The 57,671-nt window shown below is 60.5% G+C and carries 40 protein-coding genes (1 of these 40 running past the window's edge); 11 read left to right on the plus strand and 29 right to left on the minus strand.

Going from position 1 to position 57,671, the window contains the following annotated elements:
- Positions 1 to 133: 133 nt before the first annotated feature.
- From rodA to NMA52_RS17055, 5 genes are all read right to left on the minus strand, one after another.
- Positions 134 to 1,552, minus strand: coding sequence for a rod shape-determining protein RodA (gene rodA / locus NMA52_RS17035; protein WP_254828912.1), 1,419 nt, complete (start codon positions 1,550 to 1,552; stop codon positions 134 to 136).
- A 10-nt stretch (positions 1,553 to 1,562) separates the two neighbouring features.
- Positions 1,563 to 1,961, minus strand: a complete 399-nt coding sequence (locus tag NMA52_RS17040; RefSeq protein ID WP_254828913.1) for an SPOR domain-containing protein — start codon at positions 1,959 to 1,961, stop codon at positions 1,563 to 1,565.
- Positions 1,962 to 1,967: 6 nt separating this feature from the next.
- Positions 1,968 to 2,603: a deoxyribose-phosphate aldolase gene (gene deoC / locus NMA52_RS17045; protein ID WP_254828914.1), complete on the minus strand. Its 636-nt coding sequence runs from the start codon at positions 2,601 to 2,603 to the stop codon at positions 1,968 to 1,970.
- 107 nt (positions 2,604 to 2,710) lie between these two features.
- Positions 2,711 to 6,031 carry a preprotein translocase subunit SecA gene (secA, locus tag NMA52_RS17050; protein WP_254828915.1) on the minus strand — a complete coding sequence of 1,107 codons (3,321 nt, stop codon included), beginning with the start codon at positions 6,029 to 6,031 and terminating at the stop codon, positions 2,711 to 2,713.
- A gap of 134 nt (positions 6,032 to 6,165) precedes the next feature.
- Positions 6,166 to 7,185, minus strand: coding sequence for a phosphotransferase (locus tag NMA52_RS17055; protein WP_254828916.1), 1,020 nt, complete (start codon positions 7,183 to 7,185; stop codon positions 6,166 to 6,168).
- Between the two features lie 337 nt (positions 7,186 to 7,522).
- On the opposite strand from NMA52_RS17055, the gene NMA52_RS17060 reads away from it, so the two are divergent.
- From NMA52_RS17060 to NMA52_RS17070, 3 genes are read left to right on the plus strand one after another with little or no spacing between them, the layout of a single operon-like run.
- Complete coding sequence (locus NMA52_RS17060) at positions 7,523 to 8,344, plus strand: sugar nucleotide-binding protein (protein ID WP_254828917.1); 822 nt, start codon at positions 7,523 to 7,525, stop codon at positions 8,342 to 8,344.
- 46 nt (positions 8,345 to 8,390) lie between these two features.
- A complete protein-coding gene (locus NMA52_RS17065; protein WP_254828918.1) occupies positions 8,391 to 9,551 on the plus strand; it encodes a DUF255 domain-containing protein in 1,161 nt (386 codons plus the stop codon).
- Positions 9,552 to 9,559: 8 nt separating this feature from the next.
- Positions 9,560 to 10,792 carry a T9SS type A sorting domain-containing protein gene (locus tag NMA52_RS17070; protein ID WP_254828919.1) on the plus strand — a complete coding sequence of 411 codons (1,233 nt, stop codon included), beginning with the start codon at positions 9,560 to 9,562 and terminating at the stop codon, positions 10,790 to 10,792.
- Here NMA52_RS17070 and rny read toward each other — a convergent pair.
- From rny to pheT, 4 genes are read right to left on the minus strand one after another with little or no spacing between them, the layout of a single operon-like run.
- Positions 10,789 to 12,459 carry a ribonuclease Y gene (gene rny / locus NMA52_RS17075; RefSeq protein WP_254828920.1) on the minus strand — a complete coding sequence of 557 codons (1,671 nt, stop codon included), beginning with the start codon at positions 12,457 to 12,459 and terminating at the stop codon, positions 10,789 to 10,791. The two genes, NMA52_RS17070 and rny, sit on opposite strands and share 4 nt — an antisense overlap.
- A gap of 29 nt (positions 12,460 to 12,488) precedes the next feature.
- A complete protein-coding gene (locus tag NMA52_RS17080) occupies positions 12,489 to 12,788 on the minus strand; it encodes a cell division protein ZapA (RefSeq protein WP_254828921.1) in 300 nt (99 codons plus the stop codon).
- Between the two features lie 3 nt (positions 12,789 to 12,791).
- Positions 12,792 to 13,097, minus strand: coding sequence for a hypothetical protein (locus tag NMA52_RS17085; protein ID WP_254828922.1), 306 nt, complete (start codon positions 13,095 to 13,097; stop codon positions 12,792 to 12,794).
- Between the two features lie 39 nt (positions 13,098 to 13,136).
- The gene (pheT, locus tag NMA52_RS17090; protein WP_254828923.1) at positions 13,137 to 15,566 is read right to left on the minus strand and encodes a phenylalanine--tRNA ligase subunit beta; all 2,430 of its coding nucleotides are present in this window, start codon (positions 15,564 to 15,566) and stop codon (positions 13,137 to 13,139) included.
- 146 nt (positions 15,567 to 15,712) lie between these two features.
- Between pheT and NMA52_RS17095 the strand changes: the two genes are divergently transcribed.
- Positions 15,713 to 16,462 (plus strand): T9SS type A sorting domain-containing protein, encoded by a 750-nt coding sequence (locus tag NMA52_RS17095; protein ID WP_254828924.1) that lies wholly within the window; start codon positions 15,713 to 15,715, stop codon positions 16,460 to 16,462.
- Positions 16,463 to 16,477: 15 nt separating this feature from the next.
- Here NMA52_RS17095 and NMA52_RS17100 read toward each other — a convergent pair whose 3' ends face one another.
- The 8 genes from NMA52_RS17100 to NMA52_RS17135 form a co-directional block, all read right to left on the minus strand.
- Positions 16,478 to 17,248, minus strand: coding sequence for a tol-pal system YbgF family protein (locus NMA52_RS17100; protein ID WP_254828925.1), 771 nt, complete (start codon positions 17,246 to 17,248; stop codon positions 16,478 to 16,480).
- An 81-nt stretch (positions 17,249 to 17,329) separates the two neighbouring features.
- A complete protein-coding gene (gene pdhA, locus NMA52_RS17105) occupies positions 17,330 to 18,388 on the minus strand; it encodes a pyruvate dehydrogenase (acetyl-transferring) E1 component subunit alpha (RefSeq protein WP_254828926.1) in 1,059 nt (352 codons plus the stop codon).
- A gap of 122 nt (positions 18,389 to 18,510) precedes the next feature.
- A complete protein-coding gene (locus NMA52_RS17110; RefSeq protein WP_254828927.1) occupies positions 18,511 to 21,756 on the minus strand; it encodes a glycosyl hydrolase in 3,246 nt (1,081 codons plus the stop codon).
- Positions 21,757 to 22,676: 920 nt separating this feature from the next.
- Positions 22,677 to 23,585, minus strand: a complete 909-nt coding sequence (locus NMA52_RS17115; RefSeq protein ID WP_254828928.1) for a 2-hydroxyacid dehydrogenase — start codon at positions 23,583 to 23,585, stop codon at positions 22,677 to 22,679.
- Positions 23,585 to 24,085 (minus strand): VOC family protein, encoded by a 501-nt coding sequence (locus NMA52_RS17120; RefSeq protein ID WP_254828929.1) that lies wholly within the window; start codon positions 24,083 to 24,085, stop codon positions 23,585 to 23,587. The genes NMA52_RS17115 and NMA52_RS17120 overlap by 1 nt, the downstream gene beginning before the upstream one ends.
- 32 nt (positions 24,086 to 24,117) lie before the next feature.
- On the minus strand, positions 24,118 to 25,278 hold the full coding sequence (locus tag NMA52_RS17125) for a mandelate racemase/muconate lactonizing enzyme family protein (protein WP_254828930.1): 1,161 nt from the start codon (positions 25,276 to 25,278) through the stop codon (positions 24,118 to 24,120).
- Positions 25,279 to 25,341: 63 nt separating this feature from the next.
- Positions 25,342 to 26,226: a sugar phosphate isomerase/epimerase gene (locus NMA52_RS17130; protein ID WP_254828931.1), complete on the minus strand. Its 885-nt coding sequence runs from the start codon at positions 26,224 to 26,226 to the stop codon at positions 25,342 to 25,344.
- Between the two features lie 222 nt (positions 26,227 to 26,448).
- Positions 26,449 to 26,880 (minus strand): VOC family protein, encoded by a 432-nt coding sequence (locus NMA52_RS17135; RefSeq protein ID WP_254828932.1) that lies wholly within the window; start codon positions 26,878 to 26,880, stop codon positions 26,449 to 26,451.
- A gap of 139 nt (positions 26,881 to 27,019) precedes the next feature.
- Here NMA52_RS17135 and NMA52_RS17140 point away from each other — a divergent pair, with 139 nt between their 5' ends.
- Positions 27,020 to 28,093: a proline iminopeptidase-family hydrolase gene (locus tag NMA52_RS17140; protein WP_254828933.1), complete on the plus strand. Its 1,074-nt coding sequence runs from the start codon at positions 27,020 to 27,022 to the stop codon at positions 28,091 to 28,093.
- Positions 28,094 to 28,153: 60 nt separating this feature from the next.
- Here NMA52_RS17140 and NMA52_RS17145 read toward each other — a convergent pair whose 3' ends face one another.
- From NMA52_RS17145 to NMA52_RS17155, 3 genes are all read right to left on the minus strand, one after another.
- Positions 28,154 to 34,528, minus strand: a complete 6,375-nt coding sequence (locus tag NMA52_RS17145) for a T9SS type A sorting domain-containing protein (protein WP_254828934.1) — start codon at positions 34,526 to 34,528, stop codon at positions 28,154 to 28,156.
- Positions 34,529 to 34,812: 284 nt separating this feature from the next.
- Positions 34,813 to 36,207 carry a deoxyribodipyrimidine photo-lyase gene (locus NMA52_RS17150; protein WP_254828935.1) on the minus strand — a complete coding sequence of 465 codons (1,395 nt, stop codon included), beginning with the start codon at positions 36,205 to 36,207 and terminating at the stop codon, positions 34,813 to 34,815.
- Positions 36,208 to 36,282: 75 nt separating this feature from the next.
- Entirely contained in the window at positions 36,283 to 38,457 is a 2,175-nt protein-coding gene (locus tag NMA52_RS17155; RefSeq protein ID WP_254828936.1) for a hypothetical protein, read from the minus strand.
- A 131-nt stretch (positions 38,458 to 38,588) separates the two neighbouring features.
- Here NMA52_RS17155 and NMA52_RS17160 point away from each other — a divergent pair, with 131 nt between their 5' ends.
- Positions 38,589 to 39,401, plus strand: coding sequence for a family 16 glycosylhydrolase (locus NMA52_RS17160; protein WP_254828937.1), 813 nt, complete (start codon positions 38,589 to 38,591; stop codon positions 39,399 to 39,401).
- Here the strand turns inward: NMA52_RS17160 and NMA52_RS17165 are convergent.
- Positions 39,386 to 39,874 (minus strand): VOC family protein, encoded by a 489-nt coding sequence (locus NMA52_RS17165; protein WP_254828938.1) that lies wholly within the window; start codon positions 39,872 to 39,874, stop codon positions 39,386 to 39,388. The two genes, NMA52_RS17160 and NMA52_RS17165, sit on opposite strands and share 16 nt — an antisense overlap.
- Positions 39,875 to 40,051: 177 nt before the next feature.
- Between NMA52_RS17165 and NMA52_RS17170 the strand changes: the two genes are divergently transcribed.
- Positions 40,052 to 40,624: a carbonic anhydrase gene (locus NMA52_RS17170; protein ID WP_254828939.1), complete on the plus strand. Its 573-nt coding sequence runs from the start codon at positions 40,052 to 40,054 to the stop codon at positions 40,622 to 40,624.
- Positions 40,625 to 40,629: 5 nt separating this feature from the next.
- On the opposite strand, the gene NMA52_RS17175 is transcribed toward NMA52_RS17170, so the two are convergent.
- Together NMA52_RS17175 and NMA52_RS17180 are read right to left on the minus strand one after the other, a co-directional pair.
- The gene (locus tag NMA52_RS17175; protein ID WP_254828940.1) at positions 40,630 to 41,922 is read right to left on the minus strand and encodes a lipopolysaccharide assembly protein LapB; all 1,293 of its coding nucleotides are present in this window, start codon (positions 41,920 to 41,922) and stop codon (positions 40,630 to 40,632) included.
- Between the two features lie 42 nt (positions 41,923 to 41,964).
- Positions 41,965 to 42,387: a hypothetical protein gene (locus NMA52_RS17180; RefSeq protein ID WP_254828941.1), complete on the minus strand. Its 423-nt coding sequence runs from the start codon at positions 42,385 to 42,387 to the stop codon at positions 41,965 to 41,967.
- 622 nt (positions 42,388 to 43,009) lie between these two features.
- Here NMA52_RS17180 and NMA52_RS17185 point away from each other — a divergent pair.
- Positions 43,010 to 46,129, plus strand: coding sequence for a PKD domain-containing protein (locus tag NMA52_RS17185; RefSeq protein ID WP_254828942.1), 3,120 nt, complete (start codon positions 43,010 to 43,012; stop codon positions 46,127 to 46,129).
- Between the two features lie 84 nt (positions 46,130 to 46,213).
- Here NMA52_RS17185 and NMA52_RS17190 read toward each other — a convergent pair whose 3' ends face one another.
- Entirely contained in the window at positions 46,214 to 47,695 is a 1,482-nt protein-coding gene (locus tag NMA52_RS17190; protein WP_254828943.1) for a sulfatase, read from the minus strand.
- A gap of 295 nt (positions 47,696 to 47,990) precedes the next feature.
- On the opposite strand from NMA52_RS17190, the gene NMA52_RS17195 reads away from it, so the two are divergent.
- The gene (locus NMA52_RS17195; protein WP_254828944.1) at positions 47,991 to 48,791 is read left to right on the plus strand and encodes a matrixin family metalloprotease; all 801 of its coding nucleotides are present in this window, start codon (positions 47,991 to 47,993) and stop codon (positions 48,789 to 48,791) included.
- Positions 48,792 to 48,806: 15 nt separating this feature from the next.
- Here the strand turns inward: NMA52_RS17195 and NMA52_RS17200 are convergent, their stop codons facing one another.
- Positions 48,807 to 50,438, minus strand: coding sequence for a hypothetical protein (locus NMA52_RS17200; RefSeq protein WP_254828945.1), 1,632 nt, complete (start codon positions 50,436 to 50,438; stop codon positions 48,807 to 48,809).
- A 6-nt stretch (positions 50,439 to 50,444) separates the two neighbouring features.
- On the minus strand, positions 50,445 to 50,699 hold the full coding sequence (locus NMA52_RS17205; RefSeq protein ID WP_254828946.1) for a hypothetical protein: 255 nt from the start codon (positions 50,697 to 50,699) through the stop codon (positions 50,445 to 50,447).
- 282 nt (positions 50,700 to 50,981) lie between these two features.
- Here NMA52_RS17205 and NMA52_RS17210 point away from each other — a divergent pair, with 282 nt between their 5' ends.
- A complete protein-coding gene (locus NMA52_RS17210; RefSeq protein WP_254828947.1) occupies positions 50,982 to 53,552 on the plus strand; it encodes a CHAT domain-containing protein in 2,571 nt (856 codons plus the stop codon).
- On the opposite strand, the gene NMA52_RS17215 is transcribed toward NMA52_RS17210, so the two are convergent.
- Together NMA52_RS17215 and NMA52_RS17220 are read right to left on the minus strand one after the other, a co-directional pair.
- Positions 53,525 to 54,424: a hypothetical protein gene (locus NMA52_RS17215; RefSeq protein ID WP_254828948.1), complete on the minus strand. Its 900-nt coding sequence runs from the start codon at positions 54,422 to 54,424 to the stop codon at positions 53,525 to 53,527. The two genes, NMA52_RS17210 and NMA52_RS17215, sit on opposite strands and share 28 nt — an antisense overlap.
- 156 nt (positions 54,425 to 54,580) lie before the next feature.
- Complete coding sequence (locus NMA52_RS17220) at positions 54,581 to 55,315, minus strand: hypothetical protein (RefSeq protein ID WP_254828949.1); 735 nt, start codon at positions 55,313 to 55,315, stop codon at positions 54,581 to 54,583.
- Positions 55,316 to 55,873: 558 nt separating this feature from the next.
- Here NMA52_RS17220 and NMA52_RS17225 point away from each other — a divergent pair.
- Complete coding sequence (locus NMA52_RS17225; protein WP_254828950.1) at positions 55,874 to 56,653, plus strand: LuxR C-terminal-related transcriptional regulator; 780 nt, start codon at positions 55,874 to 55,876, stop codon at positions 56,651 to 56,653.
- A gap of 8 nt (positions 56,654 to 56,661) precedes the next feature.
- Here the strand turns inward: NMA52_RS17225 and NMA52_RS17230 are convergent, their stop codons facing one another.
- Positions 56,662 to 57,671: the 3' portion of a long-chain fatty acid--CoA ligase gene (locus NMA52_RS17230; RefSeq protein WP_254828951.1), read on the minus strand. The gene runs 619 nt beyond the window's last position; the window shows 1,010 of its 1,629 coding nt (coding positions 620–1,629); its start codon lies off the right edge, out of view; the stop codon is at positions 56,662 to 56,664.

The raw sequence follows: 57,671 nt of genomic DNA on the forward strand, positions 1-57,671 counted from the left end.
AGCGCACCGAACCGGCAGATGCTCGGGTACTGCGGGCTGCTGGCCACGCAAGGACTTTACTCCGAGGCCCGCAGGGCGTTCCTGGGAACAGACCCTTAATTAAGAGAAGCCCATGAGCCGGCGCTACACGGCGCTACACTTCGCCGCGGTGCTTATCCAGCTTCAGCAGGACGGCGATCATCATCGTGAAACTCAGCAGCGAGGAGCCCCCCTTCGAAATAAACGGCAGGGGGATACCGATGACGGGAATGAGGCCCATGGTCATTCCGATATTCACCAAGAAATGGACCAGGAGAATACCCGCCACGCCGTAGGCGTAGGCGCGAGCAAACGTGCGCCGCTGTCGTTCGGCGATTACGGTGATGCGCCAGAGCAACAGGAAAAAGACGATGATGAGCGTGCCGGCACCGATGAAGCCCTGCTCTTCCCCGACGGCCGAGAAAATAAAGTCGGTTAGCTGTTCCGGAACGTAATCATACTTGGTCATGGTACCCTGTTGCAGTCCCCGGCCGCTGACGCCACCCGCGGCAATGGCCAGTTTGGATTGCAACAAGTTGTAATAGGCGCCCCGGGGGTCGGCATCCTCGGGGTGGAGCCACACCATCACCCGCTCGTGCTGGTGCGACGGCAGCAGGTGATTCGTGTAAATGTAGTTTGCGGTAAAGGTCAGCGCTAGCCCCCAGAGTAGAAAAAACAGGCTGATGCTGACCAGTTTAGTATTGCGCTGCACCAGATGGTAAATCATCATGGCGATCAAAGCGGCGGCGAGTACCGCAAGGGTCTGCCAGCCAAACCCGGCTTGCATCGCGTGGTAAGCCACGGCTCCTGCGGCCACCGCCCCCAGGGTCCACAACATGGAACGACGCGGCAGCAGGAAGGCGAACAAAGCGAGGGCGGCCACCAGCAAGCCGGCTAGTAAGGCCTGGATAGGAAAGAGGATGCCCAGCACCACCATGAAGGCCGTGAAGCCCCCGAGAACGAAGATGAGGGGATTGAGGCCCTCCCGGTACATGACCAGCAAAAAACCGCTGAAAACGAGGGTAGACCCCATATCGGGCTGCCCTAAGATGACGATGGCCGGCAGCAACCAAATAAAGCAACCGTAAGCTACCGCGCGCAGGCTGTCGAGCTTACCGGAGTACTGACTCAGAAAAGCGGCCATGGCCAGGCAACTGCCGAATTTGGCCAGCTCACTGGGTTGGAAGGTAAGTCCGGCTACGCTGAACCACGACCGTGCGCCGTTGATCTCCTTACCGGCAACCAGTACCAGGAAGAGGAGCAAGACCGTGAAAATGTAGATCGGGTAGGCACCTACCACCCACACGTTGCGGTCGATGAGATAATTGATGAAGAGCCATACGCCGGCGGAGATCACTACCCAGACGAGCTGCTTCCCCATGGGAGTAGCCAGGCGGCCGGCCAGGCCGATCGCGTAACCATCCGGGGGTGCGCCAACCGAATTGATCATGATCAGCCCCGTCGATACCAGAAAGATGTACAGGATAATGGTAGCAACGTCCGTGCGGGTCCGCTTCAGGCTGATTCTGGGCATAGCGGGGCGTCTAGTACATCTTCAGCAGTTCCGCTTCGGATACCTCGTCCTTCACCAGGTAAACGCTCTCGAATTCCTTACTCAGGGTTTGCCGGAGCTGATCGGCTTCCTGGCGGGTGTAGAATGCCCCGGCCCGCAACTTGTAGTAAGGGGTATTGTGCACCCAGTCAACCGGTACGCTGGGATAGTTGGCCCGAAAGGCCGTCTCGGTGGTTTCCAGCTGCCGGCGATCGGTGGTGGCCAGGATCTGTACGCGCCAGCCCTCTACTTTATCCTCCCGCTCACTCACTTCGGCGAACACGTCGAGCACGCGGGCCACGTCCGGATCGGGGGTCACGCGGTAGTTGCGCTGGGCCGTCAGGGCAACGGACGACAACAGCAGAAAGCAGAGGAAGCAATAGGTACGCATACTCGATTATTGAACGATGGCCAGGCCCGAGGAAGTGCCGATCCGGTCGGCGCCGGCTTCCACCAGGGCGCGGGCGTCTTCGGCGGAGCGGATACCACCGCTGGCTTTGATCTTGATCTCGGGATGTAATTTAGCACGCAGGAAGCGAACTTGCTCTACCGTGGCGCCGCCCTGGGTGCCGGAGGAAGTCTTGACGAAGTTGGGCCGCACGGCATTGCACATTTCTACCAGCCGCTCCTGCTCCTCCTCGGTGAGGACGCCCATTTCCAGAATCAGCTTGCACACCTTTCCCTTCAGGCGAACGGTGGTGGCCATCTGTTCGATCTCCGTCTTGACGTAGTTCCACTCCCCCGATTTTACGGCCGAAACGTTGATGACGATGTCAAGCTCGTCGGCACCCTCCTCGATACAACGCCGCGCTTCGGCCACCTTGATCGGAGTTTCGGAGTAGCCGTACGGAAACCCGATGACGGTGGCGACCTTGACCGGCGAGTCCTGCAGCTCTACCATGGCCCGGGACACGAAGAAGGGGGGGATGCACACGGCATGGAAACCCTGCTCGGTCGCCTCCCGGCAGAGCCGTTTGATGTCAGCGGCAGTCGCCTGCGGACTGAGGAATGTATGATCTATGATCTGGTTCAAACCGGGGTTATCTAGTGGATAGGGGCAAGGTGTCGTAGGCCCCGCAATATACGGCGATGTTCTCACCACTACGGCACCGGCGGGCCGATCGGGCGGCCCGTGGCGGGTCACTTGCTGCCGTGACAGTGCTTAAATTTCTTGCCACTGCCGCAGGGACAGGGGTCGTTGCGTTTCACCTTAGCGGCCTCCCGCTGAAAGGTCTGCACCTTTTCCGGCTTGCTCGCCGCTTCCGCGGCCTGGCGGGCGGCCGCGGCGGCCGGCTCGGGGTCGTTGCTGCGGTTCACCTGGGTCGGTGCGGTAACCACGCGGCGGGGTGCCCGGGCCTCCTGGATCTCGGAGGGCGCGGCGATCTGCAGATCTCCCTTGGCGAGGTAGCTGGTCGTCTTTTCGTTGATCCGGCTGATGAGCTCCTCGAACAGGTTGTAGGATTCCATCTTATACACGACCAGGGGATCCTTCTGCTCGAAGGAGGCCATATTCGTCGACGTCTTCAGCTCGTCCATGCTTCGCAGGTGCTCCTTCCAGTTCTCGTCGAGAATGGCCAGCGTGACGGCCTTTTCGATGTCGGACTTGATGCTCCGCCCGTTGGTTTCGATGGCCTTCTTGATGTCGGCCGTGATGTTGAGCGGATGAGTGCTTCCGTCGGTGAAGGGGACGATGATGCGGCGGTAACGGCCGGGTTGTTCCTCGTCGACGCGGCGGATGAAGGGCATCACCCGGTCGATCAGCGTAAGCATCTTCTTTTCGTAGAAGCCCCGGAACTCTTCCAGCAACTGATCGGCCAGGTCGTTCACGTCCTTGTGGTCAAAATCAGCGGCCTGGATGTCGGATTCAAAGCCGAGGAGTCGTTGGGTAGCCAGGCGGAAGGTATCGTAGGTGCCGTTCTGCTTGTGGGCGTAGACGATGTCGTCGATCAGCCCCTCGAAGGAGTTGTTCAGGTCCAGGTTGAGACGTTGCCCGCTCAGGGCGTTGTCGCGTTTGCGGTAGATAGCCTCCCGCTGGATGTTCATGACGTCGTCGTATTCGAGCAGACGCTTCCGGATGCCGAAGTTGTTCTCTTCCACCTTCTTCTGGGCGTTTTCGATCGACTTGGTCACGATACCGGCCTGAATGACGTCGCCCTCCTTATGGCCGGCACGGTCCATCCACTTGGCGATACGGTCGCTCTGGAAGTACCGCATGAGCTTATCCTCGAGGCTGACGTAGAAGAGGCTCGAGCCCGGGTCTCCCTGACGTCCGGCACGACCGCGCAGCTGGCGGTCGACCCGCCGGCTGTCGTGACGTTCGGTACCGACGATGGCCAGACCACCGGCTTTTTTCACTTGCTCGCTGATCTTAATGTCCGTACCCCGGCCCGCCATGTTGGTGGCAATGGTCACCTTTCCAGGGCGACCCGCTTCGGCGACGATGTCGGCCTCCCGTTGGTGCTGCTTGGCGTTCAGGACGTTATGGTCGATGCCCCGCAATTGAAGCATCCGGCTCAGTTTTTCACTGATGTCTACCGCGGTGGTACCCACCAGTACGGGGCGGCCGGCCTGGCTGAGTTCGACGATGTCGTCGATGACGGCGTTGAATTTTTCCCGGTCGGTCTTGTAGATCTTGTCGTTGCGGTCGTCGCGAATGATGGGCCGGTTGGTGGGAATGACCACGACGTCGAGTTTGTAGATCTCCCAGAATTCCCCGGCTTCGGTTTCGGCCGTACCGGTCATACCCGCGAGCTTGTGGTACATCCGGAAGTAGTTCTGCAGGGTGACCGTGGCGTAGGTCTGGGTCAGTTCGCCCACCTTCACGTTCTCCTTGGCTTCCAGGGCCTGGTGCAGTCCGTCGGAGTAGCGGCGGCCCTCCATCATCCGGCCGGTCTGCTCGTCTACGATCTTGACCTGCCCGTCCATCACGACGTACTCGCTGTCGCGCTCGAAGAGGGCGTAGGCCTTCAGCAGCTGGGAGATGGCGTGCAGGCGCTTTGATTTTACCCCGAACTCCTGGGCCAGTTTGTTCTTTTCCAGCGCCTTCTCCTCCTTGCTGAGGTTGCTCCGCTTTTCCACTTCGGCCATACTGGTGGCCAGGTCGTTGAGGATGAAGAACTGGGGGTCTTCGTTGTACTTGCTCAGGAATTCGGTGCCGAGATCGGTGAGGTCCACCTGCCGGTTCTTCTCGTCGATGGTGAAGTACAACTCGGCGTCCACTTCGGGCATCCGCTTGTTATTCTCCGACATGTAGGTATTCTCCGTCTTCTGCAGCAGTACCCGGGCCCCTTCGGTGGAGAGGAACTTGATCAGCGGACGGCTCTTGGGGAAGGCCCGGTATGCCCGGAAGAGGGCCAGTCCGGCTTCGCCCTCCTCGGGCCCGATGTAGCCTTCCTTGAAGAGCCGCTTGGCTTCAGTCAGGAACTTATTGGCTACCCGTTGTTGCTGAGCGATCAGTTTCTCGATGGCGGGCTTTAACTCCAGGTAGTCCTGGTCGTCGGCATTATTGGTTACGGGACCGGAGATGATCAGCGGCGTACGGGCATCGTCGACGAGAACCGAGTCAACCTCGTCGATCATGGCGAAGTGGTGGTGGCGCTGCACCTTATCGGCCGTGGCGCGGACCATATTGTCGCGCAGGTAGTCAAAGCCGAATTCATTATTGGTGCCGTAGGTAATATCGGCGGCGTAGGCCTTCACCCGCTCCGGGCTGTGGGGGCGGTACAGGTCGATACAGTCGATACTGAGCTGCAGAAACTGCATGACCGGGCCGATCCACTCGGCGTCCCGCTGGGCGAGGTAGTTGTTTACGGTAACGACGTGTACGCCGCGCCCGCTGAGTCCGTTGAGGTAGGCCGGTAGCGTGGCCACGAGCGTCTTACCCTCGCCGGTCTGCATCTCGGCGATCTTACCATCGTGGAGTACCTGTCCGCCGATCAACTGCACGTCGTAGTGTACCATTTGCCACTCGATCTCCCCCCCGGCGGCCAGCCATTTGTTGTTGTAAGTAGCCTGGCCGGATTCGTCAACGGTCACGTAGTTCTTCACCGCGGCCAGTTCCCGGTCGGCGTCGGTGGCGGTCACGGTCAGCGGGCCGGCCGTAAAGCGGCGGGCGGCCTCCTTCACGGTAGCGAATGCCGCCGGCAAGATCTCCTTGAGGACCACTTCGAGTTCTTCGTTGCGTTGATCGCCTAAGCGGTCGATCTCCTTAAACATCTCATCTTTCTTCCGGAAGTCCGGTTCGGCTTCGGCTTCCCCGCGCATTCGCTCGATCTCTTCATCGATCCCCGACAGGTATTCGGCAATGCGGGCCCGGAAGGTGTCGGTGCGTTGCCGGAGTTCGTCGTTGGAAAGGGAGGACAGGCCCTGGTAAATTTCGTTAATCTCCTCGACGATCGGTTGGTAGGCGGCGACGTCACGGTCCTGCTTGGAACCGAATAATCTCTTTAGGGCCTTGAACATAACTAACTATCTTTTCTGTACGTGTAAGGGCGGGGACGCGGGTGCAAGGTAATCAGGCGAAATCCGAGCCAGTGGGTATAAACCGACAATCTGTCACCGCCCTTAACAACGGGCTGACACCCGACCCGGTTGAGCTATACCAATCCCGCCCGGGCACGTTCGAGCAATCGCTTGCGCTCGTCCAGCGTAAGGGAGGTCGGAAGCTGGGCGATGCCGATGAGCCGACGCATGATCTCCACGTAGCAAAACTTGCGCGCCAGTCCGGCGTCGAATCCGGCCGGCTTTTCGTAGTGACTGTCGATCTGTAGGATACGTTTGTCGGGCGCTCGGCTCAGCAGTAGGTGAGCCATCAGGACTCCAATGTCGAATTCCGGTAGCCCCAGGTAGGCGAACTCCGCATCGATCACGAATACGGTGTCGTCGACGTGCACGAAGCTTCCGGGGTAAAAATCCCCGTGGATGAGCCGGTCGCCGGTCGCCAGGTACTGCTCCCCGAGCCGGGCTACGGCCTGCCGCAGTACCCCATCGTGCTGGAAGGGGCGGGCGGCGGCCGCCAGTCCGGGATAAATGGCATCCAGGGGAAAGCCGTTGTCCGCCCGGAAGGGCAGGTCGAAGATGTGGGCGTGGTTGAGCTGTTTCAGGGCCGTGTTGGCGGGGAATTCCACGGGGCGGAGGCGGTGCAACTCTCCCGCGAACTGGAGCAACGTGGTCAATTGCGTGCGGCTAATCGTCATGTCGTTAGCGTACACGGAACGCATGTCCCCCGCCGGACCGAGATCTTCCAGCAGCAGCACGAAATTCGCGGGATCTGCCCGCAACAGCTCCGGCATATGACTGGCGAGGAAACGGTGATTGACGATGGCCTGGTGGAAATCCCGCTCTACGAGCACCCGCTCCACGGGCGCGGCGAGTTGGGGGAACTTGGCCACCCAGGGCCGGCTCTGCTTGAGAATAAATTTCCGGCGGGTGGTGGCGACGCGCAGGGCGACGTTCATATTCCCCTCCCCGGCCGGAGCCACCGTGGTCACCTCCTCCCCTGGAATCAGGTAGTCGAGCTCGGTAAGGTACCGCGTCACCCCACCGGGCATACCGGCCGTGAGGTAGTGCGCGCTTCCGGTTTCGCGGCGAAATCGATCGGCCAGTTCATCGTTCATGGAGGAGAATTTCGGTCATTGGGGACCGCAATGATAACACCCGGGCCTCACCCACCCGAAATTGGGGGGCTAAACAAAAAAAGAGCCCTGGCATAAAGCCAAGACTCCCGAAACTGGTTGCAAAAAATGAAAGGAGGACCGTATGCCCTCCTCCCGTAAATACTCACTCAAAACATGTAAGTTCCTTGGTGTTACCCTTCCCGAATGTGCTCCACAAATTTACGGATTATCGTAATAATAGACAAGCAAAATGATTCAATAATTCCATTTTTTACTACTTCATCACTAATATGATTACTAAGCCTAACTAACTGTCCGCCCCCTTACTTTTGACCCTATGCTCACCACGAAAATCGCCCTCCTAGGTACCGGCTGGCTCGGTATGTCCCTGGCGCGGGATCTCCAAAATTACGGGTACGCGGTGCACGCCAGTTACCGGCGTGACGAGGTGCGGGACCGCCTGCTCTCCTTTGCCGCCGCCCCCTTCGCGCTGGATCTGCCGGAGAGCACCGATAACCTGGAGGCCTTTCTCCGGGCCGAGGTCCTGGTCATCACCCTACCCCCGCGCGGCCGGCAACTCGGGGAGGCCGCGACGACCGCCTATCTCGCCGCCCTGCAACCCCTGGCGGGACGGATGCGGGGGATGCACGTCGTCTTTACGAGCAGCACCGGCGTCTACGGCGGGGCGAGTAAGGGAATCGTTACCGAATCCACGCCAACGGCGCCCGACACCGCCTCCGGCCGCGCCGTCGGCGCGGCGGAGGCCTGGTTGGCTACCCAGACCGACCGGCTAACCGTCCTCCGGCTGGCGGGACTTTTCGGTCCGGAACGCAACCCGGCCAATTTCTTCCGTCGGGCGGAAGCCATTAGCCGGTCGGAAGCACCGGTGAACCTGGTTCACCGGGATGACGTACTAACTGCAATTCGCCTGGTTGTAACGACGGGAGCCACCGGCACCTTCAATGTCGCCGCCCTAACCCACCCGAAGAAGGCGACGTTCTACGGTGCCCTCCTGCGGTCCGCCGGCGCTCAATCTAAACAAATGCTCCCCGGTGGTGCGGACGACAAACGGATCGATTCGGCTAAAATCAGGGCCCTCGGATGGAAACCGTGTTATGATGATCTTACCGTATATTCATTAGGCAACACCACCGGATGACGGGCCGTTACCGTACAGATCCACCACCCCCACAATTCCACGTCGCGTGTTCAAACTGCCCCTAACGTTCCTTCTGCTCCTCGTTGCCCCCGCTCTATTCGCCCAGCAGGGTGAGGGAATCGTATTCGAGGAAAAACCCTTCGCCGAACTCCTTGCCCAGGCCAAGGCCGCCGACAAGATCATTTTCATCGACGCCTACACCACCTGGTGCGGCCCCTGTAAAATGATGACGGCTAAGGTGTTCCCCGATCCGGCGGTGGGGGCGGTCTACAACGAACGCTTCATCAACGCCAAATTTGATATGGAGAAGGGCGAAGGCCCCGACCTGGCCCGCCGGTACGCCGTTTCGGCCTACCCGACCTACCTGTTCGTCGACGGGGACGGAGAACTCGTGCACAAGGGCCTGGGCTATATTCCGAAGCCCGCCCTGCTCAAGCTGGCCGACGAAGCGGTTTCCGAGAATAGCCTCGGGGCCCTCGGCAAACGGTACCGCTCCGGAGACCGTGACCCCGCTTTCGTAAAGGTCTACGCGGAAACCCTGACGGCTAATTATGAATCGGAGCGGGCCGACGGGGTGGTCAGTAACTACCTCGACGGCCAGGACGACTGGTCCACGCCCGAAAACATGGAACTGATCCTGGCCAGTCCGGGCGAAGTCGGCGACAAGCGCATGGTGTACCTGATCGAGCACGCCCGCACGATTGAGGCGCAGCTCGGGCGGGGCGTCGCCCTGGACGTCATTCAGCGCGCCCTCGTCAATGACTACCACCGGACCAACCGAAAACGCAGTCTGGTGGCTCCAGAAGATATGGCTTCTCACTATACCCGGCACGCTCCCGCCCTCCGGGCCCAACTGCAGGCGCAGTACGCCCTGATGTACCACGAGCGGCAGAACGACATGGGGGCCTACCTGCCCGCCGCCGTGGAGTACTATACGAACTTCCCCACCGACGACTACACCGAACTGAATGCCATCGCCTGGACATTCTACCAAAACGCCGACGAGCCCGCTCACCTCGCGCAGGCGATCCGGTGGGCCGAGCGTTCCGTAGCACTGCACCCCTACTATCCTAACCTGGATACCCTGGCCTGGCTCTACCAGAAGACCGGCCAGCAAGAAAAAGCCGAAGCGGCCGCCCGCCGCGCGATCGAATACGCCAAGGCCGAAGACCTCGACTACAGCGAAACCGAAAAAATTCTGAATTAACCAATCCTATGCGTAATGCCTTATTCTTTGCCCTTAGCCTGTTCTACTGCCTTAATCTGACCGCGCAAACCGGGGCCCCGGGATACGACATTACGTGCTGGACGAACGGCAACACGGCCTCCGATCTGGAGTCCGTTCCCGTCAAATTCGCTCGCGGCAAGGTCAATGCCCTCACCCCCTTCGAACTCACCTTTTCGGAAAACGTCCCGGAGGCCGCCGAAGCCAGCATTCGCTTCGCCGCCGACATCTGGAGCAGCTATCTCCAGTCTAACGTCCCCGTCCGGGTCAATATCGACTGGCGCGATCAGGGCGACGAGAACCTGCTGGCCAGTGCGGGCCCCAGCACCATCTACCGGGCGTTCGCCGGATCGATCGACAACGACGTCTGGTACCCCGTAGCCCTGGCCGAAGCCATCTTCGGTGAGGACCTCAACGATACCGACGAGGCCGACATCAACGTGGTGGTCAACAGCACCGCGAACTGGAATTTCGACACCGAGGGTACCGTGCCGCGTAACCGCATCGACCTCGCTACGGTAGCCCTCCACGAACTGGGTCACGGACTGGGTTTTTTGAGCAGTATCGACAGCACCAGTGACACGACCGTGAGCATCGGTTTCGACGACCGATTTATCATTTACGATCTGTTTCTCGAAACCCCGCCGGGCCGCTCGCTCACCGATTCCACCCTCTTTACCAGCCCCTCCAAGGAACTGCTGGCGGCGGTCATCGAGCGACTGGACTTCGCCGGCGAGAACGCCGTGCGGGAAAACGGGGGGGAGCTGGTGCCCCTCTTCGCCCCCCAGACCTTCGACGTCGGCAGCAGCGTCAGTCACCTCGATGAACGGACTTTCCGCACCGGCACGACCAATGCGCTCATGACCCCCTCCATTGCCAACGGGGAGGCGGTACGGGATCCGGGTCCCATAACCCTAGGTATTCTGGAAGACCTCGGATGGCCGCTCCGGTACGATATATCCGCCACTCAGCCCGTGATCGCCGGCCGGCTGGGCATCTATCCCAACCCCGCCCGGAGCAGTTTCACGCTTCCGCTGGAGGAAGTCCTGTCGCCATCGGTGGCCGTGCTCTACGCGATGGACGGGCGGGAAGTACGGCGGCTCGACGTGTCCCGGCAGCGGGTAGCGGCGCAATTTGACGTTACCGGGCTTCCTCCGGGGCTCTACACGCTTTACGTACCGGACGGGAACCGGGCGTTCAGCGCCCGGGTCATGGTGCGCTAGCGGGCGTAGGCCACCGAGCGGGTTTCCCGGATCACCATCACCTTGATCTGACCGGGGTACTGCATCGTTTCCTGAATTTCCTGGCTGATCTTGAAGCTGAGTTCGTCGGCGTGCTGATCGCTGACCTTGTCGGCCTCGACCATGACCCGCAGCTCACGACCGGCCTGCATGGCGAAGGCGGAGTTCACGCCTTCGTTCTTCTTGGCAATGTCTTCCAGCTCCTTGATGCGGTTGATGTAGCCCTCGAGGATCTCCCGCCGGGCACCGGGGCGGGCACCACTGATGGCATCACACGCCTGTACGATGGGGGAAATAATATTGGTCATCTCGATCTCGTCGTGGTGGGCGCCGATGGCGTTGACGACGATGGCGTGCTCGTTCAGCTTTTCGGCGAGCTGCATGCCGTAGAGAGCGTGGCTCAATTCGCTGTCCTCGTCGGCTACCTTCCCGATGTCGTGGAGAAGGCCGGCCCGTTTGGCCAGTTTGACCTGCTTCTTACTCAGTCCCATCTCGGCGGCCATCACGGCGCAGAGGTGAGCGGTTTCGATGCTGTGCTTGAGCAGGTTCTGTCCGTAGCTGCTGCGGTAGCGCATCCGGCCGACCATGCGGACGAGATCCGCCGGTAGCCCGTTGATGTCCAGTTCAATGACCGTTTTCTGGCCGATCTCCTTGATGCCCTGTTCGAGTTCCTTCCGGGTCTTGTTGACTACTTCCTCGATGCGGGCGGGGTGGATGCGTCCGTCGCTGACCAGCCGCTTGAGCGACAGGCGGGCCACTTCCCGGCGAATGGGATCGAAGCTCGAAATGACGATCGTTTCCGGAGTATCGTCGACGACCAGCTCGGCGCCGGTAGCGGCCTCGATGGCCCGGATGTTGCGCCCCTCCCGCCCGATGATCTGCCCCTTCACGTTGTCGTTGTCCAGGCTGAAGACCGAGACGGTATTCTCGATCGTCATCTCGGCGCACATCCGCTGGATGGTGTTGATCACCACCTTGCGGGCGTCCTTGGCGGCATCCTCCTTAGCTTCCTCGATCAGTTCGCGCCGCAGGCTGAGGGCTTCGTTCTCGGTTTTGGCGCGGACGTCTTCGAGCAGGCGTTGCTTGGCGTCGGCCTGGGAGAGGTTGGCAATGCGTTCCAGTTCGGCCGTAAAGCGCTCGTGCTGGGTTTCGAGTTCGGCCTGCTTCTCGCGCGTCCGCTCGATCTCCTGGTCCAGTTCCTGTTTGCGGTGCTGGATTTCCTCCTCCCGCTTCTTGAATCCTTCCTTGGCCTTAAGTACTTCGTCGAGTTCGGCCTTGAAGCCGGCGCGCTCTTCCTTCATGGCGGCCTGCTCTTCCTTGAGGGCCTCGCGCTTTTCGCGGAGTTCGACGAGTTCTTCGGCCTTCTCCTGCTTGAACTCTTCCTTGTAGCGGGCAAATTTCTCCCGGCTTTCGGCGATCTTTTGCTTCTTGAAGGACTCCTGTTTGTCGCGGTATTCGGCGAAGGTCTTTTCGGCCTTCAGTTCGGCTTCCGACTGGATTTTTTCGGCCTTGAGTTTAGCGTCGGCGAGGATCTTTTCGGCTGCGAGCTGGTGCGCCTGGTCTTGCTCCTTCGCGCGACCACCAAAAATGAAATAGGCGACTGCGGCACCGATGAGGAGCCCGATCACGAGCCCGATGATAATTTCCATGCTTAGGTTTGTTAGAGCGTAAAGCTCGGTTAGAGCATTCCCTCAACCAAATCATTCAACTGGGCCAGCCGCTTACTGAGTTCACCGTCGGATCCGCTGTCGGCCTGTTCGCGGGCGCTGCGGAGTTCGCTGGCGTAGGTGAGCAGGGTCATGACCAGGCAATCCTGTTTATCGCGGTCGCGGTACTTGATCTGAAAGTCGTTGAAACGCTCGTTGATCTCACTGACCAGCGCGCGCAGTCCCTTTTCCTCCATTTCGCCGACGCGGATGGGGTAAGGGCGACCCGCGATGACCACGGTAATGGGCTTATTGTCCTGTTCGTTGGCCATGGTTTAGTTGCGGTGAAGCCAGTCCAGGCAACGGTCGATCTCCTGCAGACAAAACTCGATGGTTTCGCGGTGCGCGGCCTGATCGGCCGGGGCCGGAGCGGTGGCCGGCTGCGCCGGCGTGGCGGCGGGGTGGGCACGGTTGAGCTTATCCTGGAGCGCGTTCACGATGCCGAGTTGGCGATCGAGCTCCCGCTTCAGGGTTTCGTTCTCGGTAACGACGGCCTCGTGTTGCGCCCGTTGGCGGTCCACTTTAGCGGCGAGTTGCCGAAGTTTTATCTCGAGACCGTCAATTTGGGTTGCCGGTTGCATATTGGATGAGCGGTTAGAAAGAATGGGCGAAGTTATGAATTAACGACGAACCTCGGCGCTCAGTTGTTTGGCGAGCACGCCCTCGATGCCGCGCATCAGCTTATCCACCTCCTTATCCTGCAGCGTACGCTCCGGACTGGCGAAGAGGAAGCTCACGGCGTAACTCTTCCGTCCGGCACCGAGTTGCTCGTCGTTGCGGTAAACGTCGAAGAGGTTGACGTCGGTAAGCAGTTGCTTGCCGGCCTTGCGCGCCAGTCGCTCGATGTCGGCGAACCGCGTACCGTCAGCCACCACCAGCGCCAGGTCGCGGCGCACGCCGGGGTACTTACCGGGAGTCGTTACCTGGACGGGCTTTTTGGGCAGTACGCGCAGTAGGTTATCCCAGTTGAAATCAGCGAAGAACACCCCGGATTTCACCGCCGCCCGTTCCTTCGCCGCTCCCGCGACCCCGCCGAAATCCACGAGCTCCAGCGGCCCCTTGTGGTAGCGTAGCCCGTAAGCGTAACTATCGGTCGGCGCCTCCGCGGTCCGGTAATTGTCGATGCCCAGGCGGTTGAGCACCAGCTCCACGACCGACTTCAGGGTGTAGTAAGTGGCGTCCGTATTCCGCTGCCCGGCCGTGTGCCAGGACTCCGGGGACCGCCGACCGGTAAGCGTCAACGTCAGGTGATTCACCTCCCGGTAGGCATCGTCCGCCAGGTGGTAGCTGCGTCCGAATTCGAAGAGCCGCAGGTCGCGCTGGCTGAAGGCCTGGTTGTGGCGCACGGCGTCGAGGGCCGATTGCAGCATTTCGGGCCGCATCACGTCGAGGTGGACGTTGCTGGTGTTATTGATGGCGACCAGGTCCTGGCGTCCCTCGTAGTGGCGGCTTTCCCCCAGGCTCAGAGCCATCATTTCGTAAAATCCATTCGCGGCCAGCAGATCGCCTACGAGCTCGCGCAGGGCGTTCGGATCGGGGTAAGGAGCCACGACCATGGCGGTGGTGATCATCTCCGGTTCGGGGATCTTATTGAAGCCGTAGACCCGGAGCAGCTCCTCGATTACGTCGACCTCCCGCGTCACGTCGACCTTATTGGTGGGTACCGCGACGACGAATTGCCGTTCGTTGGCTTCCAAAATATCCATGTCCATGGTCCGCAGGATGTCGTGAATCCGTTCCCGGCCCAGGTCTACGCCGATGAGGTCGCTGACCTTGCGGTAACGTACCGTCACCTGAACGGGCCGGATGGGTTCGGGGTACAAATCGAGCAGTCGACTGGTGACCGTTCCGCCGGCAACCTCGGCCAGGAGGAGGGCGGCACGCTTCAGGGCGTAGACGGTTACGTTGGGGTCGCTTCCCTTCTCGAAAATCCGGGCGGCATCCGTGCGCAGGTTGTGGCGCATGCTGCTGCGACGAGTCGTGGTCGGATCGAAGTGAGCCGACTCCAGAAAGATGCGGGTGGTCTGCCCGGTTACGCCGCTACCGGCGCCGCCGAATACGCCGGCGATGCACATGGGCTGGTGGTTTCCGTCGCAGATCACGAGGTCATCCGCCGAAAGCTTGCGCTCAATGTCGTCGAGTGAGCAGAAAACGGTTCCTTCGGGAAGTTTCTCGACCACGATTTCGCCTCCGCCGATCCGGTCCAGGTCAAAGGCGTGCAGGGGCTGGCCGAGTTCGTGAAGCACGTAGTTGGTGACGTCGACCACGTTGTTGATGGGCCGCACCCCGATGGCGTTGAGGCGGGCGCGGAGCCAGTCGGGACTATCCCCTACGATCAGATTTTCGATCACCAGCCCGGCGTAGCGGGGAGCGTCTTCCGGCCGAACTACGCGGGCGGGGAACGCGGGTCCCGTGCCTTCCCGGAAAGCGGACACATCCGGTTTGCGCACAACGATTCGTCCGCCTTCCTCGACGCTCATGGCGGCCGCCAGATCGAAGGCCACGCCCAGGTGGTTGGTAGCGTCGGAGCGATTGGGGGTAAGGCCGATTTCGTAAACGTAGTCGGTTTCCAGGTCGTAGACGTCGGCAGCCGGAGTGCCGGGTGGGTACGCGCGATCGAGCACGAGGATACCGTCGTGGTCCGAACCGAGGCCCAGCTCGTCTTCGGCGCAGATCATGCCTTCACTGACCTGTCCGCGGATCTTTCCCTTTTTAATGGCGAGGGGTTCTCCACCGGTCGGATACAGTGTCGTGCCGACCGTGGCGACGAGCACGTGTTGCCCGGCGGCTACGTTCGGTGCGCCGCAGACGATGGACACCGGCTCGGAGCGGCCGATATCGACGCTCGTCAAGGACAGACGGTCGGCGTCCGGATGCTTGCCGCAGGTGAGTACGTGCCCTACGACGATGCCCTCTAATCCGCCGGGGACGGATTCTACTTTTTCGATGCCTTCTACTTCCAGCCCGGTGCCGGTGAGCACCTCGCCGATCCGCTCGGGAGCCGGATCGAGATCGAGGTAGTCACGCAGCCAGTTGAGTGATACTTTCATAGGGCGGCAAAGGTAGGGAAGTAATTAAATGTTAATTCCGGTGATAGAAGGTGAAAAACACCCCCCGCCCGGATTATTATTGTTCAGGGATTAACCTTGACCGCTAATCCCGGTTCCTAAACAAAAAACTACTGATCCCATCCGGAATGAATACCGTCTTCTACCTACTTAGCCTGTTTCTTACCGTACCCCTCGGGGCGCAGAGCGGAAACATTCTGAGGGTGGAGCCGGCCGAGGTCAGTAAGGAAATCGTCGTCGATAATCTGGATGAGCACTTCGAAGACGTTACCTCCATCGTAGTGACGAACAACTCGACCCGCACCATTCAGCTCGTCCGCGAGGCGGTAACGGGCCGGCAGCCCCGCTCCTGGAATTACCGTACGATCGACCGGGTGAGTCGTACCACCCCGTACGTCCTGTCGGAAAGCGAGCAGCGTAACGGACGGCATTTGCCCCTGGCTCCCGGTCAGTCGGCGACCTTCTACATCATTCTGAAGCCCGACGGCGTAACCGGAAAGGGAATCACCGAGCTGCGGTTTTCGGACCTCACGATCCCCGGTACCGTACTGGCCAGCGCATCGGTCAGTACCACCCTAACCCAGCGCCCCACCGCGCAACCGGAGCAGGATACCCGCCCCGCGCCGACGACCGTGCGGTTGTACCCGAATCCCGCCGCGGAAAAGTTCTTCGTGGAATCCCCCCCCACTACGCGGATCGGTCGCGTGGAGGTGACTAATACGCTCGGGCGGCAAATCCTTTCGTTCGCGGGAGAATCCGGTCCGGAGGGGTATGACATCCGGAAGTTACCGGACGGTCTTTACCTGATCTCCATTTACGATGAGGGGGGCAAGAAAATCAAGACCCTGCGGTTGTTGCACCGGCAGTTCGGGGCATAAGCTCCGGATGGCTATCTAGCCGGCGGGAGTAGCCTCCAGCGCCATGATGTACTTGTCGGCCTGGGCGGCTTCGGCGCTGGCGCTGTAGTCGGCCTTGAGGCGGCGGAAGGCTTCCAGGGCTTCGTCATTACGTCCCTCTTTACGAAGGAGCAGCGCGAGTTTGTTGAGGTAGTACCCACCGGTGACGTAGTTATCACCTGCCTCCTCGACGGCATCGCGGTAGCTGTCAATGGCACCACTGAAGTCGCCCGTTTCGCTCAGCAGGTCACCCCGGACGCCGGCCTTCATGGCGGGCAGCAGATCGCCATCGGCGTCGAAGTCTTCAAGGTAGTCCAGGGCGGCGTCGTACTTGCCCAGATTGAGGTAGCTAACGGCTACGTAGTAGTTGGCCAGGTTGCCGGCCTTGGTGCCGGAGTACTCCTCGACGATATCGAGGAAACCGGGGTAGCCCTGACCGGGATTGGTGAGGGCGAGGCTGAAGCTGTCCTGATCGAACTGGAACTGCGCCTGTTGCATTTGCTCGGAAGCATTACGCTCGGCCGGGGCGGCGATGAACGTCTGGTAGAGCAGGGCACCGGCCACGACGGCAATAAGTGCTACGACGGCAATAATGATCGGTTTGCGGTTGCGCTCGAAGAAATCGAGCCCCTGGTCCCGCACTTCCACAATGTCAACCAGCGTATCGTCACCGTCAACTTCTCCCCGCGTTCCGGCGGTGGTGTTGCCGCTGCGACCCCGGCTGGGGGTTCCGGTTGGACGACGCCCAATGTTATTCTTTCTTGCCATACTGCTCTTAAGTTCTGCCCACCGCGAGTTGGCGCGGCCGGAAAAGTCGCGCAAAGATAAGCCAAAGCCGGAAAAGTTGCCCTACGTCAGGAAGGGATAGGGTTGGGAGTAGTTGTCGGCGTACAGATCGGCTCCATCCGGATAGGGGCTTTCGTCGGCGAACTTGGCGGCCTCGGCGATTTCGGCCTTCACCTGATCCTTGATGGCCTTGATCTCCTGTTCGGTAGCCAGTCCGTTTTCGACGATGGTCCGCTCGGTCACCTTAACGGGGTCACGGTCCTGGTAGCTTTTTACCTCGTCCTTTTCGCGGTAGCGGGCGGGGTCGGACACGGAGTGGCCCTTGTAGCGGTAGGTCTTGATTTCAAGGTAGAAGGGTCCCTTCCCGGAGCGGATGTGCTCGGCGGCACGGCTGACGGCTTCGTGCACGGCTGCGGGATTCATACCGTCCACGCTCTCGCTGGGCATGTCGAAGCTGGCGCCGAGTTTACTGAGATCGGTGACGTTGCTGGTCCGCTCGACGCTGGTTCCCATGGCGTAGCCGTTGTTCTCGCAGATGTAGAGGGCGGGAATTTTCCAGGTCATGGCCATATTCCAGCTTTCCCACAGCGCTCCCTGGCGGGCGGCCCCGTCGCCGAACATGACGACGCAGAGGTTCTCGGTACCCCTATACTTTTCGGCGAAGGCGATGCCGGTGCCGATGGGGATCTGGGCACCGACGATGCCGTTGCCCCCGTAGTAGTTGTTCTCGCGGCTGAAGAAGTGCATGGACCCACCCTTGCCCTTTACGATGCCGGTGGCCTTACCGTAAAGCTCGGCCATGGCCTGCTTCGTGGTGACCCCGCGTCCGATGGCCGTGCCGTGCTGGCGGTAGGCCGTCACTATTCCGTCATCTTTCGTGAGGGCGCTCTCGATACCCGCCGCGACGGCCTCCTGGCCGATGTAAACGTGACAGAATCCGCGCACATCCTGCTGGCCGTACGCCATGAGTGCCCGCTCCTCGAAACGGCGGATCCGCAACATGAGGGTGTACCACTCCAGGTACTGTTCCTTACTGTACTTCAATTCCTTAGCTGCACCGTTCTTCTTGGCAGTCGTAGAAGAGCGCGGGGTCGTGGTGGTATCTTTCTGAGCTGTGTTCATGCGGAAAAGGCGAAATTTCGCTGTTTGCGGAGGGTTTACCTCCTAAATATAGGGCAGGGCCGGCAATCCGAATTTACCCGTTCACAAAACGACGGGGCGGAGCCATAGTTTAGACGTCGTAGTTATTCGCGCGGGGCGGTACCCATAAGGTAGGGGGCGCCCGCTTCCCGGAGTTCGCGCTGGAGGGCGGGGATGGTCTGGTCGCGCAGCCGCTCGATCTCGGGAAGTAGTTTCTCCAGTCGGTCGGCGGCAATTCCGAGACTGCGGCGGTGGTTAGGCGTAGGTCCGTAGGTGGTGGTGAGTCCACGTGCCCCGGCCCCGAAGAAGTCGGAGATGTCGGGTGGATTCTTCTCGCCGACCTCCGCCCGGCTCGGACTGCCGTTGATCCGTTGGTCCAGCGCGGTGAGCTCCTGACGCAGGTCGTAGAGTTTTCCGTTCAGGGCACCCGGTGCGATGGCGGCACGTGCCAGCGCCGTTTCCATGGCCTGGAGTTGGCCCTCCGCCTCATTCATAAATTCCTGCACCGTGGCCAGTTGATCCTGTACCTCCTTCACCTCGCTGCGGTAGGCGTCGTATTCTTGGGCATCGGGACCGGCTACCGTAGGTTCGTGCAGGGGTTTCACTTCGAAGCTTACCGGTCCGGCAAGCTCACGGACCTCACCCCGCTCCTCCATAGCCAGCGCGGCGGTGTACGTTCCCGGAGCCGCCAGCGGACCGGCGGACCAGCGGCCTCCCCCACCCTCACGCGACTGGCCGGGGCGAATGGCGCGGGTAGACGGATAGCGCAGGTCCCAGGTGGCCCGGTGCACGCCCTCCGAACCATCGACCTCCAGTTTGCGCACGACCGAACCGTCTTCGGCGAAGATGGTGAGCCAGACTTTCGGGGCTACCTCGTTTTGCTCCGCGTCGAGTGCCTCGTAGCCGGGGAAGGTCAGCGGCGTTTCGGCTTCGGCCATTTGCTTCTCGGCTTCCTTACGGGCCTTTTCCTTACTCACGAAGCCCTCCTTCAGGTGGTAGGTGATCACGGCGCCGAAGGGGGGGTTCTCGGCGGCATAGATGTTCGCGCCTACTTCCGGGTCGTTGCCGCGCGGACTGTACCACCACGCATCGCGGGGAGTGAAGAGGTAGGCTTCACGACTGAGGTTCGCGTCGGTCATCTCGCGCAGGGGGCTGTAATCGTCCAGAATCCAGAAGCTTCGCCCGAAACTGGCGCCGACCAGGTCGTTCTCCCGCTCCTGGATCGCCAGGTCGCGGAAGGGGATCGTGGGCGTGCCGTCGAGCTTTTTCCAAACCTTTCCTCCATCGAGGGAAGTGTAGATGCCGTTCTCGGTGCCGACGAAGAGCAGGTTGGGCTGTTCGAAGTCCTGCACCAGACGCCACACCAGGGTGCCGGCGGGCAGGCTGCTGCCAAGGTCGGTCCAACTGCGGCCGAGATCGGTACTCTTGAAGAGGTAGGGGGCGTAGTCGCCTTCCTTGTGGTTATCGAGGGAGAGGTAGACGGTGTTGGCGTCGTACTTATCGGCCTTGACGTCGTTGATGAAAGCACGCTCCGGCACGCCGGGCAGGCTGCTTACCATAATCTTGCGCCAGTTGTCGCCGCCGTCCTCGCTCACCTGTAGGATTCCGTCGTCGGTACCCGCCCAGAGTAGGCCCTCCTTCACGGGGGATTCGGACAGGGAGGTGATCGTATTGTAGTTGGACATGGCGCGTACGTCCCAGGGGTTGTCCCAACTCTGGATGCCGCCCATGATGGGCAGGGCGAGTCGTTCCTCGTTGCGGGTGAGGTCGCCACTGATGGGCGTCCAGTCGTCGCCACGGTTGTCGCTGCGCCAGACGCGGTAGCTGGCGAAGTACAGTCGTTTCGGATCGTGGGGGCTCACGACGATCGGGGCATCCCAGTTGAAGCGCTCGTGGGGGTCGCCTTCGCGGGGTTGCGGCTGCACGAGTACCGGCTCGCCGGTTTTCAGGTCGACGCGGTGGAGGCCGCCCTGCTGGGTTTCGGCGTAGATGATGTCGGGATTGCCGGGCTCGGTGGCCGACTGGTGGCCGTCGGCAAAGAGGGTCTTGTACCAGTCCCCGTTGCGGATGCCGCTTTCGCTGTCGGTACGGCTGGGCCCGCCGTGGCTGCCGTTGTCCTGGGTGCCGCCGAAGATGTGGTAGAAGGGTTTGCGATCGTCGACCGCCACTTTATAGTACTGGGTGATGGGCATATTGTCGATGAAGCGCCAATTTTCGGCCAGGTCGAAGCTTTCGTAGAGGCCCGCATCGGTACCGATGAGCAGGTAGTCGGGGTCGTCCTCGCGGAACACCAGGGCGTGGTTGTCAGAGTGCTTGCGCTCCTCCTGCATTTCCCGGAAGTTCTTGCCGCCGTCGTCGCTCACGAGCACGCGCACGGCCATGAGGTACAGGCGATCGAAGGCGTGGGGACTGGCGTAGAGCTCCTGGTAGTAGTGCGGACCGGTACCGCCCGGCACCACGTCGCTCATTTTTGTCCAGCTGGCGCCCTGGTCGGTAGAGCGGAATACGCCGCCCTTCGTGCGGTCCAGGGTGATGGAAGCGTAGACCACGTCGGGATTTTGCGGACTGATGGCCAGTCCGATCTTGCCCATATTAGATTTAGGCAGTCCGGTGGTGAGTTTGGTCCAGCTTTCTCCGCCGTCGCGGCTGCGGTAGATGGCCGTGCCCGGTCCGCCGCCGAGGTAGGCCGCTACGGTGCGGTGGCGTTGCCAGGTGGCCGCGTAGAGGACGGAGGGGTCGCGGGGATCGATGAGGAGGTCGGTCACGCCGGTCCACTCGTCGTCGCCGAGGGTACGCTTCCAGGTGGCGCCGCCGTCGGTACTTTTATAGCACCCGCGCTCGCCGCCCTTGCTCCATAGTGGACCCTGGGAAGCGACCCAGATGACGTCGGAGCTGTCGGGATGCACGATAATCTTGGAGACGTGTTCCGAGTTCTTCAGACCCATGTTGGTCCAGTTCTTGCCGCCGTCCTGGCTGCGGTACACGCCATCGCCGAAGCCGATGTGGCGGCCGCCGACGTTTTCGCCCGTGCCTACCCACACCGTAGCGGAGTTATTCGGGTCGACCGTCACGCAGCCCGTGGAGTAGGAGGCCTGTTCGTCGAAGACCGGATCCCAGGTGATGCCCGCGTTCTTCGTCTTCCACACTCCGCCGGAAGCGACGGCTACGTACCAGGTGTTTTCGTGTCGGGGGTCGACGGCGATGTCGGCGATCCGGCCGGCGACGAAGGCGGGGCCCACGTTGCGGAGAGGCATTCCGGTGATTTTGTCGGCTTTGTCCGGTTTTTCTTGGGCGGCGAGGACACCGGAGAATAACAATAGCAGTAGGGGGAGGAGTAAAGATCTGGTCATGGCGCGTTTTTACGGGCCTTAAAATACTACGGAGGAGGGGATGTGCAAGTTTGGGGGGAGTGAAGGAGTGAAGGAGGGAGTGAAGGAGGGGATCGGCAGTACAGGGTCGGCTTAGAAAGCCTCAACCTTGAGCAGCTAAAGGATGAGCCCTCCTGGGCGACCCTGTAAAGCGGGCAGTGCAGGGTCGGCTTAGAAAGCCTCAACCTTGGGTAGCTAAAGGATGAGCCCTTCTAGGGCGACCCTGAAAGACGGGCAGTACCGGGCCGGCTTGCAAAGCCTCAACCTTGGGTAGCTAAAGGATGAGCCCTTCTAGGGCGACCCTGAAAGACGGGCAGTACCGGGCCGGCTTGCAAAGCCTCAACCTTGGTCAGCTAAAGGATAAGCCCTTCTAGGGCGACCCTGAAAGACGGGCAGTGCAGGGTCGGCTTGCAAAGCTTCCACCTTGGCCAGCTAAAGGATGAGCCCTTATAGGGCGACCCGGTCAAACGGGCAGTACAGGGTCGGCTTGCAAAGCCTCAACCTTGGTCAGTTAAAGGATGAGCCCTTCCAGGGCGACCCGGTCAAACGGGCAGTACAGGGTCGGCTTGAAAAGCCTCAACCTTGGGTAGCTAAAGGATGGGCCCTTCCAGGGCAACCCGGTTAGACGGGCAGTACAGGGTCGGCTTAGAAAGCCTCAACCTTGGGTAGCTAAAGGATGAGCCCTTCTAGGGCGACCCTGTAAAGCGGGCAGTGCAGGGTCGGCTTGCAAAGCCTCAACCTTGGTCAGCTAAAGGATGAGCCCTTCTAGGGCGACCCGGTTAGACGGGCAGTATAGGGTCGGCTTAGAAAGCCTCAACCTTGGTCAGCTAAAGGATAAGCCCTTCTAGGGCGACCCTGAAAGACGGGCAGTGCAGGGTCGGCTTGCAAAGCCTCAACTATACTTACACCTCATTCACCCGGTACATCCCCTCCACCGCCACCCCACCCAGATGGTCCGCTACGTGCCGCAGTCCGCGATCCGAGAGGTCGAAGAAGGTGAGCGCCGTGAGGCTCGCCGCGTGAGGGGTAATCAGTACGTCCGGGTGATCGAGTAGTCGTTGACGAAGATCATCGTCCGCGGCGACCATCAGATCGCTGGCGTAGCCGCCGAGGTGGCCGGAGTCGAGGGCATTCATCAGCGCCCGGGCGTCCACGACCTCGCCGCGGGCGGTATTGATGAGGAAGGCGCCCGGCTTCATGCGCGACAGGGCGGCCGCGTCAATCATATCACGGGTCTGCTCGGTGAGGGGGACGTGCAGACTGATCACGTCGCTGTCCGCCAGCACCCGCTCGCGCTGAATTTGATTCCGGCCGGCTCCGCTTATCTTCATTCCCATGGCTCCCGCGATCCCGGCTACTTTTTGTCCGATGTCGCCCATGCCGATGATGCCCAACTTTAGTTGACGCAGCTCCTGCCCCGCGTAAGTATCGCGGTAATTCCAGTTGCCCCGTTTCACCTCGCCGACCAGCCGGTACATGCCGCGCACCAGCATGAGTATAAGCCCGATGGTGTGCTCGGCCACGGTATCGGCATTGGCACCCGGTACGTTGAGGACCTGAATGCCGCGTGCGGTAGCGTAGTCCACGTCGATGTTGTTAACCCCTACCCCGTTGCGGACGATCACGGAAAGCTGCGGACAACGGTCGATCAGCGACCGGTCCACCTGCTCCTTACCGCGTACGACGATGGCGCGGACGGTAGTGTAATCTTGCGGCTCCTCCCCCGGCATCACAACGGTAAAGCGGTCGGCCGGAAGGCGTGACAGCGCCCGTTCGTCTACGGATTCCAGGATATATACGACTGGCTTCATCACTTCTGCTGGCTCGGCGGGTGGTAGAGGGTGGCGTTTTCGGCCTTGTAGCCCCGGAAGTCATTGCGGCCGGAGACGTAGAGCCCCTCCTCGTAGATATCCTCCTCGAAAATCTTGGGGTCGATTTCGTCACCGGGGAAGGAAGTGAGTTCAATCAGGTTGCCGGCCGGATCGCGGATGAAGGCCTGCATGGCGCCGTCGGGCAGTCGCCGCACTTTGCCCCAAGGCTCGATGTCGATGCGGCCCTGCTCCTTCATGCGCCAGTACATTTCGCTGAAGTCGTCGACCCGCACGCACAAGTGCCCGCGAAAACTCCGGCTGTCCTCCCACTCGCTCAGGTGCAATTGGGTAGTGTCGGTAATGCGAAAAAATGCCGTCGGATAATCAAAAACGAAGGCGGGAATCGGCTCCAGCCCCATTTCTTCTTCGTAAAAACGCGCGGCCTCCTCGAGCTGGTCGACGATGAGGGTGACGTGGTTGATTTCTGCTATTTTGCCCATGAGAAGGGGTTGAGGGAGGATTGGATGGTAAACTAAACCCGGAACTGTTGGACGAAATCAGGATTAATATCCACGCCGAGGCCGGGGCGGTCGGGTAATTGTATGCGGCCGTCAGTGACCCGGGGGGCTTCTTTCACCAAGTCGTACAGCAAGGGGTTGCCGCCGAGGGAGTGTTCGATGTACACGGCCGAGGGGCTGCTGAAGGCGAGGTGAACGCCGGCCATGAAGGAGAAGGCGGAGCCCCAGCAGTGGGGAGCCAGTTCGAGCTGGTGGGTTTCGGCGAGGGCGGCGACCCGACGGGCTTCGGTGATGCCGCCCACGATGGCGCAGTCGGGCTGGAGGACGTCGACGGACTTGTGCTCGATCAAATCCCGGAAATCGAAGCGGGTGAACTCACTCTCCCCGGCGGCAATGGGGGTCGTAGTGCCGCGACGGATCTCGGCGGTACCGGCCTTGTTGTCGGAGGTAACGGGCTCTTCGAACCAGTACAGGCCGAGGTCTTCCGTCAGGCGGGCGAAGCGGCGGGCCTCGGTGACCGAGAAGGTGCCGTGGGCGTCGACCATGATGTCGATCTCCTGGCCGAGGGCACGGCGGGCTTCTTCCACGCGGGCGACGGTTTCGCGCACCGAATTATCCATCACGCCGACCCGCATTTTGATACCGCCGTAACCGTGGTCGACGTAGCTTTTGAGTTGGTCACCAAGCTTGTCCACCGCGGCCCAACCCCCGCTGGCGTAACAGGGCATGGATTCGCGGCAGCTGCCCCCCAGTAGTTCGACCACCGGCACGCCGAGGCGTTTGCCCTTCAGGTCCCATAGCGCGGTATCGATGCCGCTGAGGGCGGAGATGGTGGTGCCCCGGTTGCCCAGGATGGGGAATACGCGGCCGCGGTCGCGGGCGTAGTGGTCGCGGGAGCCGCTATAGACCGCTTCCCACACGGCGGTGATGTTGCCGGCCTCCATGCCCACGAGCTGGGGAGCCAGTTCTTGTTCGATGCAGGTGACGATGGACGCGCAGGCACCGGTGGCCCCAACGGCCGCTTTCGCTTCTCCGTAGCCGGTGTGACCGTCCTCGTCGGTGACCTCCACCAGCGTCATGTCGAAGTGGGTGAGCTGACCGTAGTCGGAGCGCCACTGCCGCCCGGCCGGGATGGGACAGCGGAGCCAGTGGGCCTTAATGTGCTTAATTCTCATGAATGACCGGGTAAGTAGTAGTATGAATTTCGGCGGAAGCGCACGGACCGGAGGCCCTCAACCCTACAGCAGCGGCAGCAGGGTTTCGGCGGATTTCCGCGTGAGAAAGGTGTAGAACTCCTCGGTCAGGGCCGAGCTGCCGTGGTCTTCCAGGAACTTGCGGGCCTCCTCGGTGAGTCCCTGTGGATCGGTGTCGATGCTGTCGGGGTGGGGATTGGCCGGGGTACGGTCCACCGGAGCGGCGAATTCTACGGAGAGGGGCCCGGTAAAGCCGACTTCCTTGAGCGTGCTCACCAGTTCCGGCCAGTCGATCGCGCCCATGCCGGGGGCCATGCGGTTATTCTCCGCCACGTGGAAGCCGACGAGGCGGTCCTTCGCTTTCCGGATCGTGGCCAGCGGGTCGGCCTCTTCGATGTTCATGTGGAAGATATCGAGGCAGACGCCGCAGTCGGGACCGGTAGCTTCGGCGAGGGCCAGGGCCTGGTCGCCACGGTTAATGAAATAGGTTTCGAAGCGGTTGATGGGCTCGATGCCCAGCTTGATGCCGGCGGCTTGCGCGAATGCGTAGCATTCCTGCATGGAAGCCACGGCCCAGTCCCACTCTTCTTCCGGACGGGCGCCGGGCACGATTTTCCCGACCGTTCCGGGTACTACGGAGACCATCTCGCCGTCGAGTTCCTTCACCATGGTGATGATGTCCTTCACGTACTGCACGGAGTTGGCGCGTTCTGCTTCGTCGGTCGCCAGCAGGTTGCGTTCCCCGAGCATGAGGGTGACGGAGCCCCAGCATTTGACCTGGTATTTTTTAAGTAGTCGGCGTACTTCCGCGGTATCGTAGTCGGCGGGCGTCCCCTGTATTTCCAAATATTCGTAGCCCAGCGGGGCAATGCGGGCGAGAGTGGCTTCGAGAGACTCGGCGCGCATCCAATTGTGTATGGCGAGTGGCATAGTGGGTGGTTAAACGTGTGCGTCGCAATATAGGGCGGCGGGGCGCGGGTGCAAAGCAATTTGGCAACCTGCCTTATTGACCACTGGATACCCGTTTTACGGGCGAGGAGTGAGACTACTTACCGACAGTGCGGGTGGCACAAAATCCGTGTGCCAATCCGTGCGAGACGAAGTCTATCCGTGGTGAAATTGAATATTGCCGCTACCGGAGGCAGGACTGTACTAGCCTTCGTAGTTGAACATCCACTGTACGCCGTACTTATCCGTACACATCGCGAAGTATGCCCCCCAGAAGGTGTCCTGCAGTTCCATCGTTACCTTACCGCCATCCGAGAGGGCGTGAAAGAGGCGGTCCACCTCCTCCCGCGAGTCCGGCGAAAGGGTGATGTGGTAGTTGTTTCCCACCGTCACCGGCATACCCATGCTCGGGGGTGCATCGCTTCCCATGAGTACATGCCCGCCCAGTATCGGAAGCTGTACGTTCATGACTAATTGCCGGTCTTCTTCCGCCAGCGCTGGCATTCCCTCCTGGGGGGGTGCCTCGCCGAAGCGGGAAATGCCGCCCCTAAAGTCGCCGCCGAAAACGGAGCGGTAAAAGGTGAAGGCTGCTTCGGTTTGATTCGTAAAGTTGAGGTAGGTGGATACGGAGGCCATGGCGGGAGGGATGAATGGTTGAGTAGATAAGTGAGTGAGTGGATTGGGGAATGAGTGGAGGTAAGATAGGGCTTGTGCGACCTCCTACGTATGCGATTACCGCCTGGCTTGGCTTTATCTTGGCAAAAAATCCCGTGGTATGCAGCGATTCCTTTTGTTTGTCCTGACCGTATTTCTCGCCGTCTCCTGTACCGAGCAGGAGGTCGTACAGGAAGAAAACATCCGCGGCGCCGACGCTTACCACGATAACCAAGGGCGCGACGACCTCCTGTCCGGTGGCGTAAAGATGATCCCCATCACCACGCCGGCCGGGGACTTCCGGGTCTGGACCAAACGGGTCGGCAACAACCCCCGCAAAAAGGTGCTGCTGCTGCACGGCGGTCCCGGTGCTACCCATGCCTACTTCGAGGCCGCCGACAGCTACTTCCCCGGCGCGGGTATCGAATACTATTACTACGACCAGCTGGAAAGCGGCAACAGCGACCATCCCAACGATCCAAACCTGTGGACCACCGATCGCTTCGTCAGCGAAGTCGAGCAGGTGCGTACGGCGCTCGGACTGGACCAGGACAATTTTTACCTCCTCGGCCACTCCTGGGGCGGCATCCTGGCTATGGAGTACGCCCTCGCCCACCAGGAAAACCTGAAGGGCTTAATCATTTCCAATATGATGGCCTCCGTACCCGAGTACAATAAGTACGCCCAGGAAGTCCTGGGCCCCCGCATGGACCCGGAAGTACTCCGGGAGATCAAGGCCCTGGAAGCCGCGGAAGACTACCAGAATCCCCGCTACGAGGAGCTCGTCACCAACAATTACTACACCGAGCACGTCCTGCGCATGCCCCCCGAAGAATGGCCGGAACCGGTGCTGCGCGGCCTGGGCGGCATCAACTACGACATCTACCTCGCCATGCAGGGCCCCAGCGAGTTCGGCATCATGCAGGGGGCCATACTGGAAGACTGGGACCGCAGCGGCGACCTGCAGGAAATCACCGTCCCTACCCTCGTGATCGGCGGCGAGCACGATACCATGGACCCGGAGTACATGAAATGGATGGCCGGCGAATTCCCTAATGGGCAATATCTCTACTGTCCGCAGGGTAGCCACATGGCCATGTACGACGATCAAAAGACGTACTTCGGGGGGCTTATCCGCTTCATCAACGATGTCGACCGAAACAATGCAGCGGGCGGCGGCGCGCGGGTGCAATAAAAATTCCCCGACCAAGCGTACTCGGTCGGGGAATGAATGCCGTGAATTCGGCGAGTAGTTTTACTGCACTACCATCCGGCGGGATCGCTCGAAGCCGGTCGTCTGCATGCGGTAGATGTACATACCGGGCGGGTAGGTAGAGATGTCGACCGTCACCTCATGATCACCGGCCCCGTAGGTCTGGTCCGCTACGATTTTGACCAGTCGGCCGTTCAGATCGTATATCTGCAGCATTACCGATTGGGTGGCCGGTATGGTAAAGGGAATCACCGTGGTACCCGTGGCCGGATTGGGGCGGTTGGCCCCCAGCGCGAAACCGGCACGAGTGAAGTCCGAAACCGAGGTGGTGTTGCCGAAGAAGGGATAGGGGTCCGCCACCGAACCGACGATGTAGTCCACACCGAAGGTTTGCTCGTCTCCGTTGGTCCGGTACTCCTCGCCGGTCACGGTATTCACGATCCGGAACTCGAGGGGCAGGCCATAATCCGCGGAATTGCCGGATACCAGCAGGAAGGCACGGTAGTTATCCTCCGACGGACAGAACTCCATACTACCGATACCCCGACATTCTCCGTCGAGTAAGGCGATTACTTCCAGGTCGGTGTAGTTGGACTCTCCGAGCAGTTCCGCGTCAAATTCCCCGGTGATGTTCATGTTATGCTCGTAGCGACCGCGTTCCACCCGGTACTGGTTACTTTTCTGGGCGGGGTGAACAATGCTTCCCGTATTGGAGGATTTCAATTTGTAGCCTGCCCCCGGCGTAAACTGTCGCAGGCTCCCCGTCCAGCCACCATTGGCCGCTTCAAACAGGGCGAAGGCGGACTTTCCCTTGATAATGTCACCTTCGGTAACGCTCAGATTTGACAGGACGTCATTAACCGGTTCGGGATGCAACCTCGGATAGCCGATCCAGTTCCAGTCGTCGTCCACCGATACCGTAACGGAATCGGGACTGGGCAGGCCGACTACCTTGAGGGTATCGGGCGCATCGGAGAGATGTACCAGGTAGCCCTGTCCGAGCTCAATGGTATCCAGCTTGCCTTTCCAGTCTGCGAGATAACTGTATTCGGCGGAATTTTCCTGCGATTTTACGACGATATTATTCCCGGAGGAACTACTCATGATACTCTGAAAAACCTGTTCTCGTGACATGTCATCGGTAGCCACGTTGAGTGAGATCCAGTTCCATCCCTTATTAAGGGGGATGCTTTGAAAAATTCCTTCGGGGTGCAGTATGAATGGCAGTGCGGTGGATCCTACGTGATCGTTCGCCTCGAACGTGAGTTCCTCTTCGGCGCCGTACTCCACTCCGTTTAGTGCATGCCAGAAGCGGAAAGTAATTGTCTCTCCCTTTTTACCCCCCAAGTCGTTACTGTGGACTTTTAAATAAGCCGCGTAGGTATCGGAGGCGGCAACGTACTCGAGATTCGCGACTCCGCGGATTTGTCCGCCGACAAAGGCACCGATCAGGTCACGTGGATCGTCGGAGAGCAGGTCGTTCGTTCCGTCCAGACTGAACTGGGCCACGATGGTCATATCGTACTCGTATGCGTTGGGATCAAAAGCCCAATTTACTTCCCTGGCAAGAAGCTGGAAGGTTACCGGAACCGACACGGCCCGATCTTCCACCCGGGCGGTAATCGTATCATGATAGATACCAGGGGAAAGTTCTTCGCTTACGGCAAAGTCAAGGTGGTAATCATTGTTGGGCAGTATGGTACCCCGCGTTTGCAGCGGTGTTAGCCAGGCCGGATACCGAATCGCTCCGTCATCGGTGGTGTCCAGCGAAAAGGCCTTGCTGATCAGAGTATTGTTTTTCAGCACGCCGGTAATTATGTGCGCGGAGCCCTCCAGCCCGGAGGCATGAATCGGATCCGGATCCCAGAAGACGGGATTGACATTGACCAGGAACGACCAGTTGGTAGCGTACTTCTGCACATTGCCGTTGAGGTCGCGCAGATTGGCCACCGTAGCTTGGATCTCAACACCCTGCAACTGCGGCATCTCGGTCAGGTGAGGCGTGGTGTTTATGATCAGCTTATTGCCGAAGCAGGCGGCGGTCGCCGGTATCTCCTCCCCGGTATCGGCCCGCTGCAGGCGTATAACGGGGTCGTAGTCGTTGACCAAGTTGCAGTCGATGTCCTTGTCGAAGGATACCGATATTTCCTCCCCGAACCGCAGGAAGCCGTCGCTCGGCGTAGGGATGCCGTAGGGGGCCAGCGAATTACGGTCGATCGTGCCCCGCTTTTCCGAGGAGAAGGTCACCCCGCTCCGTCCGCAACTGGCCGTTGCACGTATCCAGTACGTACCGTCTTCGTAGTTCGACAGGTCCAGGCTCAGGTCGTAATTCGCGCCGGTCAGGTCGTTCGTATCCAGCTGGTATACATTGATATACCCTTGCCCCTCCTTTTTGATCTCGACGGTTATGTGTTCAAATGTCTCATTATTCAGGTCGTAGCCGGAAAGCGTAGTGCGCAGCGTATCCCCGGAATTTTGATTGATCAGCCAACCATCGTCAGGCTTCCGCAGGGCAATATTGGTGCACTCCGTTTCGAACTGGAGGAGTTTAATGTAGGCGGTGTCGGCATTAATCAGTTCCCCTCCTTCCCCCGCGAGGTCGTATTCGCAGGGTGGGTAGATCATAATGCCAATATCCGCGTACTGGCTGGCTAGGGGTCCACGGGTCACCGACAGGTTCAGGCTGGCCGTTTCACCGTAGGGCAAGTCAAAATGTGCCGCGCCGTTATTAATCAGGTGACCGCCCAGGCGCACTTGAGCTCCATCCGGGTTGGTCGTCGAGATCACCCGTACGGCGTACTCCCGTGTTTCCCGACTTTCACTCAAATTCGCGATCTGGCAGACCAGATTCGCCGCGCCGTCAGCGGGGATGTTGGTGATTTCCGACCCGCCGATCCTGATGGTGGGTCGGTCGCGCGCCTGGGAACCGGGCTCCTGGGGACAACTCGTGGTCCCGAGTTTGAGGTCGAAAGCCGGGACGTTGTAGGACTCGTCGGTCAGGATGTCGACCGAAAAGAAATCGCCGATGTCCCCGTCGTCCAGGACGTAACCAACCTTCCGCGTTCGGGTGGTATCGTCACCGGCATTGGTGGTAGTCGACCAGCGAAATTTACCCATGACGCCGAACTCGCTCTCGACCCAGAGGCCGCCCTCATTTTCAATCTTGGCCCCGACGGCAAACTCCGTATCCACGAAAGTATTATACTCATAAGATACCGTGGTGACGGTGTCGTTCTCGTATTCCCGCAGAATGGGCGCCCCCGCGCTGAAGGAGATATTTTCCTCGAATTTGGCGTCCTTACCACGTGCCGTGTCGTTCTTCGCCAGAATCTCTTCCCAGGCGAGGCTATCGCGGATCAGGTTGTTTACTTCGGTCAGGTCCGCTTTGGAGAGGTCCTCAACGGGCCTGTCGTCCAGGATATTGGCCCGCAACAGCCCGAGGGTGGGCAGCAGGGTATTCTTGATGTGGGTTTCCGTGTAGACGAAAGTGGTGGCGAAGTCCTGGGAGGAAAGGGAAGGGACTACGTCCACTTCCGCCAAACACGTCTGTTCGTCAAAGGTCAGATAGTCCGCCAGAGCGAACTCCTGGTTGTAAGCCGCACCTATGTATACGTCCCCCCCCTCTCCGGTGAGGTTGTCGAGGTCGGAAGTGGAAAAATTTTCCGTGAAGGTCATCGTGGTGTAGGTTCCGTTGCGATTGAAATTATCGCGGCCGGCCACGGCGGAGAATTTAACGGTTGCGCCAGCGCCAAATTCGGTAAGGAGAGTATTTGTCTTGACCCCCAGCAGAACGTTGGCGTACACGCCGGCCTCCCCGCCTACCAGAGATTCGTTGGTGGTAAAGTTGGTGTACGACGTTCCCTTCTCCACGTAGCTGTAGCTGTTGTCACCCGGAGGGTCGTGTAGGATGAGCATCGGAATGTCCGGCGTCCGGGTGATAAAGCTGGGGGTGTTGCTCTTGGCACCCGTGACCAGTATCCAGGATTCCACCGGCACCGGGTCCACGAGATCCACTTCCGGAATGATGTAGAGGAGCTTCTCGTGATTGTGTGTCGAACTGCTGGCAATGATGGGCTCCCCCGCATCGATCTGGTAGCTGGCGATACCGCCCCGAATGGGTACGCGGACGAATTTGCTGCCCCGGTCCGAGACAAAGTCGTAAATCTTCAGGAAGCCAGTATCGATATGGCAATCGGATCCCAAAATTTCCTTCACCTCAATGTCGATCCGGTAAGAGGTGCCCTGTTCCATCACGACAATTGGGTCTCCTTCCGAATTCACGCATTCCGTTTGAATGGCCCCGGTATCATCATAGTCAATTGAGATTTTAAGTGGCGCGCGGTAGATAAAGGATACAGTGGGGTGGACGGCGGCGCGCACGGTATCCCTCGTACCGGCCAGTATGGTGTCGGCGGCCTGTATGATGACGATGGAATCGTTGGACAGCGAATCGCGAATTTCCTCGATATAGGTGGTGGTCTCCGTCACGGTAACGATTTCGCTGGTGTCGCGCACGGTAAGGTCGACCTTTATGGGCACACCTCCGATTTGATCCTCAATATTGGTAAGGTTACTGGAACTTCCTGAGATATCGATCACTTCGACCATGTAATCACGAGCCGGCAGATCGGTCAGTTCCAGAATACCGTTGACGTCGGTATCGTATTCTTTAACGTAACAATTTTGGGGGGAATAAATACGAACCGTGGCGTAATCCCCGAGGGGTTCCTGACAGCTGCCCTGGACGACAACACGTAGGGTGTCCGTTTCCTTATCCTCGAAGTCGATATCCGTATGATCCCGGTCAACGACCACGGACGTCGAGATTGCGCCTGTACCATTCTCCAGGCGGTGGTGGAGGTAGACCGGCGTAAACGTGTACGTATCCTCATCCTGAATGGCGAAGGACCAGTTGCCGTTGCGATCGGTGAGGACGCCGTAGTCCGTATCGTCGATCAGTATCCGCACGCCCGCAACCCCGCAGGTCACGCCATTTGGCGACTCGGGATAAGTCACCCGGCCCGCCGCCGTGAACACGGTCAGGTCGGTGAAATCTACCCCTTGCGCACTCTTAGCGTTCAGGGTTAGCGACCGTCTTGCCTTCACAGGCGAAAATTCGTGCACGATACTGCCTGACTTACTCGGTTTGACCGTGAATTCCGCGCCCTCGAAATAGTACACGTCGAGAAACTCGTAGTAGCCTTCGATATCGGTAGTAGTACAGTACGTGGCCGTGCAGTCGCTTGGGAGTACGGTGCCCCCCGCCGGTATGGTATCCTCCAGAGTCAGGGTCACCGTAACCCCTGACACCCCGGCTCCCAGGCTGGATCGTACGTGTCCCTTAATCGAGCCGTCGGGCCGGCTGTATCCGGTGTCGGTGGCCGTCAGAAAATCGCCGCCGATCGGGGTCACGTAGTATGTATAATTGTAGCCGGGTATGCCGGTATTGTCATTGTACCCACGGGCATTCCCGCTGATTATAGCTAGCTCTTCCCGCCCGGTAGCATTGGGGGTGCTCCGTTCGATACGGATCTCCTCGGCATAGTCGGACAGATCATTCCACGCCAGACTGGTCGCATTGTACTTGGTGCCGTCGGTAGCGACCAGCTCTACGGAAAAGGTGGAACCCTCGTCGGATACGCCCGGGGATTCGTCGTCGTCGTAGAAGGACGAGAAGGTGGTCACCCGGTAAGTATGTGTGTTCCCCGGCTGCCGTGTTGTATCGCGGTACTCGCGGACGGTGCCATCCGCTGTGGTATGGATGAGGACGCTATCCCGGTAGATCCGGTACTCATGTAGATCGTCAGGAATATCGGTACCCTTTTCCCAAGTTATCGTAATGTCCGTATCGTCTGTCCCGTCCGAAGCACTGACGTTCTCGGGGTCGAAGATTTCAGCAGTGTAACCAGTGATCGGCCCGCCGTCGAACTCAACGGCGATTTCACAAACCGCTCCCGCCGGATTTCCCGGGAACTTTCCCCGGTAGAATACGGTGATGTAAGCTTTCTGTCGTTTACCCGGACCAACCAACCTCTTATGTGAGCCCGTTTTGTCCGCATCCGGAGAGATATACTCCCAAAGCAAATTATTACTGCCGTTGCGGAAGTCATCCCGGTGTGCCTTAAGCTGAATCCTATCTATATTATTACAATAATTCGTTTCCAGATTGTAGTAAGAATAGAGTATATAATAATCGCTCTCGTACTGGGCGGCTTCAATCCTCGGAGCCAGTAGCAGGTCGGTGTGGACATCCGGGGCGCTGGCGTCTCTCGCAGTGGTGGCGTAGGTGTACGCCGGCAGGTAAGGCCCGGCGGGAGTGGTACAGTATGAATGGTCGGCCGACGGGTAGCCCAGAACCGTTGCGGTAAACGCACAGTAGAGCAGGCCGGCCAGCAGGCCGGTTCGGGAAGAAAGCATCTTGTTATGTTTAGTTAGTGTGTGGAATAGGGGAAGGGCATTTCCCAACCAGCAGAAAATTAAATAGGGACAAACAGCGGATTCTCGGGGAATGACGTATCACGTCAGGGTTCCAAATTAGTCAAAATGACGACAAACACCAAATTTTACCATGCGTATCTATAAATATGTTTACACGCGCATTGCTTTCGTGCTATCCTCCCAGCTCGGGTGGATACGATGATCGCCTGTGGGGTGGCTAGCCATGCCTAGGAGTGTCCCCGTCGCCAGATGTGCGGTCCGTGCTACCCCTCCCCCAGTCCTTCCACCCGCTCGATATAAGCTTTCACGTCAAACTTGCTCTCGAGTCCCCCCTTACTCAGCATGCGCACCTTGCCGAACACCTCGCGCTCCGTCCAGGCGCGGTCGTGCAGTCCGAAGAGCCAGAGGATGTTGGTGAAGCTGTTGGGGTCGCGACCGCCGAGGAAGTACTTATTATTCAGATACAGGGCCGTTTTGTGGGCGTAGTCGGGGGTGTTGGTCCACCGGATGATCTGCTTGCCCCAGTACATGCGCATGTAGTTGGGCAGGAATCCCCGCACCCGCATTTCCCGCATGGAGGCGTTCCAGGCTTCGTCGGCGGTTTCGCCGTTTTCGAGCTGTTCCCGGGTGTAATGGTCGGGACGGTCGTCGGACTTATGTTTCTCCAGGGTTTCGCTCGCCCAGTCGGGCAGGGCCTTCAGGCTGTCGTAGTCATCGGGGGTGTAGTAGACAAAGTTGTGCGCGAGTTCCCGCCGCACGATCAGCTCCTCGACGTACGCATCGATGTCCTCCCGGGGGGCACTGGCTCCGCGGACCTTACGCAGGATCTCGCACGGACTAATGTGCCCGAAGTGCAGGTAGGGACTCATGTGACTGGTCGCGTCCGCCACCGGATCCCGCCGGCCGTCGGCGTAACCATCCAGTCCCGATCGCAGGAAGGCGGTCAGTCGCTTCCGGGCGGCACGGGTACCGCCGGTGAAGTCGGGGCTCGGCGGCACGCTACGGTCGATCTTCAGTTGCTCCAGCAGGCCGTCTACGGTGCCGAACTCCAGGTCGTTGCGGACGTGCAGCCGTTTGCTCTCGTGTTTCGGCTTGCTTTCGGAGACTTCACCGGCGAAGTCGTCTACCCGTTCCATAATCTGCCGACGGATGGTGCGGGCCGCGTATTCCCGCTTATCGCTGGCCGTTTCCAGGGGGACGACCAGATCACCCTCGACCTGCACCAGCGGAATGTCCAGCTTTTCGGCGGCTCCGCTGCGCCAGGCGCGCTCGTGGCGCAGGTAGGCCCGGTCGGTCACTACCGCGCAGGCGGCATCCGCGGCGAAGGCCGTGATCTTGTCCACCCGGGGACCGTGCAGGAGCACGAACCTCAGGTCGCGTTCGGCGAGGCGGTCCGCCACCTCCTTCAGCCCTTCCAGCAAAAACGTATAGTGCCGCAGATTGGCTTCCGGGAAGTCGTCGATCAGGGTGAATACTACGATGCAGGCCTTGTCCAGATCATTGGCCCAACGGACGGCGTACTCCAGCGCCGGATTCTCGTAGGCCCGCATGCTTTCCTGCATCCAGTAGATGACGTAGTCGCCGTCGTGCCGCAGCGGCCGGTCGTTGAGCTGCTGGATCCGTTCGGGGGCGATGTGGAAGTTTTTTACCTGCTCCATACCCCGCCTAACGCGATTTACCGGAGCTGGTTTTTTGCTCCTCTCCGAGCTACGTTGCTCCCGCGCGCCGCCGCCCTACAGTTTCGTCAGCCGCAGGTAGTCCACGAGTGCCACGTTGACCTCACCGTCCATATTGTGGTTCCAGTCCGCGAAGTACAGCCGTACCGTGTTGCTGCCCTCCCCTAGCGTGACCCGGTGGGCGTTGGTGTGTCCCCAGCTCGACCAGTCGTCGGCACCGCGCTGGGGAAAGACGACCACTCCCGCGTAATTGCCGTTCACGCCGAGACTCCGGATGGCGCACTTCTTGTCGGTATTGACGGGGCCGCTGCCGTTGGCGAAGCGAAAGTCGAGAAGGTACCGCCCCGCCGCCGCCACCTCAATGGAGAAGACCACCTCCCGATTTTCGTGGAGCGTCAGACGCACGAAGCCCTTACCCGTGAAATTTTCGGACGGAAAGGAAGACGCCGGCGCGTACGCTTCCGCCTGAAAAACCCGCACCTCGGGCGTGATCGTAACCGGTTCGCTGGCAAAGGCCTCGTGGCCGAACTCATCCACGGCCGCCACCCGGTAGGAAGCGAAGGCCCCCAGCTTGATCCGATAGTGGTTGTCGGTGGTAGTGGCCAGCAGGTCCCCGTTGCGGTACACGTGGTAGTGGTGGGCACCCAGCACGCGGGTCCACTGCAGGGACTCCCCCACCCGGCCGGCCCAGAGGGTGGGCAGGGAGGATTGATTCGGCACCTCCGTGATCGTCCGGTAGGGCAGGTCGTGATCATCGAGTTGAATGTCGATCACGTGGTGGTCCGTCGCACCGGCTTCGATAAAGGCCACTTCCACCGGCTCACCGTCGATGGTCACCGTACGCACCCGGCGGCCGTGACCGCGGACCGTAATGTCCAGCGTAGCCCCACGGTACCGAAATCCGCGGAGGGTACGCTCGCCGGCGAAGGACCGCGGCACGGTGGGCTGGAAGTAGAGTCCGTCGGCCCTAAATTCCATGCCCATAAATATCCGGTACACCATGGCCAGGTTGCCGGCAATGCTCCAGAGCATGCGGTGGGAATTGACCTGAGTGCCCACGATACCGCCGTTTTCGCACACCAGATTTTCGTAGTTGCTGAGGGAGAGGGCGGCGGTACGGTAGAGGGCGCCCAACCCGTGCTCCAGGGCGGCTCCGTTGCCGGTACGCGCCGCGGCCCAGTTCCAGTAGGCCTGCACGAAGGGCCAGATGGCGTTGTTGTGGTAGGGCGGCATGTCCGGAATCTGGGGGTAGATGCAACTCACGCCGTAGGGGGTATGCGGCGAGTGCTCCATGATGGAAGCGCATTGCTCCCCGTCCGCAATGCCGAACAGTATGCAGAGCGCCTCCCCCAGCGCCTCGAAGCGGGGCGAGACCAGCAGGTGACTGCGGCCGTAGAGAAACTGTCCGTAATAACCCTTGTCGAGCAGCCAGAGCCGGTCGTTCATGGCTTGCTTGATCGTGGCGGCGACCTCCGCGGCATCCTCGGTCGGTTGTCCTAATGTCTGACCCATACGTAGCAGGATCTCGTGAGCCCGGTAGTGCACCGCGTTGGTCCCGAGGCAGAGGGACGCGTAGATGTCGGTATTGTCCATCCAGCGCGGATAGGTCTGCTCGCGCCAGTCGAGAAAAGAGGACTCACCACGGTACAGTCCGGTACGGGGGTCGGGCAGCGTCTTCGCATCGTCCGCCAGGGTATCGCGCACTACGGGAAAGACCTCCTCCAGCCAGCTACGATCGCCGGTCACCAGGTAGACTTCCCAGGCCGCCAGCACCCAGGTAGTGCGGTCGGAGGAAACGGGCCAGGCCCCGCCGGTGCCGGTGTCCTGCACGATGCGTCCCCGCCTGACCTTCGAGCGCAGACTGGTCATGACCGCCTCCGGATCGTGAATGGCCATGGCCAGCAGGGCGCTGTAACTCACGTCGCGGGTCCAGACGCCCGACCACTTCGCCCCGGTGCGCAGGGTACCGTCGGGTTCGACGTTGCGCCGGGCCTCCTGGCGGGCCAGGTTGAAGAGGGCGTCGATGAGGGGATGATCCGAGGTGTAGGTCGGCCCGGGCGGCACGTCGCTGGCCAGCTTCCAGTCGGTCGGGGGGTCACGATCCTTGTGGATGGTTTCGCCGTAGTTCGAGCGTAGGTGGGTGGCCGAGAGGGCTTCGGCGAAGAGCTCCCCCTGATCGACCCGGTCGGCGTACACGGTGTAGTGGGGAGAGGAGTAAAGCGGCTGGGGCATGAGGGGGATAACGACTTGTACCTGCTGTATGGCGCCGCGGGAAGGGATTGTTCGCCGCGGCCGAAATCTTGCCGTACGTAGGGCAGTGGCGAATTTCTTCTGATCTTACCGCGGTCAACGACCCTTCCCCGATGTACCGCATTATCGTATTTCCCCTCATTTTCAGCTTCATTCTGACCGCCGGCACCGGCTGTTCGACGACCGGCACGACCGCTCAGTCCCCGGACGCCGAAACCGGGCGTACCCTGGTCTGGTCCGATGAATTCGACGGCACGAGGCTCGATACCGCCAACTGGACCGTCGTACTCGGCGACGGCTGCCCCAACCTCTGCGGCTGGGGAAATGAGGAACGGCAGATCTATACGGCCGATAATCACCGGGTGGCCGACGGTCACCTGACCATTACGGTACGCAAGGAAGGCGATACCTATACCTCCACCCGGCTGAGCACGAAGGACAAACGCGCCTTTCAGTACGGTCGCATCGAGGCCCGGGCCAAGCTGCCCGTCGGGGAAGGACTCTGGCCGGCCTTCTGGATGCTGGGACAGCGTATCGACGAAGTGGGCTGGCCCCTGGCGGGCGAGATCGACATTCTGGAGTACGTGGGTCGCGCGCCCGGTGAGGTATTCACTACGCTGCACACCGCCGCCAATCACGGAGGGAACGCAACCTCCCGGATCACGCCCATTCCCGACATCGAAGACGGTTTTCACCACTTCGCCACCGAGTGGACGTCCGAGCAAATCACCTTTTACGTCGACGGCCGGCTCGTGCACACCTTTAACCCGGAGGAGCGCAGCGAGGAGGTATGGCCCTTCGATCACCCCTTTTACATCCTGCTGAACGTGGCCGTCGGCGGAAATTTTGGCGGGCCCGGCGTGGATGATACCGTTTTTCCCCAGGAGTACGTGGTGGATTACGTACGCGTTTACGCCCCGGAGTAATCCGACAGGTCCAGCGGACGGGTGTACATCTCGATGCGCCCGTCAGCGGACCGGGGCCACTCCGGTTGCGGCCGGTCCCAGTACAGTTCGACGCCGTTGCCGTCCGGGTCGTCGAGGTAGATCGCCTCGCTCACGCCGTGGTCGGCCGCGCCCGTGAGGGGGTACTCCGCCCGTACCAATCGCTGAAAGGCCCGGATCAGATCGTCGCGTTCGGGGTAAAGAATGGCGGTGTGGTAGAGCCCTACGCCCCGCCGGGGAGCCGGTCCTTCACCCAAACTGTGCCAGGTATTCAGGCCGATATGATGGTGGTAGCCGCCGGCGGAAATGAAGGCGGCCTGGGTACCGTAGCGGCTGGTTTCTTCGAATCCCAGCAGACCGCAGTAGAACTCCAACGACCGTTCCAGATCGGCAACCTTCAGGTGAACGTGCCCGATGCGGGCGCGGGGCGGGAGGCGGTAATCGGAAGTTGCCATGGGTACGGGTTTCTGGGTAAACAAACCCGACTCTAAATTAGATGTACGTACATGCGTATTTCGCGGCGGGGCGCGGGAGCCGCCGTATCCCGTCAAGCAAACTATATTGGCCGTAAACATTTGCACTCCCCTTCAATTGGTGAGTGTACAATACTTAAACTTTAAAGTCTCCTACCCATGATGAATACCGACCAGGTACTCTACCGCCTCAAATCCGGCAACGAACGCTTCGTCTCCGACAAGCTCGACGGCAAACTACAGAACTCCTCCCGACGGGGTGAACTTACCTCCGGCCAGGAGCCCTACGCCATCGTGCTCAGTTGCGCCGATAGCCGGGTAGTCCCGGAACTCGCCTTCGACACCGGCCTCGGGGAGATCTTCGTCGTCCGCGTGGCCGGCAATATTGCTAACACTTCCTCGATCGCCAGTATTGAGTACGCCGTCGCCCACATCGGCTCACCGGTTATCGTAGTGCTCGGTCACGAGAGCTGCGGCGCCGTTACCGCCGCCGTCAAGGGGGGAGACAACGGATATAATCTGAACCATCTGGTGTCGCACATTCAACCCGCCATTGCCGCTTCCGCCGACGGTGCTTCGGTCAACGAGGTGGTGAAAGAAAACGCCCGCCGTACGGCAAACGACCTGCAGGAACGCAGCAGCATCATTCGCAAGGCGGTGCAGGACGGCAAGGTCAAGATCGTCCCCGCCTACTACAACCTGGATAGCGGTAAGGTAGATATCCTCGGGTAGCCCCCCTACTCTTCAGCCCGCAGGTAGGCACTCAGCCGTTGTTCCAGCCGATCCTGTCGCGCCAGGTAGCGGAAACGGGGATCGGCAAAGATGACCGACAGGTCGATCGTGCTCAGTCGGTAGGCTTTCGCCAGTGCCCGTAATGATGCTTCCGCGTCCTCGAGCAGGGAGTAGTACTTCGCAAGCTGCACCATCACCATTCCGCGATCGTCGGGGGTAATGGCCAGTTGCAGGGCTCTTTCCAGAAACGGCAGCCCGTCTGCGGGGCGACCGGCTTCGGTGTATACCAGGCCGATCTCCGAAATCGTCGCGACGCTGCGCGGCAGATACGTCAGCACGGAGTCTAGTAGGCTGATGGCGCGGGCGTACTGCTTTCGCCCGAGCGCCGCGTCCTTGGCGGTCCAGAAGTCGAGTACCACGTTGGTGTAAGTGGCGTCGAGGGTGGTCGGCACGTACGGAGCCCCGGGGGCACTCACGACCTCCAGAGTGTAATCGCGCCAGTCGTAGGAGCAGGCCAGAAAGCGGTCCGGCTCATTCGGCGGCAACCAGTCGCCGCGATCGATACCGTCGCCGTAGTACACCCGGTACCACCGTCCGGCCACCGGGATTTCCACCCACAACTCGTTCTCCCGCACCTCGTCGTAGCTGAGCACCTTGCCCGCCACGACCCGGTGCGGGAGTTCCAGAATCTGCAGGGCCAGGGAGAGCAGCAGGTGTTTCCGGCGGGCGGTAGTGTTGCGCCGGTACACGTCCTCAAGCAGGGGGCGGCCGTAATCGAAGGAGGCGGGATCGCGGACCGTCTTGATCCGACGATTTAGTCGCCGGATGAGGCGATCGACGTCCGCCACGGTGGTGTCTTCCGGCTCGATGCTACCAAATTCCGTTTTGGCCACATCCTCCCGGATCAGAGGAGGGAGGGCGTACACCCGATCGACCCCTCCCTCCCCCACCGGGGGCCAGGCGATAGGTGCCCGGTGGTGACTGACGCTGTCGGGGTCCCACGCCGGTCGGGGCGAGAGTGCTACCCGGTAGGCCATCCGTAAGCTGTCGGTAACGCGATCGAGCGACCAACGCAGGGTGTTGGGCGCAGCGGGGTCCGGTGACGGGTCGGGCGGGGTGGAAAAGCGGACGTTGGTGACCGACTGGCCGTCCGCCGCCAGGGGTAACTTCCCGTAGATCACCGCACCGGAGGCGGACACCCCGGCGGGCAGGTGAAGGGTTTCGCGAACGTTGTAAACGGTTTGCCCGACCAGGGGAGCTACACAGGAGAGAAGGAGCAAAAGCCAGCACGCACGCACGTAGGAAAATTTTTTCCCAAGATACGGCCCGGGAATGGCCGACTACCCTTCCCTCCGGTAACGCAGGGTGTTTCCCCGCCCCACGAACGAGAGCTCGAGTTCCGTTTCAGTAAGCTTGATGATGTAGTAGCACAGATCGGCGTCGGGTACGCTGATGTAACGCCCCGTGGGATCACCCGTGCCGGCGGGGGGGCTACCGGGACACTCCGGGCCCACGATGAAGTTCTCTCCCGACTCCTCGTCGCTGCCGTCGTAGCTCATGATCATACTGTTGCCCTCAAAGCGCAGGACGCTCTTATCGTCCTCCACGCTGCGCCAGCTGCCCTGCAGAGTGCCGACGTTATCGGTAGCCGTCGGGATCGTATCGATCACCGGGGGCGTTGAAACTTCCACGGCGGGCGGGTCGTCAGTGGTGCAGGTGGAGAGCACGGTGAAAAGGATGGGAAGGAGAAAGTACTTAGTCATGGGCGGTGGTTGTGGAGCCTGCCGTGGGGTATTGCTGTTACCGTACGACGCCGGCTCCCGCGACCCCGCCGTAGCAAAAGCAAGGTACGTCGGAAGCCATTTCCGGGGAGAGTAAGCCGTTGAAAACCATGAATCCCCCCGATAAAATGTGTACCAGATTGACGTTTTCGGGCCTGCTTTCGTGCCGTGTCGCCCGCGATGGTGGTCGATGACGGGGCCGGCGCACCCTCGTCCTCCCCGTACTTACGGTTCGTGCGGGGTCATTTGGTGCTTCCCGATGCTGGCGTGATTGGCGCTGCGGAAGATTACAAATGCGGTACGTGATCCGTAAAGAAGCCCGTAAACATTGACCGGAGTTCGGCGGGGCGGGTTACCGGACGGACCATCGGGAGAGAATGCCTCTCCGGAGGGGATGCCGCTTTGGGGGATAAAAACGACATAAAGGACGGTTGGGGCGAATGTTCACCGATTAAGTGTTAAAATGATTAGCTATTTCCAATACCCTTAAATCTATTCCCGTTACAAAAGCAATCGCTCGATAATTCGGGGCGACAAACCTGGTTTATACTCGGTTTTCTACTACTGTTTACGTCTCTCTCTCTCACATTGTTAATTGTCAAGGATGGTATTTATTAATACGATCGAACGCGTAGGAGCCCCTCCTGTGCGCCTACCGAACGCCTTCACCCTACTCCTCCTCATCGTAAGTCTGTTCAGCGCACCGCTCGCGGCCGCCTCCATCGAGGGGCCCACGTCGGTACCCATTCCCGCGCAGACCATTCTTACCAAAACTCCCCACCGATTCGTCGTTAACGGTTCGTTCCGCGGCGATCAGCTTACCTATTCCGCCACCCTGAGCGACGGGCAACCGCTGCCCGACTGGATGGCCTTCGATGGCTTCACGGGCACCTTCGATTTCGACGCTCCCACCACGGCCATGGGCGACCTGTTCCACGTCAACGTCACGGCCACGAACGCTACCGGCACCGAAGCCGCTTCCGCCTTCTACTTAATGGTAGACGACAACAGCCCCGACTGCGGGGTAAAGGCTAACACGGACCGCTTGGGCAAAATCCTCGACTGCGTCAACGACACCGTTCGCCTCTGGGGCGACGTGCACGATGATCGCTACTACTGGACCGGCCCCAACGGCTTCGTCTCTACCGAGCAGTCGCCGGCCATCACGACTCCCGGTCTCTACATCCTGAGTTCCGACCCCTCCAGCCTGGATGTTTGTCCGCGGCGGGCCGTAGTCGAAGTACGGGAAATTACGAAGTGCCTCCTGCGTTCCGACCGCAATCTCTTGCCCACCAGCCGCATCCTGGCCGATCAGACCATCGGCGCGGCCCTACTCACGGTCAACTTCGACGGCAGCACTTCCTCCGATCCGGACGGCCGGGTAGAAAGCTACCTCTGGAAGTGGGACGGTGGTTCCGCGACCGGCGCTAAGCCTTCCATCGTCTTCGGTGAGGGCAACCACGAAGTGGTGCTGACCGTCATGGACAACACGGGCGCGAAGAATACGGACCGGGTCACCGTCGAGGTGGCCCCCGCCCCCATTTACGACACCTACTGGCTCGAAGCCGAGTGTGCCAGCGTAGGAAGCAACTGGAGCTTCGGCAACAGCACGGCTGCCGCCGGTAATACCTACCTGTCGCCCCAGCTCACCTCCACCGGCGCCGTCCCCGCGGATGCTCCGGAAAATTACGTGCGTTTCACCGTGCGGGAAACGGAAAAAGGGCTGTACAATCTTTTTGCCCGGATTGATGCGCGGGACTACTTCAGCGATTCCTACTACATTCGGGTCAACGGCGGCCTCTGGTACACCTGGAACAGCGGCATCACCGCCGGACAAGGGTTCCAGTGGAACAAACTGCGCCACCAGATTGCCCTGCAGGCCGGTAAGAATACCATCGACTTCGCTTACCGCGAACGCAACACCCGCCTCGACAAGCTTTACCTTACCTCCACTACCCAGCGGCCCAGCGGCTTCGGAGAAGCGGCCAGCAACTGCGTGAGCAACGAGCCCCCCGTGGCCCGCGCCCGCGTCAGCACTCCCTACGGAGACGCCCCCCTCGCGGTAACCCTGGACGGTAGCGCCTCCACCGATGCCGACGGCACGATCGTTAGTTACATATGGCAGTGGACCGGCGGGAACGCCAACGGAGATCGCCCGCTCGTCACCTTCGCCGCCGGCACCTACGAAGTAACCCTGACCGTGACCGACGATCAGGGAGCCCGGCACAGCGATCGGATCTCCATCACCTCCGCCGAACCTATGCCGGAGCCCACTCCCGATCCGACTCCTGATCCCGATCCGACTCCCGATCCTGATCCAACCCCTGATCCCGATCCGACCCCTGATCCCGATCCAACCCCCGATCCCGAGCCTACCCCCGATCCCGAGCCTACCCCTGAGCCCACTCCCGAGCCTACTCCCCCCACGGCAGGTACCGACAATACCTTCTGGCTGGAAGCCGAATGCGCGATCGTAGGTGACAAGTGGGTTACCGAAACCAATGCCGGTGCCTCCAACGGAGCCTATGTGGTAGTACCTAATCGCCGGACCAAGAACGATGCTCCCGCCGACGTTGCCGCGGATCACGTAAGCTTCAACATCAGCGGCGCAAGCGCCGGCACTTACAAGCTCTTCGCCCGCATCAACGCACCGACCAACCTCGACGATTCCTACTGGGTACGGGTCAACGGTCAGACCTGGTTCAAGTGGAACAGCGGCATGGCCCAGGGCAGCGGCTTCCAGTGGAACAAAATGCCCGCGACCGTGCAGCTAACCGACGGGGATAACACCATCGACTTTGCTTACCGTGAAGACGGCACCCAGCTCGATAAGCTGTTCCTGACTACCACTTCCGACTCGCCCATCGGCACCGGACAGCCCGCCAACAACTGTGGCCCTACCGAAACCGCCCTCGCCCTGGAGGCAGAGTGTGCCCGCCTCGACCGCGGTTGGCGCCAACTCAGTACGAGCACCGCTTCCCGCGGCACCTACATCGTCTTCAACGGCGACCGGCAGGTAAGCGAGCCGACGGCCGCCGACCCCGCCCAGGAAGTCACGTTCGACGTGGTAGCCGCCGTCACCGGCACTCACCACCTGTTCCTCCGCATCGATGCGCCGGACCCCTCCCGCAACAGCCTCTGGGTGAAGATCGACAACGGCAACTGGATCAAGTTCTGGGAAGAAATTGGTGGCGCTCAGTTGATGACCCAGGGCTTCGAGTGGCGCAAGGTTAACCACGATGGTACCGACCTCTCCTTTGAGCTTACGGTCGGCCATCACACGGTCACCATCGCCAACCGCGAACCCGGAACGAAGATCGATAAGCTCTTCCTGTCCACCGCCTCCGACCTCCCGACCGGCAACGGCCCCGTAGCCGACGCCTGCGCCCAGACCGCCTCCACCATGATGTTCTCGACCACCTCGACCACGACCACCGCCGAAACGGAGGACGTATTCAACGAGACTTCCGACATCGCCCAGCTTGACGTATTCCCCAACCCCGCCTCCGATTTCCTGAACCTGGAACTCACCAGTGGATACACCGGCTCGGTCGACGTAATCGTCTACGACATGCACGGCCGTCGGGTACAGCAACAGCGGATCGACAAGCAAGCCCAACTCACCCGTACCGAACTGCGGGTAGGCGACCTGCCCACCGGCATGTACCAGGTACGCGTTATCGAGGGTCAAATGCAAATGACTAAACCGTTCGTGCGTCGCTAAGGAGACATTTACACGCTGGCGAACAGCCATTGACTGCTCCGTCGGGTTTACCCGGCGGGGCGGTCTTTTTTTGGGAATGCCCCCTCAGTATACCTGAAGGTTCCGGGCCTCCCAGCTCAGGTAGGCCGCCCGCAGCTCCTCGACCAGGTCGGGGCGTTCGTTCACCAGGTCGTTCCGCTCCCCCGGATCATCGGCGAGGTTAAACAGTTTAAGGGAGGCGTCGTCCCGGATAGGGGCAATGTAAGCGCGGTAGGGGCGGCTTTTCCAGTGATTCTCGCGGGCGTTCGTCAGCTTGTAATCGCCGCGGCGAATCGCCCAGTTCCCCTGCCACTTCCACACCAGCGTGCGGTTCGGGTCGGGTTGCCGCAAATCCATCCCGTCGATGGTCGGGTCTCCGACCTCTACTCCGGCGGCGGCCGTAAGCGTGGGCAGCAGATCGAGTGCGGAGACGTAGTCCGTTTCCGTACCGCCGGTCGTATGTTCGCCCGGCCACCGTACGGCCATGGGTACCCGGATCCCGCCCTCCCAGAGGGCGTATTTTCCTCCGGTCAGCGGGCTGTTGTCGGCCCCCGTCAGGGGGGAGCCCCCGTTGTCGGAAACGAAGACGATGATCGTCCGTTCGTCCACGGCGTCGAGGACGCGGCCGATGTTGTCGTCGAGATTATTGAGGTTGGCCAGGTAATACTTGCGCATGTCGTCGTCTTGGATAGCACCGAGCCGGGAATATTTGTCGTAGTATGCGGAGTACGAACCGGGCTCCCGTTGCTCGAAGGTCACCCCGGCTTCCGGATCGTAATTCGGGATGGGAGCCACGTCATACTTATCGAGGTACCGTTGGGGAACTTCGTGAATGAGGTGGTGAACGGCGTTATAGGAGAGCATGAGGAAATAAGGCTCCGTGCGCTCCATCTTCAGGTAGTTTACGGCCTCGTCGGTCAGGATGTCCGTAATGTATCCTTCCTCGTAGCTCTTAGTCCCCATATCGTCCATCAGGGGTCCGAGCAGGGCACTCGTATTCTGGGGGTCGGGCGTGCGGTCGTAAATATCCTGGCTCAGGTGCCAGTAGTCGTGGGCGTGGGCGCTGAAGCCCAGGAAGCGGTCGAAGCCGTGGTGGAGGGGATACTCGCGCACGTCGTTGCGGTGGAATTTTTGGCCGAGGTCATTCTTACCGATCTTAGCGGTGGCGTATCCGGCTTCCTTGAGGTATTCGGCGAGCGTACGCACGCTATCTGGCAGACCCGGCCCCCAGCTGGCGGGACCGTCCCAGCGAAACTGGTTTTTGCCCGTCAGCAGGCCCGCACGCGACGGGCTGCAGACGGGAGCCGTTACGTATGCCTGGGTGTAGACCGTGCTCTGGTTTCCGAGTCGCGTGATGTTGGGCGTCTGTACGTCGCCGCGGTGACCGGCAAAGGGCGTAAAGTCCGCGTATCCCAGGTCGTCGACGACGATCAGCAAAATATTAGGGGGGGGAGTCTGGACCGATTGTTCGGTACCCGGGGCCGGTCGGTTCGCGCAGGAAACCAGGGTGAGGAACAACAGCAGGCAGGGTAATCGGTACGTTTTCATCGGTTTATCGTTCAGGATCAAAGTGCCCAAGATAGCGTGCCGCAATTTTCTACCTCCGCCAGGTCCCCCAATTAGTCCCCGGCGGTCGGTCACTACCGAATGCAAGCGGCGTGGTCCCGCCAGTGCAGGAGCTATACCGAGCTTACGGCCGTGATACCCGGCAAAAAACCGTAACGCGGCAGCGAAAACCGGCATAAAGGGGTTGACGGCCAGCCGCTTTCCACCTACCTTTCGGAAGGCGCTCACCCCCGTCGCTCACCGATCCCGGTCCACCCTTAACCCATATCCCAACACCATGCACGATCCCCTGCAACTTAACGAAACTCAGCCCTTCGCCCGCAAGAGTCCGGAAGAACTCCGGGAAGAAATGGGTACGGTCTACCACGAAATCTGTAACGGCGTGTTGTGCGACACCGATAGCATCGGTCACGCCCAACCCGACGGGCGGTCGTCTACGGAACTGGTACTCGATGCCCCCCAGGGGTTCATTCCACTCTGGGCCCCGAACTCCACCCTCATGTGGCGGTTCCAGGAGCGTTCCTTTGCCATCTACCGCAACCCGCTGGCGGCCAAGCAGTACATCCGCAACTTGCTCACCGAAGCTATTCTGGCCTGGGGCGACGCGGTCCCCGTCCGCTTTTCCGAACGGCCCCACGGCGTGGATTTCGAGATCGCCATCAACCCGGCGGCCAAGTGTTACCCGGCGGGCTGCGTACTGGCAAGCGCTTTTTTCCCCGATTCGGGCCAGCACGAGTTGATCCTCTACCCCACCCTGTTCGAGCAGGATGCCCAGGAACAACTGGAAACGATGATCCACGAACTGGGGCACGTGTTCGGCCTACGCCACTTTTTCGCCAAAACCCACGAGCCCCAACGCGGGAGCGTACTCTTCGGCGAACAGAGCTCCTTCACCATCATGAACTACGGCCCCAACAGCCAGCTCACCGATGCCGACCGCAACGACCTCCGCCGGCTGTACCAGGAAGTATGGAGCGGTCAGCGGCAGGCCATCAACGGCACCCCGGTCCAGCAAGTGACCCCATACAGCACGCTGTCGTACTGCAAATCCGGACGGGTGACCTACCAGTCCGCCTAATTACCCGTACCGCCCTCACGCCACGGGTGCCGGATACGGAATGTAGGTATGCAATCCGCACCCTTCCATAAAAGCATTGTTGAACACCGCCTGCACTTCCCGCGACATCACCCGCGAACGCTGTGCCTTCCACCGCTCGACGGTGGCGGCCCCGTACATATAGTCCAGTCGCCGCGCATCGATGAGAGCATTGATCTTGCCCCAGTGGATGGCGTACGGGATGTGCCGCACCTCGAGTTGTTCGAGTAATTGTTCGAAAAAGCGGTGGTTCACGCGGGCGTCGACCCCGTCGAGTTCGAGCACGCAGCTGTTCCTCCAGCGGGTAATGCCGAACGTAGCCCGCGTACCGCGTACGAAGCGTAACGCCACGGCCCCGGCCAGTTTGGTACTTTCGTTGATCCGCAGACAGCATTCGATCGCGGCGGGTACGTCCCGGCGGTCAAGTCCGACGGCGGCGCTGAAGAGCTTTCCACGGTAGGTGGTGTTGCGAAAGGTTTCCCCGATGGTGCCAATGGCCGCGTCGGGCCGGTCATAGGCCGTGTCGAACAAGCGGTTCACCATGCCGGGAATCAGTCGTTGATTCAGCCACCCGAAGGTCCTTTCCACCCGGTCGAGCACCGTTTGCATCAGCCCCAGTACGTCGTCGCCGTAGGTGAAGCCCCGGGAGGGCAGATCGATGCGGGGATAATCCTGCCGGTACGCCACCTTGTGCATCACCCGCACGTAGGCGCCCTTCCCCGGGTCGTTGTAGGCGAAGTCGTGGGGATTGATCGCCACGTCGAAGTGATAGATCGGGTGGCCGGCGTCGTCCGGTGGGTAGGCCAGGTGACTTGCGAGCGGACTGAAGTCGCCCCGGGTGATCGCTCGCTCCAGTCCCTGATCGTAGGGGATGCGGGCCATGCGTTGCTCCAGCAGGTACCGGTCCTCGACCTCCACGAGCACGCCGTGGATGATGCCGAAGCTGCCGAAGGACACCAGTACGGCATTGAAAAGCTCGTCGTCCCGGATCCCTACCGCCCCGATCTTGTCGTGAAATACGGGTGACGTCACCACCGCGGTCTCCCGCTCGATGTAGTAATGCCGGTCGGGCGCGCTCACCAGATGAATGCCGCGCACCATTTCCGCCAACCCCCCGAAATCGATCGCCGCTCCGTGGGTGTTGGTGGAAAATCCTCCCACGATGGTCTGTCCGTTGCTTCCGCCCGACGCCCGCAGCGCCTTGGCCGGCGTGTCCCGCTCCAGGTAATCGTTGATGTCGATAATGGTATTGCCGCACTGCAGGAAGCGGTAATTCTCGGCCCGGTGCGTGGATAAAAATCCGGGTGCGAAGTTGTCCGCGCCGAGCCGGAATTTATGGCGGTAGCGTTTGGTGTTGATGATGGCCGATTCACTTACCGCCACCTTACCGAGCGACCACCCGCTGCCCATGGCGCGCAACCGCAAATCCTCGTCGAGGGCGGTACGCAGGAGCCACTGCAGATTGGCCGTACAGCGGTTGTAGCTTTCCTGGGCCGTAAGGTTGGTACCCGCCGGGTCCGGTAGGTGAAGGTCGAAGGAAGCATCCTTCTTCAGGCGTTGGAGGAAGTTTTCGTGGGCGTTCCGGAAGCGATCTATCTTCCACGGCTTCACGCCGGTCGGGTAGTCCATGGGGGTTTACATTTCGGCGGGTTCCGGGTCGATGGGACAGCAGTGGTAGCGCACCCGCACGGGCACCGCCATACCCAGCGAGACGGTCGACAGCAGGATGTAGGCCATGTTGGTCTTTGCCTCAAACACGCAGATACTGGGGCAGTCGGGGCCGGTCTGCAGGTCGCGCTGGGGCACCAGCCCCCAGAACAGATTCCAGCGGGTGGCGCGCTCGGCTACGGGACTAGCCGAGTCATACGTTCCGACTACCCGCGTGGTCATACACGAGGTTTGCACGAGCAAAATGCAGGTCAACAAAAGGATTTTGGGGTACATGGGAAGGGTACTGGGCCGGTTCACTTCTTTATACCCACGGACGTGGATTTGTAACGTAGGTACCCGCATTTTTCCGAATGCGTGGAGGACGGCGGGGACGCGGGAGCGGACTTTTCGGACAAAAGCAATGTGGGGGCGTGCATCATCCAAAACTATTTGCTGTAAATCCCCCGAATCCATGGTAGAACTTCTAGCCCCAGCCACTACTTTCGGGCAAGAACGACACCCATGAAACCCCGTCCCTGGCTCCTGCTGCCACTGTTGGTCTGTGCCCTGTACGGCTGTTTCGCCGATCGGCCGCCCGCGGGGCCATCTCCCACCGATCTTCGGGTAAGCGATAGCCTGGCGGCTATTCGCACCGCCTACCGGGATCTGCAATTGCCGGAGGCCCTGACGCTGGGCCGTCGCCTGCGAACCACCATCGATACCCTGGACCAATTAGCCGACCCCCTGCGGGCCGAGACTTACCAGTACCTCGCCCTCCTACACTTCGAACGCGGCGTGCATCCGGATTCGGTGGCCCGGTACACCGGCATGGCCGAGGCCCTGCTCACGGATGACGCGCCGAACGTACTGCGGGCCCGACAACTGCTCTGCCGGGCGCAGGTCAGGCACGACAACCGGGAGTGGCTCGAGGTCGATATGACCACGCGGCTCGGGCAACTTCTGCTGGAGGGCACCGTACTGCGCGATACCGTGCTGTACGGACAGCTGTTACTACTGCAGGGGTTCGCCCGCAAAAAGTATGCGGACTTTTACCTGGAGGGCGGAGAGAAGCGGCACGTCCTGGAGGGGGTCGAGCAAATTTTCCGGCAGGCGCTGCGACTGTACCGCGAAATGGGTTCTCCCCGTGAGCGACAGGCGTGGGATGAGCTGGTCATCCTGCAGACCCGCTTTCCGGACCGGGATGTCAACTTTGCGGCCACCATCGACAGCCTGCGCGCGGTCGGCGATCTGGATAAACCCGTGTACGGCTATCCGGAGCGACTCTACGGTTACTGGCACCACCACCGTGACCGCCCGGACAGCGCACGCGTGGCCTATCGGAGGTTCGTCGAGTACTATCCCGTTTACGTACAGCAGTACGTCAACGAGGCTAATTACATTCTCTGGTCGGAAGCAGTGTCTTCCGGCGACTATACCGCCGCCTTTGACCTCCTGGTAGACGAAATGGGGGATCTGGGTTGTTGCGTTGGTGATTCGAGAACGTTTGGTCCCGCGGACCCGCCCGCCTGCCCGCAGCCCTTGTCCTGCATCTATCTGATGGTCGCCCAGGCCCGGACGCATCTCCTGCGCTACGAGCAGGTAGCGGACCCGGAAGACCTGCGTCTCGCCTACGCCCTGTCCCGCCACGCCCTGGCCGGCTACGAAGGTTCGTTCTCCACGCTGCAGGAAGAGGCCGTGCTGAATAAGATTTTCGAGATCGGTCGCCGGCTACTGGATATCTCCCTCGAAGCCTCCTTTGCCGTTGCCGAACGGGACCCCTCGCCCGAGCACTTACAGCAGGTATTCGAAGCCATCGAGCGGGGCAAGTCGTTTTTACTCACCCGCGATGCCGTCACCGCCCGTCAGGACGAAACCCGTGACGCCCTGCGCCAGTTACAGGCGAGCATCACCCTCGCGGGACGGGAATACGTCCGGCGGTTCGATCTACCGGTCGCCGACCTGGAGCGATACCAGCAACTCACTCTGGAGCATCAGACGCTCGAACGACGGCGGAGTGCCCAACCCGACCCGCTCACCGTAGCCGCGGCGGTGAACGACTCCGCCCTCCGGTTGCCGGCCGCCCGTGCGAAACTGGACGCGAATCAGGCCCTCCTCGAGTACGCGAACACCGCCGGGGCCACCTTCGGCCTCTACGCCGATCGCGATACGACCATCGTCTTCCGGGTCGATCCCAGCCACCGGGCCCTGTCCGATTCCCTGGCCCGGTGGCTGGCGGACCGGACCCCGGTCGCGGTCACCGCTTACGACAGCCTGGCCCATGCGCTCTACCGCCAATTGCTGGGCCCCGTAGCGGAGCAACTGGCCCATCGCTCCTCCCTCCTGGTGGCCCCTTCCGCCACTCTCAACGATCTACCTTTTTCCGCCCTGACGACGACCCGGTCCGCCACCGCCCGTCAGTTTTCGGACCTTCATTACGTACTGGATGAGTTTAGTATCCGCTACCTGCCGAGCTGGCGGGTGGAGGAAAGGTACCGGGCGGCGCGAACGGTACGGACGGACGGACCGCCTGCCATCGGGGTCTGGACGAACCCCGACCTAAACGCTTACCTGAAACCCCTCGGCGATTACCTAATCGACCGGACGCGGGCCGCGAACGACCACTTTACGGACCGGAAGTGCACGACCGCCACGCTTACCGACCGGTCCACGAAGTACGATATTCTGCACCTTTCGGTCCACGCGCGGGGCAATCCGACGCGGCTGTACGATAACTACCTGTACCTCGGTCGGCGGGATAGCCTGAACGGCGTCACGATCACGGGACTGAATCTGCCCGCCCGGTTGGTGGTCCTGGCCGCCTGCTCCACCGGGCGGGGCTACGCGAGTCGGGGGGAGGGTACCCTGAGTCTGCGCCGCAGCTTTCACCTGGCCGGGGTGCCCGACGTAGTTTGTTCGCTGTACGATATCCCCGCACCGGCCACGGCCGGCTTACTAAGATCCTTTTACGACCGGTACTTCAACGACGGCTCCCTCACCGGAAGCCTAACCGAAGCCCAGCGGGACTGTCGCCACCAGCGGCTCGATCCCCGTTGGGGACATCCGCACTACTGGGCGGGCATAATAGCGGGCTGACGATCTTCCTCCAAAATGGTAGACTTACACAGGACCAGCTTACCCTGGCGATCCATGATGAGCTCCGCGCCGGGGGCGGGTTGCTTGATGGTTTTCCATTCTGAGAGGGCCAGGTGATCTTTATTACTCTGCAGCATTTTATCCGAATCCGTGGGATTTCCTTTGACCATGGACACCCATACGACCGTATTGAGTCTGTGATCTTTGTCGGTTACGAGGGTAGCGATGAGTTGGGCCGGTTGACCCCGCGTGAGGCCATGCACTTTCGTGTAGTACTCGATCTCCTCCGGCGAATTGTAGTACGTGTCCCACTCCCAGGCGACGGCGAGGTACTCCTTCGCGGTGCCGGTGGCGGACAGGGCCTGGGCACAGGTGCTGGTATGGGAACAGGCCAGCGTTGCCTTCAGAACGCGGGGCATCTCGTCGAAGCGGACCGGAAACACATCCGGAGCCAGGGGGTCGGTCCCGGGATCATCTTTCGTGATTTTGTCGATACGGCCCACGAGGGGGAAGGTCCTGGGTGCCTTATCGCCAGGATTGTCGGGGGTGTACAACTCCGGGGTGTTGTCGCGGTTGCCGTTCCAGTAGGCCAGTTGTCCGTCCTTCACCCGTTTTAGTCGGCGCATCCCGCGGGGGATGGTGATGACGGTCGGATTGCCCTGGCAGTGCACCTTTCCCCGCCCGTTCGGACCGAATAAGCTTGGATCGATCACGGGGTCCGCCTTCGACGCTCCCTTTTTGGTCAGGATGAGGGCCTGCTCGTTCGTTTCTACGCGGAGCAGTTCCTGAAAGGAGGAGGGGTCGACTTCCCGGAACGTCCGGCTCCCTTTCTTGAAGGTGACCGGTTGCTGTCTTAATTTATCTTCTTCCATAGGGATGAGGGGTATGCCAACGTACCCCGCCCGTGACATACCAGCGGTCCGATTGGTCCACACGCGAACATAGCTGACCCCGGAGCACATTAGTCCTCCCCATAAGTAGGGATTATACAGAGAGTGGAGGGGGAAGTATCGAGGGAATAGGGACCGCTAATGAAACCATCCGAAACAGTGCCTTAGGCCACGCTTACTTCCGAGTCTGATGTCCGCTCCGGGGCCCCTCTGCGAGATTTCGTCCCACGCATTCAGGCGCAGGTGGTTGTCGTTGAGCAACATCATAAGGTGAGACTTAACCAGGTTCAACGTACCGAGAATCGGCACCCACACTATTTGCCTCACGGTAGGCTTATTGTCCGTGACCATGGTACCAATCATTTGCACGGGTTCGCGGGGTAGCTTCCGGCCTTCGTGGTAATAATCATCGTGTTGCGCGTAGTGGGTGTGCCAGTCCCATTCGACCGCCAGATACTGGAAGGCACGATCGGTGGCGGAGACCGACTGGGCGCAGGTGCTCGCGTGGGAACATGCCTCGGCATTAATATAATCTGGAGCGGCTCCGAAGGTGGTGAGTGAAATATCGGGACCGGTAAAGGATGCCGGAACGGGCCGCACCTTTTTCACCCGCGCGAAAACATTGACCAGGGCGGGGGTAACGCTGCCGTCGCGAGGGGAGTAGAGTTCGGGAACATCTCGACGGAGCTTATGGCTTCCCGCTCCCCAGTACTTTGGCTTATTGCCGACCTTCCTCAGGCGGCGCATTCCCCGGGGTATTTTCATCTCCAGGCAGTAGCCCTGGCACGAGGCCAGGCCGCTGGGGCCGAAGTCGTCGGGTTCAAGCCGGTCCTTCACCTCTGACTTGCCACGCTTTTTGCGAAGTAGAAGCACGGGTTTATTGTCGCTTATACTGATGACTTCCTGGAATGTGTTAGGATCAATATCCTTAAACGATCGTTCAATTCCCTTGCGGAATATCGCCTTAGTAGGTTCAAATTTTGGATTCGGCATAACGGACGTGTGGGTTTAAATATGCGTACACGGACACTTCGGGGAATCTTTCCTGACCTGACCGAAGTCGGGAATAGCCAAGGATATCGAACCATTAACAACTGGTGTACGGGTGAGCGGTCGGGTAAATCCTAAGCGTCAAAAGGTAGTTTCGGGAACATATGGGTAGGCAGGCAGTCTGGCACTCCCCAGATATGGGGATTACATCCCTTCCTGTTTTGGTGGATATACTCCGTGGCCATCTCGCTTCGATTGTTGGTTATCCGGGGTATCTACTGCTCCCGCGCGCCGCCGCCCGAAAAAAGACCGCGTTACAACATAATAAGGGTCGACAAATTGTTGATTTTATGCACAAACCGTTATATTGGGGTTACACCCATGTGTTAAGCGAATTAACGACTTAGAACATCCCTTTATACACCTTTCCCTATTCACACTATGCTTCCACAATACAACGTCCTCCAGATGAGGGCGGCCTTTCGCCCACCGGGGGCCGCGGGGACTACTCGGAGTATCCGCCAACCTCCCATCGATCCCGGTCCGGATTTCGAAAACCTGCTGGTACAATCCGGCGTATGGTGCTATTCGATCAATTACCTGACGGGCCGGTACCGCTACCTCAGTCCGGGGGTCGAGCGCCTGCTCGGGTATGACCACCAGGCCTGGCAGTTCGGCGGACTGCAGTCGGTATTCCGTCACCTGCACGCCGACGACCGGGAGTGCCTGCGGAAGATACACCGAGAGATCGCCAAGGAGCTCGAACGTCATCCGGTAGGCGAACGCGGTAACCTGGTCTTCGTGTACACTTGCCGCATGCTGGCTGCTAACGGTAGCGTCGTCCACCTGAACCACCACGTCACCTTCACCAGCTTCGATGCCCGGGGGCACCCGCTCACGGACTTCGTCGTGGTTTCGGACATTACCGCGCTGAACGCCTCTACGGCCTGCCTCCTCCACGTCAAGCAGCGTGCGCCGGAGGGCGACCGGGTGAGGCATACGACCCTCTTTCGGTGTGACCAGGTGGTGGAAGTATCACCCCGCGAACTGGAAGTATTGCAACTGGTCGACCGGGGGCTCAGTAGTCAGAAGATCGCCGACCACCTGTACATCAGTTACAATACCGTGTGTACCCACCGGAAGAACCTGCTGCGCAAGGCCGGCGTAAGCTCGACGGTACAGTTGCTGCAGTACGCCCGGAAGGCAGGTCTGCTGGACTGAGTCTTCCCCTATACCAATTCTCCCGCCGCGTGACGCCGCCGGATTTCCTTCTTATCGAACTTACCGACGCTGGTCTTGGGCACATCCTTCAGGAACACGAAGTCGCGCGGAATCTGGTAACTGACGAAATTGGGAGAAAGGAAATCCATCAGATCTTCGGGCGTCACCCGGCCCGCCCCTTCCAGTAAAACGACCGAGGCGAGGGGGCGTTCGACCCATTTGTCGTCGGGAATGGCCACAACGGCCGCCTCCTTCACCCCCGGGTGGGCCATCAGGGCGGATTCCAGGGCCACGCTGGAGATCCATTCCCCACCGCTCTTGATGAGATCCTTGGTGCGGTCCTTGATCTCCATATAGCTGTCTTCGTCGATGGTGCTGACGTCGCCGGTGCGGAACCACCCGTCGGCGGTGAAACTTTCCTTGTTGAGGGTTTTGAAGTAGGCGTTGATGACCCAGGCTCCCCGGATCTGCAGTTCACCCATGGTCTGGCCATCGCGGGGAACGGGCGTACCATCTTCGGACACGACGCGGAGCTCTATGCCGGGGAAGGCGATGCCCTGCTTGGCGCGGATGGTGAGTTGCTCGTCGTCGGACAGGGAAGCGTGTTTCGACTGTATACGGCTCAGGGTGCCGAGGGGGGAGGTTTCCGTCATGCCCCAGGCGTGGACGCCGCGGATGCCGAAGTCCCGTTCAAATCCGGCGATCAGACTTTTGGGGAGGGCCGATCCCCCCACGACGTATTCCCGCAGGGCCAGCTTTTCGGCGGGGGGATTCTTTTTCAGTTCGTGGTAGATTCCGAGCCAGATGGTCGGCACCCCGTTGGCCCGGGTCACCCGTTCCCGTTGCAGGATATCAACCAGCGCGGCCGGCTGGAGGTTGGAGGACGGCATCACCATATCCGCGCCCGCCATGACGCAGACGTAGGGGTACCCCCAGGCCATAACGTGAAATTGAGGTACGACAAGCAGCGCGATGTCCTGGCTACTGAGGTTGCCGGCATTCGGCGTCATGATGGTGA

It is taken from the genome of Lewinella sp. JB7 (genome assembly GCF_024297185.1).
Taxonomy (GTDB): domain Bacteria; phylum Bacteroidota; class Bacteroidia; order Chitinophagales; family Saprospiraceae; genus Neolewinella.

Excerpts from the sequence above, each read along its gene's own strand:
- rodA (WP_254828912.1), bottom strand. The coding sequence starts at position 1,552 with ATGCCCAGAATCAGCCTGAAGCGGACCCGCACGGACGTTGCTACCATT.
- NMA52_RS17040 (WP_254828913.1), bottom strand. The coding sequence starts at position 1,961 with ATGCGTACCTATTGCTTCCTCTGCTTTCTGCTGTTGTCGTCCGTTGCC.
- secA (WP_254828915.1), bottom strand. The coding sequence starts at position 6,031 with ATGTTCAAGGCCCTAAAGAGATTATTCGGTTCCAAGCAGGACCGTGAC.
- NMA52_RS17055 (WP_254828916.1), bottom strand. The coding sequence starts at position 7,185 with ATGAACGATGAACTGGCCGATCGATTTCGCCGCGAAACCGGAAGCGCG.
- NMA52_RS17060 (WP_254828917.1), top strand. The coding sequence starts at position 7,523 with ATGCTCACCACGAAAATCGCCCTCCTAGGTACCGGCTGGCTCGGTATG.
- NMA52_RS17070 (WP_254828919.1), top strand. The coding sequence starts at position 9,560 with ATGCGTAATGCCTTATTCTTTGCCCTTAGCCTGTTCTACTGCCTTAAT.
- rny (WP_254828920.1), bottom strand. The coding sequence starts at position 12,459 with ATGGAAATTATCATCGGGCTCGTGATCGGGCTCCTCATCGGTGCCGCA.
- NMA52_RS17080 (WP_254828921.1), bottom strand. The coding sequence starts at position 12,788 with ATGGCCAACGAACAGGACAATAAGCCCATTACCGTGGTCATCGCGGGT.
- NMA52_RS17085 (WP_254828922.1), bottom strand. The coding sequence starts at position 13,097 with ATGCAACCGGCAACCCAAATTGACGGTCTCGAGATAAAACTTCGGCAA.
- pheT (WP_254828923.1), bottom strand. The coding sequence starts at position 15,566 with ATGAAAGTATCACTCAACTGGCTGCGTGACTACCTCGATCTCGATCCG.
- NMA52_RS17095 (WP_254828924.1), top strand. The coding sequence starts at position 15,713 with ATGAATACCGTCTTCTACCTACTTAGCCTGTTTCTTACCGTACCCCTC.
- NMA52_RS17100 (WP_254828925.1), bottom strand. The coding sequence starts at position 17,248 with ATGGCAAGAAAGAATAACATTGGGCGTCGTCCAACCGGAACCCCCAGC.
- pdhA (WP_254828926.1), bottom strand. The coding sequence starts at position 18,388 with ATGAACACAGCTCAGAAAGATACCACCACGACCCCGCGCTCTTCTACG.
- NMA52_RS17110 (WP_254828927.1), bottom strand. The coding sequence starts at position 21,756 with ATGACCAGATCTTTACTCCTCCCCCTACTGCTATTGTTATTCTCCGGT.
- NMA52_RS17115 (WP_254828928.1), bottom strand. The coding sequence starts at position 23,585 with ATGAAGCCAGTCGTATATATCCTGGAATCCGTAGACGAACGGGCGCTG.
- NMA52_RS17120 (WP_254828929.1), bottom strand. The coding sequence starts at position 24,085 with ATGGGCAAAATAGCAGAAATCAACCACGTCACCCTCATCGTCGACCAG.
- NMA52_RS17125 (WP_254828930.1), bottom strand. The coding sequence starts at position 25,278 with ATGAGAATTAAGCACATTAAGGCCCACTGGCTCCGCTGTCCCATCCCG.
- NMA52_RS17130 (WP_254828931.1), bottom strand. The coding sequence starts at position 26,226 with ATGCCACTCGCCATACACAATTGGATGCGCGCCGAGTCTCTCGAAGCC.
- NMA52_RS17135 (WP_254828932.1), bottom strand. The coding sequence starts at position 26,880 with ATGGCCTCCGTATCCACCTACCTCAACTTTACGAATCAAACCGAAGCA.
- NMA52_RS17140 (WP_254828933.1), top strand. The coding sequence starts at position 27,020 with ATGCAGCGATTCCTTTTGTTTGTCCTGACCGTATTTCTCGCCGTCTCC.
- NMA52_RS17145 (WP_254828934.1), bottom strand. The coding sequence starts at position 34,528 with ATGCTTTCTTCCCGAACCGGCCTGCTGGCCGGCCTGCTCTACTGTGCG.
- NMA52_RS17150 (WP_254828935.1), bottom strand. The coding sequence starts at position 36,207 with ATGGAGCAGGTAAAAAACTTCCACATCGCCCCCGAACGGATCCAGCAG.
- NMA52_RS17155 (WP_254828936.1), bottom strand. The coding sequence starts at position 38,457 with ATGCCCCAGCCGCTTTACTCCTCTCCCCACTACACCGTGTACGCCGAC.
- NMA52_RS17160 (WP_254828937.1), top strand. The coding sequence starts at position 38,589 with ATGTACCGCATTATCGTATTTCCCCTCATTTTCAGCTTCATTCTGACC.
- NMA52_RS17165 (WP_254828938.1), bottom strand. The coding sequence starts at position 39,874 with ATGGCAACTTCCGATTACCGCCTCCCGCCCCGCGCCCGCATCGGGCAC.
- NMA52_RS17170 (WP_254828939.1), top strand. The coding sequence starts at position 40,052 with ATGATGAATACCGACCAGGTACTCTACCGCCTCAAATCCGGCAACGAA.
- NMA52_RS17180 (WP_254828941.1), bottom strand. The coding sequence starts at position 42,387 with ATGACTAAGTACTTTCTCCTTCCCATCCTTTTCACCGTGCTCTCCACC.
- NMA52_RS17185 (WP_254828942.1), top strand. The coding sequence starts at position 43,010 with ATGGTATTTATTAATACGATCGAACGCGTAGGAGCCCCTCCTGTGCGC.
- NMA52_RS17190 (WP_254828943.1), bottom strand. The coding sequence starts at position 47,695 with ATGAAAACGTACCGATTACCCTGCCTGCTGTTGTTCCTCACCCTGGTT.
- NMA52_RS17195 (WP_254828944.1), top strand. The coding sequence starts at position 47,991 with ATGCACGATCCCCTGCAACTTAACGAAACTCAGCCCTTCGCCCGCAAG.
- NMA52_RS17200 (WP_254828945.1), bottom strand. The coding sequence starts at position 50,438 with ATGGACTACCCGACCGGCGTGAAGCCGTGGAAGATAGATCGCTTCCGG.
- NMA52_RS17205 (WP_254828946.1), bottom strand. The coding sequence starts at position 50,699 with ATGACCACGCGGGTAGTCGGAACGTATGACTCGGCTAGTCCCGTAGCC.
- NMA52_RS17210 (WP_254828947.1), top strand. The coding sequence starts at position 50,982 with ATGAAACCCCGTCCCTGGCTCCTGCTGCCACTGTTGGTCTGTGCCCTG.
- NMA52_RS17215 (WP_254828948.1), bottom strand. The coding sequence starts at position 54,424 with ATGGAAGAAGATAAATTAAGACAGCAACCGGTCACCTTCAAGAAAGGG.
- NMA52_RS17225 (WP_254828950.1), top strand. The coding sequence starts at position 55,874 with ATGCTTCCACAATACAACGTCCTCCAGATGAGGGCGGCCTTTCGCCCA.